The 42,615-nt window shown below is 46.3% G+C and carries 56 protein-coding genes; 53 read left to right on the top strand and 3 right to left on the bottom strand.

Annotated features, from left to right (window positions below):
• The 8 genes from rpoB to HP568_RS26520 all read left to right on the top strand — a co-directional run.
• On the top strand, positions 1–3,007 hold a 3,007-nt coding region (gene rpoB, locus HP568_RS26555; RefSeq protein WP_173630670.1), incomplete at its 5' end, for a DNA-directed RNA polymerase subunit beta.
• A gap of 29 nt (positions 3,008–3,036) precedes the next feature.
• Positions 3,037–6,663 (top strand): DNA-directed RNA polymerase subunit beta', encoded by a 3,627-nt coding sequence (rpoC, locus tag HP568_RS26550; protein ID WP_048035652.1) that lies wholly within the window; start codon positions 3,037–3,039, stop codon positions 6,661–6,663.
• 138 nt (positions 6,664–6,801) lie between these two features.
• Positions 6,802–7,056: a 50S ribosomal protein L7ae-like protein gene (locus HP568_RS26545; protein ID WP_017247041.1), complete on the top strand. Its 255-nt coding sequence runs from the start codon at positions 6,802–6,804 to the stop codon at positions 7,054–7,056.
• A gap of 122 nt (positions 7,057–7,178) precedes the next feature.
• Positions 7,179–7,613 (top strand): 30S ribosomal protein S12, encoded by a 435-nt coding sequence (gene rpsL / locus HP568_RS26540; RefSeq protein WP_012683978.1) that lies wholly within the window; start codon positions 7,179–7,181, stop codon positions 7,611–7,613.
• A 57-nt stretch (positions 7,614–7,670) separates the two neighbouring features.
• Entirely contained in the window at positions 7,671–8,141 is a 471-nt protein-coding gene (gene rpsG, locus HP568_RS26535; RefSeq protein ID WP_007716226.1) for a 30S ribosomal protein S7, read from the top strand.
• Positions 8,142–8,210: 69 nt separating this feature from the next.
• Positions 8,211–10,289: an elongation factor G gene (gene fusA / locus HP568_RS26530; protein ID WP_048035653.1), complete on the top strand. Its 2,079-nt coding sequence runs from the start codon at positions 8,211–8,213 to the stop codon at positions 10,287–10,289.
• 120 nt (positions 10,290–10,409) lie between these two features.
• On the top strand, positions 10,410–11,600 hold the full coding sequence (tuf, locus tag HP568_RS26525) for an elongation factor Tu (protein ID WP_048035654.1): 1,191 nt from the start codon (positions 10,410–10,412) through the stop codon (positions 11,598–11,600).
• 153 nt (positions 11,601–11,753) lie between these two features.
• The gene (locus tag HP568_RS26520) at positions 11,754–12,689 is read left to right on the top strand and encodes a DMT family transporter (RefSeq protein WP_048035655.1); all 936 of its coding nucleotides are present in this window, start codon (positions 11,754–11,756) and stop codon (positions 12,687–12,689) included.
• 25 nt (positions 12,690–12,714) lie between these two features.
• On the opposite strand, the gene HP568_RS26515 is transcribed toward HP568_RS26520, so the two are convergent.
• On the bottom strand, positions 12,715–13,101 hold the full coding sequence (locus HP568_RS26515) for a globin domain-containing protein (protein ID WP_048035656.1): 387 nt from the start codon (positions 13,099–13,101) through the stop codon (positions 12,715–12,717).
• 607 nt (positions 13,102–13,708) lie between these two features.
• Between HP568_RS26515 and HP568_RS26510 the strand changes: the two genes are divergently transcribed.
• The 42 genes from HP568_RS26510 (at position 13,709) to HP568_RS26305 (ending at position 39,168) form a co-directional block, all read left to right on the top strand.
• Positions 13,709–14,200 (top strand): hypothetical protein, encoded by a 492-nt coding sequence (locus HP568_RS26510; RefSeq protein ID WP_173630669.1) that lies wholly within the window; start codon positions 13,709–13,711, stop codon positions 14,198–14,200.
• 34 nt (positions 14,201–14,234) lie between these two features.
• On the top strand, positions 14,235–16,058 hold the full coding sequence (locus HP568_RS26505; RefSeq protein ID WP_173630668.1) for an ABC transporter ATP-binding protein: 1,824 nt from the start codon (positions 14,235–14,237) through the stop codon (positions 16,056–16,058).
• Positions 16,046–16,600 (top strand): MauE/DoxX family redox-associated membrane protein, encoded by a 555-nt coding sequence (locus HP568_RS26500; RefSeq protein WP_173630667.1) that lies wholly within the window; start codon positions 16,046–16,048, stop codon positions 16,598–16,600. The genes HP568_RS26505 and HP568_RS26500 overlap by 13 nt, the downstream gene beginning before the upstream one ends.
• A gap of 16 nt (positions 16,601–16,616) precedes the next feature.
• Positions 16,617–17,174 (top strand): TlpA family protein disulfide reductase, encoded by a 558-nt coding sequence (locus HP568_RS26495; protein ID WP_173630666.1) that lies wholly within the window; start codon positions 16,617–16,619, stop codon positions 17,172–17,174.
• Between the two features lie 557 nt (positions 17,175–17,731).
• Complete coding sequence (gene rpsJ / locus HP568_RS26490) at positions 17,732–18,040, top strand: 30S ribosomal protein S10 (RefSeq protein ID WP_005828858.1); 309 nt, start codon at positions 17,732–17,734, stop codon at positions 18,038–18,040.
• A 149-nt stretch (positions 18,041–18,189) separates the two neighbouring features.
• Complete coding sequence (gene rplC, locus HP568_RS26485; protein WP_048035657.1) at positions 18,190–18,819, top strand: 50S ribosomal protein L3; 630 nt, start codon at positions 18,190–18,192, stop codon at positions 18,817–18,819.
• A 20-nt stretch (positions 18,820–18,839) separates the two neighbouring features.
• A complete protein-coding gene (rplD, locus tag HP568_RS26480) occupies positions 18,840–19,463 on the top strand; it encodes a 50S ribosomal protein L4 (RefSeq protein ID WP_016742844.1) in 624 nt (207 codons plus the stop codon).
• Positions 19,463–19,753 (top strand): 50S ribosomal protein L23, encoded by a 291-nt coding sequence (gene rplW / locus HP568_RS26475; RefSeq protein WP_007716243.1) that lies wholly within the window; start codon positions 19,463–19,465, stop codon positions 19,751–19,753. The genes rplD and rplW overlap by 1 nt, the downstream gene beginning before the upstream one ends.
• Before the next feature lie 32 nt (positions 19,754–19,785).
• Entirely contained in the window at positions 19,786–20,616 is an 831-nt protein-coding gene (gene rplB / locus HP568_RS26470; RefSeq protein WP_012683985.1) for a 50S ribosomal protein L2, read from the top strand.
• Positions 20,617–20,665: 49 nt separating this feature from the next.
• Entirely contained in the window at positions 20,666–20,947 is a 282-nt protein-coding gene (gene rpsS, locus HP568_RS26465) for a 30S ribosomal protein S19 (RefSeq protein WP_007716246.1), read from the top strand.
• 29 nt (positions 20,948–20,976) lie between these two features.
• On the top strand, positions 20,977–21,309 hold the full coding sequence (gene rplV / locus HP568_RS26460) for a 50S ribosomal protein L22 (RefSeq protein WP_047074707.1): 333 nt from the start codon (positions 20,977–20,979) through the stop codon (positions 21,307–21,309).
• Between the two features lie 13 nt (positions 21,310–21,322).
• Positions 21,323–21,985, top strand: coding sequence for a 30S ribosomal protein S3 (gene rpsC, locus HP568_RS26455; RefSeq protein ID WP_048035658.1), 663 nt, complete (start codon positions 21,323–21,325; stop codon positions 21,983–21,985).
• Between the two features lie 2 nt (positions 21,986–21,987).
• A complete protein-coding gene (gene rplP / locus HP568_RS26450) occupies positions 21,988–22,422 on the top strand; it encodes a 50S ribosomal protein L16 (protein ID WP_007716249.1) in 435 nt (144 codons plus the stop codon).
• A complete protein-coding gene (gene rpmC, locus HP568_RS26445; RefSeq protein ID WP_012683988.1) occupies positions 22,412–22,609 on the top strand; it encodes a 50S ribosomal protein L29 in 198 nt (65 codons plus the stop codon). Before rplP ends, rpmC begins: the two co-directional genes overlap by 11 nt.
• Positions 22,610–22,631: 22 nt before the next feature.
• A complete protein-coding gene (gene rpsQ, locus HP568_RS26440; protein WP_012683989.1) occupies positions 22,632–22,898 on the top strand; it encodes a 30S ribosomal protein S17 in 267 nt (88 codons plus the stop codon).
• 41 nt (positions 22,899–22,939) lie between these two features.
• On the top strand, positions 22,940–23,308 hold the full coding sequence (gene rplN, locus HP568_RS26435; protein WP_012683990.1) for a 50S ribosomal protein L14: 369 nt from the start codon (positions 22,940–22,942) through the stop codon (positions 23,306–23,308).
• A gap of 49 nt (positions 23,309–23,357) precedes the next feature.
• Complete coding sequence (gene rplX / locus HP568_RS26430; RefSeq protein ID WP_007716253.1) at positions 23,358–23,672, top strand: 50S ribosomal protein L24; 315 nt, start codon at positions 23,358–23,360, stop codon at positions 23,670–23,672.
• Positions 23,673–23,698: 26 nt separating this feature from the next.
• Positions 23,699–24,241, top strand: coding sequence for a 50S ribosomal protein L5 (gene rplE, locus HP568_RS26425; protein WP_007716254.1), 543 nt, complete (start codon positions 23,699–23,701; stop codon positions 24,239–24,241).
• A 24-nt stretch (positions 24,242–24,265) separates the two neighbouring features.
• Positions 24,266–24,451: a type Z 30S ribosomal protein S14 gene (locus HP568_RS26420; RefSeq protein ID WP_007716256.1), complete on the top strand. Its 186-nt coding sequence runs from the start codon at positions 24,266–24,268 to the stop codon at positions 24,449–24,451.
• Between the two features lie 27 nt (positions 24,452–24,478).
• Positions 24,479–24,877, top strand: a complete 399-nt coding sequence (rpsH, locus tag HP568_RS26415; protein WP_048035659.1) for a 30S ribosomal protein S8 — start codon at positions 24,479–24,481, stop codon at positions 24,875–24,877.
• Positions 24,878–24,912: 35 nt separating this feature from the next.
• The gene (gene rplF, locus HP568_RS26410) at positions 24,913–25,449 is read left to right on the top strand and encodes a 50S ribosomal protein L6 (RefSeq protein WP_048035660.1); all 537 of its coding nucleotides are present in this window, start codon (positions 24,913–24,915) and stop codon (positions 25,447–25,449) included.
• Between the two features lie 32 nt (positions 25,450–25,481).
• The gene (gene rplR, locus HP568_RS26405; RefSeq protein WP_047074697.1) at positions 25,482–25,844 is read left to right on the top strand and encodes a 50S ribosomal protein L18; all 363 of its coding nucleotides are present in this window, start codon (positions 25,482–25,484) and stop codon (positions 25,842–25,844) included.
• Between the two features lie 18 nt (positions 25,845–25,862).
• Positions 25,863–26,360 carry a 30S ribosomal protein S5 gene (gene rpsE, locus HP568_RS26400; RefSeq protein ID WP_007716268.1) on the top strand — a complete coding sequence of 166 codons (498 nt, stop codon included), beginning with the start codon at positions 25,863–25,865 and terminating at the stop codon, positions 26,358–26,360.
• A gap of 16 nt (positions 26,361–26,376) precedes the next feature.
• The gene (gene rpmD, locus HP568_RS26395; protein WP_012683995.1) at positions 26,377–26,562 is read left to right on the top strand and encodes a 50S ribosomal protein L30; all 186 of its coding nucleotides are present in this window, start codon (positions 26,377–26,379) and stop codon (positions 26,560–26,562) included.
• A 33-nt stretch (positions 26,563–26,595) separates the two neighbouring features.
• Positions 26,596–27,036, top strand: a complete 441-nt coding sequence (gene rplO / locus HP568_RS26390; RefSeq protein ID WP_007716272.1) for a 50S ribosomal protein L15 — start codon at positions 26,596–26,598, stop codon at positions 27,034–27,036.
• Positions 27,036–28,331: a preprotein translocase subunit SecY gene (gene secY / locus HP568_RS26385; protein WP_173630665.1), complete on the top strand. Its 1,296-nt coding sequence runs from the start codon at positions 27,036–27,038 to the stop codon at positions 28,329–28,331. The genes rplO and secY overlap by 1 nt, the downstream gene beginning before the upstream one ends.
• Positions 28,332–28,391: 60 nt before the next feature.
• Positions 28,392–29,036, top strand: a complete 645-nt coding sequence (locus HP568_RS26380; protein ID WP_048035662.1) for an adenylate kinase — start codon at positions 28,392–28,394, stop codon at positions 29,034–29,036.
• Positions 29,037–29,042: 6 nt separating this feature from the next.
• Complete coding sequence (gene map / locus HP568_RS26375) at positions 29,043–29,789, top strand: type I methionyl aminopeptidase (RefSeq protein ID WP_048035663.1); 747 nt, start codon at positions 29,043–29,045, stop codon at positions 29,787–29,789.
• 118 nt (positions 29,790–29,907) lie between these two features.
• The gene (gene infA, locus HP568_RS26370) at positions 29,908–30,126 is read left to right on the top strand and encodes a translation initiation factor IF-1 (RefSeq protein ID WP_003333772.1); all 219 of its coding nucleotides are present in this window, start codon (positions 29,908–29,910) and stop codon (positions 30,124–30,126) included.
• A gap of 34 nt (positions 30,127–30,160) precedes the next feature.
• Entirely contained in the window at positions 30,161–30,274 is a 114-nt protein-coding gene (rpmJ, locus tag HP568_RS26365) for a 50S ribosomal protein L36 (RefSeq protein WP_003333770.1), read from the top strand.
• A 21-nt stretch (positions 30,275–30,295) separates the two neighbouring features.
• Positions 30,296–30,664: a 30S ribosomal protein S13 gene (rpsM, locus tag HP568_RS26360; protein ID WP_012683999.1), complete on the top strand. Its 369-nt coding sequence runs from the start codon at positions 30,296–30,298 to the stop codon at positions 30,662–30,664.
• A 16-nt stretch (positions 30,665–30,680) separates the two neighbouring features.
• A complete protein-coding gene (rpsK, locus tag HP568_RS26355; RefSeq protein ID WP_005828803.1) occupies positions 30,681–31,082 on the top strand; it encodes a 30S ribosomal protein S11 in 402 nt (133 codons plus the stop codon).
• A gap of 156 nt (positions 31,083–31,238) precedes the next feature.
• Entirely contained in the window at positions 31,239–32,183 is a 945-nt protein-coding gene (locus HP568_RS26350; protein ID WP_005828801.1) for a DNA-directed RNA polymerase subunit alpha, read from the top strand.
• 56 nt (positions 32,184–32,239) lie between these two features.
• The gene (rplQ, locus tag HP568_RS26345) at positions 32,240–32,599 is read left to right on the top strand and encodes a 50S ribosomal protein L17 (RefSeq protein WP_012684000.1); all 360 of its coding nucleotides are present in this window, start codon (positions 32,240–32,242) and stop codon (positions 32,597–32,599) included.
• Positions 32,600–32,767: 168 nt separating this feature from the next.
• Complete coding sequence (locus HP568_RS26340) at positions 32,768–33,619, top strand: energy-coupling factor transporter ATPase (RefSeq protein WP_048035664.1); 852 nt, start codon at positions 32,768–32,770, stop codon at positions 33,617–33,619.
• Positions 33,595–34,467, top strand: a complete 873-nt coding sequence (locus HP568_RS26335; protein WP_056493554.1) for an energy-coupling factor transporter ATPase — start codon at positions 33,595–33,597, stop codon at positions 34,465–34,467. The genes HP568_RS26340 and HP568_RS26335 overlap by 25 nt, the downstream gene beginning before the upstream one ends.
• Positions 34,468–34,469: 2 nt before the next feature.
• Entirely contained in the window at positions 34,470–35,267 is a 798-nt protein-coding gene (locus HP568_RS26330; RefSeq protein WP_173630664.1) for an energy-coupling factor transporter transmembrane component T family protein, read from the top strand.
• A complete protein-coding gene (gene truA / locus HP568_RS26325; RefSeq protein ID WP_048035665.1) occupies positions 35,264–35,998 on the top strand; it encodes a tRNA pseudouridine(38-40) synthase TruA in 735 nt (244 codons plus the stop codon). The genes HP568_RS26330 and truA overlap by 4 nt, the downstream gene beginning before the upstream one ends.
• 254 nt (positions 35,999–36,252) lie before the next feature.
• Entirely contained in the window at positions 36,253–36,690 is a 438-nt protein-coding gene (rplM, locus tag HP568_RS26320) for a 50S ribosomal protein L13 (protein ID WP_012684005.1), read from the top strand.
• Between the two features lie 20 nt (positions 36,691–36,710).
• Positions 36,711–37,103: a 30S ribosomal protein S9 gene (gene rpsI / locus HP568_RS26315; RefSeq protein WP_005828788.1), complete on the top strand. Its 393-nt coding sequence runs from the start codon at positions 36,711–36,713 to the stop codon at positions 37,101–37,103.
• Positions 37,104–37,227: 124 nt separating this feature from the next.
• A complete protein-coding gene (cwlD, locus tag HP568_RS26310; RefSeq protein WP_137031380.1) occupies positions 37,228–37,944 on the top strand; it encodes an N-acetylmuramoyl-L-alanine amidase CwlD in 717 nt (238 codons plus the stop codon).
• 111 nt (positions 37,945–38,055) lie between these two features.
• Positions 38,056–39,168, top strand: coding sequence for a P-loop NTPase (locus tag HP568_RS26305; RefSeq protein ID WP_048035667.1), 1,113 nt, complete (start codon positions 38,056–38,058; stop codon positions 39,166–39,168).
• A 52-nt stretch (positions 39,169–39,220) separates the two neighbouring features.
• Here HP568_RS26305 and gerD read toward each other — a convergent pair whose 3' ends face one another.
• On the bottom strand, positions 39,221–39,865 hold the full coding sequence (gene gerD, locus HP568_RS26300) for a spore germination lipoprotein GerD (protein WP_173630663.1): 645 nt from the start codon (positions 39,863–39,865) through the stop codon (positions 39,221–39,223).
• Positions 39,866–39,990: 125 nt separating this feature from the next.
• Here gerD and HP568_RS26295 point away from each other — a divergent pair, with 125 nt between their 5' ends.
• Positions 39,991–40,578 carry a KinB-signaling pathway activation protein gene (locus HP568_RS26295; RefSeq protein WP_048035669.1) on the top strand — a complete coding sequence of 196 codons (588 nt, stop codon included), beginning with the start codon at positions 39,991–39,993 and terminating at the stop codon, positions 40,576–40,578.
• Positions 40,579–40,604: 26 nt separating this feature from the next.
• On the opposite strand, the gene pdaB is transcribed toward HP568_RS26295, so the two are convergent.
• Complete coding sequence (gene pdaB, locus HP568_RS26290) at positions 40,605–41,375, bottom strand: polysaccharide deacetylase family sporulation protein PdaB (RefSeq protein WP_048035670.1); 771 nt, start codon at positions 41,373–41,375, stop codon at positions 40,605–40,607.
• Positions 41,376–41,500: 125 nt separating this feature from the next.
• Between pdaB and HP568_RS26285 the strand changes: the two genes are divergently transcribed.
• Together HP568_RS26285 and HP568_RS26280 are read left to right on the top strand one after the other, a co-directional pair.
• Positions 41,501–42,154, top strand: a complete 654-nt coding sequence (locus HP568_RS26285; RefSeq protein WP_048035671.1) for a stage II sporulation protein M — start codon at positions 41,501–41,503, stop codon at positions 42,152–42,154.
• A 115-nt stretch (positions 42,155–42,269) separates the two neighbouring features.
• Positions 42,270–42,503, top strand: a complete 234-nt coding sequence (locus HP568_RS26280) for a hypothetical protein (protein ID WP_007716307.1) — start codon at positions 42,270–42,272, stop codon at positions 42,501–42,503.
• The last annotated feature ends 112 nt before the right edge of the window (positions 42,504–42,615 follow it).

Here is a 42,615-nt window from a genome sequence, read left to right as displayed (position 1 = left end):
CGTTATTTATGTCCGCATCGACCGTACGCGAAAAATCCCGGTAACGGTTCTTTTGCGTGCGTTGGGCTTTGGTTCCGACATCGAGATTCTCAACTTGCTGGGTGAAGATGAATACATCAAGAACACGCTGGAAAAAGACAATACCGATTCTACGGAAAAAGCGCTTATTGAAATCTACGAGCGTCTTCGTCCGGGTGAGCCACCAACAGTCGAAAATGCGAAGAGCCTCTTGATCTCTCGTTTCTTCGACCCTAAGCGCTATGATTTGGCTTCTGTTGGTCGTTATAAAATGAACAAAAAGCTTCATTTGAAAAACCGTCTGTACAACCAACGTTTGGCTGAAACGCTGATCGATACGACAACAGGTGAAATTTTTGCCGAAGCAGGTCAAATGATTGACCGTCGTGTCCTGGATCGCATCGTGCCAGCGCTGGAAGGCAATGTGGGCTTTATCGACGTTCGCACACATGGCGGTGTACTGGAAGATGAAGCGATTCATTTGCAATCTATCAATATTTTCTCTCCGATTGAAGATGGCAAGATCATCAAAGTAATCGGAAACGGAAATGTAGATAAGTCCTTCAAACATATTACGCCGGCGGACATCGTATCGGCGATCAACTATTTCATGAACCTCCTGCACAGTGTAGGTTCCACAGACGATATTGACCACTTGGGTAACCGTCGTCTGCGTTCCGTTGGTGAACTGTTGCAGAACCAGTTCCGTATTGGTTTGTCCCGTATGGAGCGTGTGGTTCGTGAGCGCATGTCCATTCAGGATCAAAACCAAATTACACCGCAAGCTCTCATTAACATCCGTCCAGTGATTGCCTCACTGAAGGAGTTCTTTGGTAGCTCGCAGTTGTCCCAGTTCATGGATCAAACAAATCCATTGGCTGAGCTGACGCACAAACGCCGTCTGTCCGCACTCGGACCTGGTGGTTTGACGCGTGAGCGCGCGGGCTTCGAAGTGCGCGACGTTCACCATTCCCACTACGGTCGTATGTGTCCAATTGAGACGCCAGAGGGACCAAACATTGGTTTGATCAACTCCCTGTCGTCCTTTGCACGCATTAACGACTACGGATTTATCGAAACGCCTCGTCGTAAAGTTGATCCAGAAACAGGCTTCGTGTTGACTGATATCAGCTACTTGACTGCTGATGAGGAAGACGTGTTCAACGTGGCACAGGCAAATCAGCCACTTGATGAAGATGGCCGTTTCGTAAACGACATGGTAATCTGCCGTCGTAAAGGTGAGATCTTGAGCGTACCGCGCGACAAGGTAGACTTCATGGACGTATCGCCGAAGCAGGTTGTATCCGTTGCGACAGCGCTGATTCCGTTCCTCGAGAATGATGACGCCAACCGCGCACTGATGGGTTCAAACATGCAGCGGCAGGCCGTTCCGCTTTTGATTCCACAAGCACCGTTTGTCGGTACGGGTATGGAGCATAAAGCAGCGCAAGACTCCGGCGTGGCGATCGTTGCCAAGCATCCGGGTCAAGTTGAGCGCGTAACGGCTCGCGAAATCTGGATTCGTCGTTACCAAGAAATCGACGGCAGAAAAGTTGCTGGCGATCTCGATAAATACAAAATGCACAAGTTTATCCGTTCCAACCAAGGTACCTGCATCAACCAGCGTCCAATCGTAAGCACTGGAGACTGGATTGAAAAAGGCGATATCATTGGGGACGGCCCATCCACTGAAAAAGGTGAATTGGCTCTCGGTCGTAACGTAATCGTTGCGTTTATGACGTGGGAAGGATACAACTACGAAGACGCGATTCTTCTGAGTGAAAAACTTGTAAAAGATGACGTGTATACGTCTATCCATATTGAAGAATACGAGTCCGAAGCTCGCGACACCAAGCTGGGTCCAGAGGAAATCACTCGCGATATTCCAAACGTTGGGGAAGATGCTCTGAAAAACCTGGACGAACGCGGTATCATCCGTGTTGGTGCGGAGATTCAGGACGGCGACATTCTCGTTGGTAAGGTTACACCTAAAGGGGTTACTGAGCTGACAGCAGAAGAACGCCTCCTGCATGCCATCTTCGGTGAAAAAGCTCGTGAAGTTCGTGATACATCCCTGCGCGTACCACATGGTGGTTCCGGTATCATCGTAGACGTAAAAGTATTTACGCGTGAGAATGGCGACGAATTGCCACCAGGCGTAAACCAACTCGTTCGCGTTTACATCGCCCAAAAACGGAAAATCTCCGTGGGTGACAAAATGGCCGGTCGACATGGTAACAAAGGGGTTATCGCCCGCATCATGGCGGAAGAAGATATGCCGTTCCTGCCAGATGGCTCTCCAGTAGAGATCGTACTCAACCCGTTGGGCGTACCTTCGCGTATGAACATCGGTCAGGTATTGGAGACTCACTTGGGTATGGCAGCGAAACTTCTGGGTATCCACGTAGCAACGCCGGTATTCGACGGTGCACGTCAGGCAGAAGTATTCGAAACGTTGGAAGAAGCAGGTCTGGATCGTGACGGAAAAACGATCTTGTTTGATGGTCGTACAGGTGAACCGTTTGACCGCCGTGTAACGGTAGGTTGCGTGTACATGCTGAAACTGGCTCACTTGGTTGACGACAAAATCCATGCTCGTTCTACTGGTCCTTACTCTCTTGTTACGCAGCAGCCATTGGGTGGTAAAGCTCAATTCGGTGGACAGCGTTTCGGGGAGATGGAGGTTTGGGCATTGGAGGCATATGGTGCTGCCTACACCTTGCAAGAAATTCTTACTGTCAAGTCGGATGACGTCGTGGGCCGCGTGAAAACGTATGAAGCGATCGTTAAGGGCGAAAACGTTCCAGAACCAGGTGTTCCAGAGTCCTTCAAGGTATTGATTAAGGAACTCCAGAGCTTGGGTATGGACGTGAAGATTCTGTCCGGAGACGAGCAGGAGATTGAAATGCGTGAAATGGAAGACGAGGATGAAGGCAACGGTGAAAAACTGAACCTCGTTCTCGAAGGCGGAAGCTTGAACGAAGAGTAAGATTCCGGTACCAAGGGAGGTAACGCCCTGTGATTGACGTGAACAACTTCGAATATATGAAGATCGGCTTGGCTTCCCCCGATAAGATCCGTTCGTGGTCTTTCGGGGAAGTGAAGAAGCCAGAGACGATCAACTACCGCACACTGAAACCGGAAAAAGACGGCTTGTTCTGCGAACGCATCTTTGGACCGACCAAGGACTGGGAATGCCATTGCGGTAAATACAAGCGTGTTCGTTATAAAGGTGTAGTGTGCGACCGTTGTGGCGTGGAAGTGACCCGCGCCAAAGTACGGCGTGAGCGTATGGGGCACATTGAACTGGCTGCCCCAGTTTCTCACATCTGGTACTTCAAAGGGATTCCAAGCCGTATGGGCTTGGTGCTCGACATGTCCCCTCGTTCCCTGGAGGAAGTAATCTACTTTGCTTCTTACGTAGTAACAGATCCAGGTGACACTCCTCTCGATAAAAAGCAATTGCTCTCCGAAAAAGAGTATCGCAATTATCGTGAGAAATACGGCCACTCCTTCCAAGCGATGATGGGAGCAGAAGCAATTAAACGCCTGCTTGCAGAAATTGATCTGGATAAAGACGTGGAAACGTTAAAAGAAGATTTGAAAACGGCACAAGGCCAGCGTCGCAACCGTGCGATCAAGCGTCTGGAAGTGCTCGAGGCATTCCGCAACTCCGGTAACCACCCGGATTGGATGGTTCTCGACGTACTGCCGGTTATCCCGCCAGAGCTTCGTCCAATGGTTCAGTTGGATGGTGGACGTTTTGCCACTTCCGACCTGAATGACCTGTACCGCCGTGTAATCAACCGTAATAACCGTCTGAAGCGCCTGCTCGAACTGGGTGCTCCTGACATTATCGTACAAAACGAGAAACGCATGCTGCAGGAAGCAGTAGACGCGCTCATCGACAACGGTCGTCGTGGACGTCCGGTAACAGGACCAGGTAACCGTCCTTTGAAATCTCTCAGCCACATGTTGAAAGGTAAACAAGGTCGTTTCCGTCAAAACCTGCTCGGTAAGCGTGTTGACTACTCCGGTCGTTCCGTTATCGTTGTAGGACCTAACCTGAAGATGTATCAGTGCGGTTTGCCTAAAGAAATGGCACTGGAGCTCTTCAAGCCGTTCGTGATGAAAGAGCTGGTTTCCAAAGGCCTCGCTCACAACATCAAGAGCGCAAAGCGCAAGGTTGAGCGCGTTCAGCCAGAGGTATGGGACGTTCTCGAGGACGTTATTCGTGAGCACCCTGTACTGTTGAACCGTGCCCCTACCTTGCACCGTCTGGGTATCCAGGCATTCGAACCAGTTCTGGTTGAAGGCCGTGCGATCCGTCTGCATCCGCTCGTTTGTACAGCGTACAACGCGGACTTTGACGGTGACCAAATGGCGGTTCACGTTCCGTTGTCTGCTGAAGCACAGGCGGAAGCCCGTATCCTCATGCTGGCAGCGCAGAACATCTTGAACCCGAAAGACGGTAAACCGGTAGTAACTCCATCCCAGGACATGGTGCTTGGTTCTTACTACCTGACACTAGAGCGCGAAGGCGACAAAGGCGAGGGTACGATTTATCGCGATCCTCACGATGCGATTGCCGCTTATCAGCAAGGCTTTATCAGCCTGCATACGCGCATCGCACTGCCAGCAAAACGCTTGAGCAAAACCAGCTTTACTGAGCGTCAAGAGAACGCGCTTCTCGTAACGACAGTAGGTAAAGTAATTTTCAATGAAATTTTCCCTGCAGATCTGCCGTTCATCAACGTACCAACGAAAGGCAACCTGCAAAACATGGTTCCTGACGAATACTTTATTTTCGATAAAGGTACCAACGTTACTGAGTTCATCAAGAACCTGCCTGATCCAGGCGCGGTGAAAAAAGGCTTCTTGGGAACCATCATTTCCGAGTGCTTCCGTCGCTTCGGTACGATGAAAACGTCCATGATCCTCGATAGAATCAAGGAACTGGGCTTCACGTACTCGACAAAAGCAGGTATCACGATTGCCGTAGCGGACATTGCGGTACCAGGAAAGAAAAAAGACATTCTCGACGCAGCGGATGAAAAGGTTGCAACTGTCATGACGCAGTTCCGTCGCGGTTTGATCACCGAGGACGAGCGCTATGACCGCGTAATCTCTATCTGGTCCAAAGCGAAGGATGAAGTAACAGACGTTTTGATGAAGTCCATGGATAAGTTCAATGCGATCTTCATGATGGCGAACTCCGGTGCCCGTGGTAACGTATCCCAGATCACTCAGTTGGCTGGTATGCGCGGTCTGATGGCGAACCCATCCGGTCGAATCATTGAGTTGCCGATTAAATCCAACTTCCGTGAAGGTCTGACGGTATTGGAGTACTTTATCTCCACGCACGGTGCGCGTAAAGGTCTCGCCGATACAGCCTTGCGTACAGCGGACTCGGGTTACCTGACTCGTCGTCTGGTAGACGTTGCCCAAGACGTGATTGTACGCGAAACTGATTGTGGAACAGATAAAGGTATCCGTGTAACAGCAATCAAGGATGGTAAGGAAGAAATCGAGAAGTTGTCTGATCGTCTGGTTGGACGTACTTGCTTCGAGACTTTGCGCCACCCTGAGACAAAAGAAATCATCGTGCACCGCAATGAGGAGATCTCTGAAGAGGTTGCCGAGTATATCGAAAAAGTAGGAATCACTAACGTTTATATCCGTAACGTACTCGCTTGCCGCACCAGCCATGGTGTCTGCAAATTGTGTTACGGACGCAACCTGGCGACAGGAGCCGAGGTGGAAGTGGGAGAAGCAGTCGGTATTATCGCTGCACAATCCATTGGTGAGCCGGGTACCCAGCTGACCATGCGTACCTTCCATACTGGTGGGGTTGCGGGAGACGATATTACCCAAGGTTTGCCGCGTATTCAGGAGTTGTTCGAAGCGCGTAATCCGAAAGGGCAAGCAGTCATCTCCGAAATCGATGGTGAAGTTGTTGATATTCGCGAAGGGAAAGATCGTCGCGAGATCGAAGTACGTGGGGAAGCGGAGAACAAAGTGTATGCAGCACCGTATGGCTCGCGCATCAAGGTTTCTGTTGGTCTCAAGCTGAATGCCGGTGACGAGCTCACGGAAGGTTCCGTAGACCCGAAAGAAATGCTCAAAGTTCGCGGTATGCGCGGCGTTTCCAACTACATCTTGCAAGAGGTACAAAAAGTTTACCGTATGCAAGGGGTAGAAATTAACGACAAGCACGTAGAGGTTATGATTCGTCAGATGCTGCGCAAACTGCGCGTTATCGACAGCGGAGATACAGACCTCTTGCCAGGTTCCTATGTTGAGGTTCCTGAATTTGAGCAAGCGAACGCAAAAGTTCTCATGGAAGGCAGAAATCCAGCAGTGGGCCGTCCGGTTCTTCTGGGGATCACCAAAGCATCCCTCGAAACCGACTCCTTCCTGTCGGCAGCATCCTTCCAAGAAACGACTCGCGTTCTTACCGATGCAGCGATCAAAGGAAAAGTGGACCGCTTGCTAGGTTTGAAAGAGAACGTTATTATCGGGAAGCTGGTTCCAGCAGGTACCGGTATGTCACGTTACCGCAATGTAAAAGTTGCTAGTCAAGTAGATTACGAAGCAGAGCTGGAAGCAGCGAAAGCTGAGCAAGAAGCAGTTTCTGTAGAGTAATGGCGGGAAAAGCGCCCATCACCGATTGGTGGGCGCTTTCCTAAATAAAAAATATGAGATGGGCGTTGACAACAACTAGCCCACCTGATATTATATTCAAGTGTGCCTGACATCTGTACTTTGGAGGATATGAGAATCATGTCTTATGAAAAAGTAGAGCGGGCCAAGGACTTGACAATCGGCATTAAGCAGACGATCAAAGCTGTTGAAAGCCAACAGGTAGAAGCAGTGTATATCGCTGTTGATGCAGATAAGCGTTTGACCCAAAAAGTCGAGCTCCTTTGCAAAGAGAAGGGTGTTCCAGTCATTCATGTAGATTCCATGCGTCGTTTAGGCAAAGCGTGTGGAATTGAAGTGGGAGCGGCTACCGCTGCGATTAAAAAAAGTGGTTAACGATGTTTTTGTCTGTGGTTACACGTTGCGTAATACTGGACAAGGACTTTCTATTTGACCTAAAAATGACTCACCTGGATCTGTGGTCTTGAAGATTGGGTATTAAGAAGGGAGGTAACATCATGCCTACAATTAACCAATTGGTGCGTAAAGGTCGCGAGGATAAGGTTGTGAAGTCGAAGTCCCCAGCTCTTCAAAAGGGGTACAACAGCTTCAAGAAAAGCCAAACCAACCAAAGCTCTCCTCAAAAACGTGGTGTTTGCACTCGTGTAGGTACCATGACTCCGAAAAAACCGAACTCCGCGTTGCGTAAATACGCTCGTGTGCGTTTGACAAACGGAATCGAGGTAACAGCTTACATCGGTGGTATTGGCCACAACCTGCAAGAGCATAGCGTCGTGCTGGTGCGCGGCGGTCGTGTAAAAGACTTGCCAGGGGTACGCTACCATATCGTTCGTGGTGCTCTTGACACTGCTGGTGTGAACAACCGTAAACAAGGTCGTTCCAAATACGGTACTAAGCGTCCGAAGCCAGGTCAAGCAGCAGCGAAGAAGTAATAAAAAAAGCGCCTGTGAAGTGGCGTGAATTTATATCGAAAAGAAGGAGGGAATACGATGCCTCGTAAAGGTCCTGTAACCCGTCGTGACGTGCTGCCTGATCCTATTCACAACAGCAAGTTGGTTACTCGCTTGATTAACCGCCTGATGTTGGATGGTAAGCGCGGTGTAGCTCAGAACATTCTCTACAACGCATTTGACATCATCCAGGAGCGCACAGGTCGCAACCCGATGGAAGTGTTTGAAGAAGCACTGAAAAACGTAATGCCAGTACTGGAAGTTAAAGCTCGCCGTGTAGGTGGTGCTAACTACCAAGTACCAATCGAAGTAAAACCGGAGCGCCGTACCACTCTTGGTCTGCGTTGGATGGTTAACTACTCCCGTAACCGTGGAGAGAAAACCATGGAACAACGCTTGGCTAACGAGATCATGGACGCTGCTAACAACACCGGTGCAGCAGTTAAAAAGCGTGAAGACACGCACAAGATGGCTGAAGCGAACAAAGCGTTTGCTCACTATCGCTGGTAGAAATTGAATCGGGTGTCCGTTTTGGATACCCGTTTATTCTCAAACTCGAGTATGGAAGGAGCATACCTAATGGCTCGCGAGTTCTCTTTGCCGAATACGCGTAATATCGGTATCATGGCTCACATCGATGCTGGTAAGACGACGACTACTGAGCGTATTCTGTTCTACACTGGTCGTGTTCACAAAATTGGTGAGGTGCACGAAGGTGCAGCTACCATGGACTGGATGGAACAAGAGCAAGAGCGCGGTATTACCATTACTTCGGCTGCTACTACTGCTCAATGGGCTGGTCATCGTATCAACATCATTGATACACCAGGTCACGTAGACTTCACTGTAGAAGTTGAGCGCTCCCTGCGCGTTCTTGACGGTGCTGTAACCGTTTTTGACGCAAAAGGTGGCGTTGAGCCGCAAACCGAAACAGTATGGCGCCAAGCTGACCGCTATGGCGTACCGCGCATGTGCTACATCAACAAAATGGATATCATGGGTGCTAACTTTGATATGTGCTTGGGTCAGATCAAATCTCGCCTGGGTGCAAATCCAGTAGCTATCCAATATCCAATCGGTGCAGAAGATCAATTCAAAGGTATGGTTGACCTGATTGAAATGAAGGCAATCGTATATACTGATGACTTGGGTAAAACTTCTGACTCCGCTGAAATTCCTGCTGACATTCTGGCACGTTGCGAAGAACTTCGCATGGCTATGGTTGAAGCAGCAGCTGAACAAGACGAAGAGCTCATGATGAAGTACTTGGAAGGCGAAGAGCTGACCAACGACGAAATTCGTGCTGCTCTGCGTAAGGGTACTATCGAGTGCAAACTGACGCCGGTAATGTGCGGTTCTTCTTACAAGAACAAAGGTGTTCAGCCTATGCTGGACAACGTAGTTGCTTACCTGCCGTCTCCGGTAGATATCCCTGCAATTAAAGGTACATTGCCAGATACTGAAGAAGAAGTTGATCGTCCAGCTGACGACAACGGTCCGTTCTCTGCTCTTGCGTTCAAGATCATGACTGACCCGTATGTTGGTCGTTTGACTTTCTTCCGCGTATACTCCGGTGTACTGAACTCCGGTTCTTACGTTCTCAACTCTACCAAGGGTAAACGTGAGCGCGTTGGTCGTATCCTGCAAATGCACGCAAACCACCGTGAAGAGATCACAACGGTTTACTCCGGTGACATTGCTGCAGCTGTAGGTTTGAAAGATACAACAACTGGTGATACTCTGTGTGATGAAAAGGCTCCTGTAATCCTTGAGTCTATGGACTTCCCAGAGCCAGTTATTTCTGTTGCGATTGAACCAAAATCCAAAGCAGACCAAGACAAGATGGGTATCGGCCTGTCCAAGCTGGCTGAAGAGGATCCAACGTTCAGAACTCGCACAGATGAAGAGACTGGTCAAACAATCATTTCCGGTATGGGTGAGCTTCACCTGGAGATTATCGTAGACCGTCTGAAACGCGAATTTAAAGTCGAGTCGAACGTTGGTGCTCCACAGGTTGCTTACCGTGAAACATTCCGTAACACAGCCAAAGTGGAAGGTAAATTCGTTCGTCAGTCCGGTGGTCGTGGTCAATACGGTCACGTTTGGGTGGAATTCGCTCCTCTCGAGCCGGGTCAAGGCTTCCAATTCGAAAACAAAATCGTTGGTGGTGTAGTACCACGCGAATACATCCCTGCTGTTCAAGCGGGTATCGAAGAGTCTATGAAAAATGGTGTTATCGCTGGCTTCCCGCTGGTTGATATCAAAGCTACTATCGTAGACGGTAGCTACCATGATGTTGACTCCAACGAGATGGCATTTAAAGTAGCAGGTTCTCTCGCTCTGAAAGAAGCTGCGAAAAAATGTGGCGCTGTACTGCTCGAGCCAATCATGAAAGTAGAAGTTACAATGCCAGAAGAGTACATGGGCGACGTTATGGGCGACCTGAACTCCCGCCGCGGTCGTATCGAAGGTATGGAAGCTCGTGCAAATGCACAAGTAATCCGTGCAATGGTACCACTGTCCGAGATGTTTGGTTACTCCACAATTCTTCGTTCCCGTACCCAAGGCCGTGGCGTTTACTCCATGGTGATCGACCACTACGAAGAAGTACCTAAATTTATCGCTGAAGAGATCATCAAGAAATCTAAAGGCGAATAATTACAGGTTACAGCTTTATCTTGCAATCAGAAAGGTTTACAATATTGAAGGGACAACCATTCGTAAGGTAAACCTTTCTTCAAACCATAAAACCCTTATATATAAGGAGGCTTTCCTCTCATGGCAAAAGCGAAATTTGAGCGTAATAAACCGCACGTTAACATTGGTACCATCGGTCACGTTGACCACGGTAAAACTACCCTGACTGCTGCTATTACAACTGTATTGGCACAACAAGGTAAAGCACAAGCTATGAACTATGCTGCAATTGACGCTGCTCCAGAAGAAAAAGAGCGCGGTATCACAATCAACACTGCTCACGTTGAGTACGAAACAGACAACCGTCACTATGCTCACGTTGACTGCCCTGGTCACGCTGACTACGTGAAAAACATGATTACTGGTGCTGCTCAAATGGACGGCGCAATCCTGGTTGTATCCGCAGCTGATGGCCCTATGCCACAAACTCGCGAGCACATCCTGCTCTCCAAACAAGTAGGCGTACCTTACATCGTAGTATTCATGAACAAATGCGACATGGTAGACGATGAAGAGTTGTTGGAACTGGTTGAAATGGAAATCCGTGACCTGTTGTCTCAATATGAGTTCCCAGGTGACGACACTCCAGTAATCAAAGGTTCTGCTAAAGAAGCTTTGGACAACCCAACTGGTGAGTGGGCTAAGAAAATCGCTGAACTGATGGAAGCGGTTGACACTTACATCCCAACTCCTGAGCGTGCAACTGACAAGCCGTTCCTGATGCCTGTAGAGGACGTGTTCACGATCACTGGTCGTGGTACTGTTGCTACTGGTCGTGTAGAGCGCGGTATCGTTAAAGTTGGTGACCAAGTAGAAATCATTGGTCTGGCTGAAGAAACAAAAGCAACAACTGTAACTGGTGTTGAGATGTTCCGCAAATTGCTGGATCAAGCTCAAGCTGGTGACAACATCGGTGCTCTGCTGCGCGGTGTAGACCGTAACGACATCGAGCGTGGACAATGCTTGGCGAAACCAGGTTCCGTTAAGCCTTACACTAAGTTCAAAGCAGAAGTTTACGTTCTGTCCAAAGAAGAGGGCGGACGTCACACTCCTTTCTTTGCTAACTACCGTCCACAATTCTACTTCCGTACAACTGACGTAACAGGTATCATCCAACTGCCAGAAGGCGTTGAAATGATCATGCCTGGCGACAACACTGAGTTCACTGTAGAACTGATCGCTCCAGTAGCGATGGAACAAGGTACTCGTTTCGCGATCCGCGAAGGTGGCCGTACAGTAGGCGCTGGCGTTGTAGCTTCTATCGACGCGTAAGATATACGGATACACAAAACCCGACAACTTTGGTTGTCGGGTTTTTTTATGTGCAATTATCGAACTTTTAAATAACTCCCATCAAAATCATTCAATTTGCCTCTTGTAGCAATATGCTACAATACCATCAGGATTGGATGGGGGATATTAGAGATGAAAAATAATGAGCGATTATTGTTTCTTATGCTTGCGGGTGTTGTCACGCTGTGGGGCTTGAACGTCGTCATGGTCAAGTATTTAACAACGTTTCCTCCATTATATGTCGCGGCTATACGCATGACTGTTGGTGGAATCTGTTTATCGCCACTCATCTTCATATACCGAAAGAGTTTGCGTTTTAGCAAAATAGATTGGTTCTTGTTGGCCGGAGTCGGTGCTAGTTCTATCGCGCTTCATCAAATAACGCTTGCAGCCGGTGTTCAATACACGACGGCAGGAAATGCCTCGCTTATTCTTGGATTAAATCCGTTGGCAACGGCGCTCTTGGCAATGCTTTTCTTAGGGGAAGGCATGTCGTTGAAAAAAGCGCTTGGCATTGGAATGGGTTTTGCAGGAGTGTTGATTGTTGTCATCTCTCAACACGGCGGTCTTCATATGAATGGCTGGGGAGATGCTATTATGTTTTTCTCCATGCTCATGTATGTAACGGGTGGCTTACTCATTCGGAAGTTGGTCGTAAGAGGTGTACCTGTACTCTTAATTACGGCTTTATCGCAAATGTTTGGGGTCATCTTCTTGTGGGGAGTCGCATTGACTGTTCAACCAGCTTCCTATTATCTATCTTTGGACGTTTCTTCCTTCCAGTGGCTTGTGATTTTTGCTTCAGGTGCGCTGTCAACTGCACTTGGTTCGATAGGCTGGAATTATGGGATACGTCAGCTCGGAGCAAGTCGAACAGCTGTTTTCTTAAATGGAATGCCGATGGCCAGTTTGGTATTTGCGGCGATATTCCTGGGAGAAAGCCTTCAACTCGTACACTTATTAGCACTGTGCATGATCGTAGGTGGTGTATATTTGGGATCTCGTAGCTTGGTGCGACCGAAAGCTACACGTGCGGCAGCAAGCTCTGATATAACAACAAAAGCGTAGGACAGTAATTGTCCTACGCTTTTTCTTATTGATCCCACTTATTGACCATATGGTGAGCAGTTAATCGCAACCGATCAAAGATTTGCTTGCGAATTTCGCCTTCCAGTCCAGTCAGGTCCATGGCTTTATCCATACAAGATAGCCAAGCCTCTGCCTGTATAGGTCCAATAGGGAACGGCATGTGTCGTGCTCTCAGCATCGGATGACCATGGGCGTCCGAATACAGGCTTGGGCCACCGAGAAACTGTGTCAAAAACTGATATTGACGTTCCTTCACGTGGGTTAAATCTTCAGGGAAGAGCTCGGTAATGTCGGGATGCTGCTTTACCAGATCGTAAAAGGTATCGACAAGACGGGCCAAAGTATCTGCACCGCCAATGATTTCATAAGGGGTTTGATTTACATCAGACATTGAGGAAACCCTCCATTTCATAACGATTACAACCATAAGTATAACGTCTTCCTTCTATTATAGAAAGATAACTTGGTGAGTTGGCAGGTAATCCCGCTTGCCTTTCTAAAAAAATGTAAATCAAGTAATAACATCCTTATATTGACAATAATAGATAATTCGAATATTATTGACAATAGCTTCCATATTTCGATTGTTCTGTCGGTTTATGGAAGTATGCAGTATTGAAGAATAGTGAAAGGAGGGGAATGCTAATGTTAAAAAAACTATTTGGTGTTTTTGCGGAGCCTGAGTGTGGTTGCGTAGAATTGGTTCAAAAATGTATTAAACGATCCACTTGCATAGATATCCAACCAAAAGTTCACGGTAAGGCTTTTGTTGAGGTCGATTGCACTTCAGGGAAAACATGCCATACGTACAAGCCGTTTTCATGCGGTTGCTAAATAACAAGAAATAACTAGAACTGATTTGTTTTCTCTAGTTATTTTGATATTTTTCTTTTGAGAGTGGATGTTTAGTGGTCATGGTTTATTCTTACAAAATGCCATGATCACTCCTCCACTTTATTTACTATCAATGAGTAAAAACTTAATAGGGGAGGAGCAACATGGAGTTATTTCTATTGTGTGCACTACTTCTATACTTCTATATTGGCCTAAAAGTCAGAAAAGAGTTAGGGGGACTAAAAGCGGAGGTTGTTTTGTTACCAAGCGCAATAGCTGGTACTCAGTCTCATAATACCTCGTATGATATCTGTCTAAGCGATTATGTAACCTTTCCGGCAGATAACATAGATTCCTGGATAGTTATGGTTGCTTCAGCAACTTGCCCAGCATGTCATGAAGAATTAGAGCAATTTCTTATTGAAAATGTAAAGTATAATATTCCCTTTTTTTGCCTAATAAAGAATGACAATATCACTGAAACAGACAGTTTTATAGAAAACTATAAAGAGAGCGTACACATTATTCCAATATCTGAAGAAGTTGTGGATCAAATGCAAATTGACTATTTCCCCACTTTTTTACACGTAATTGGAGATGGGACAATTAACAAACAGTCTCTCTTAGTAAAAACACTAGTAAAAGAGTTTAAGTAGCATCTTGATTTTGCACTTTAAAAGGGTGTTGAATATGAAACTAGACTACACAATTAAAGCTATAAAATATGTACGGAATGTAGCGAGCTGGTGGATAATCTATACTGCTGGCATTAATATTGCTTTGGGATTTGTGCCGATTACGCAAGTTTGGTTAACAAAAGAACTTATTAATGCCTTAAATGAAATTTTTCAAAGAACAACAGAAAGTTACTCTCATGTTATTGGAATATTACTAGTTCAATTTTTGTTAATTTTTATTTCGAGTGGTTTAGAGAAAGTAAAAACGTATATGGATAAGGTTGTTGAGTTAAAACTAACACACAACCTGCAAAAAAACGTTTTGGAAAAAATGTCGAGTGTTCCATATAGTTATTTTGACAAGCCTGAGTTTTATGATCACTTAAATAGAATCCAAAGTGGTCAAGGCGAAAATTTTATGGCACCTATCAAAAATTTATTTGAAATCTTTAAAACGACAATAAGTGTTATTTCATTGATAATTTACTTAGCGAGTATTCATTGGCTGTTAATCGTATTGAGCGTTTTAATAGCATTTCCCGTGCTTTACCTCAGAAGTAAGATGGGAATACAGAGATTTAATTTGATAATGAACCAAACCCCTATGTTAAGGGAAATTCAATATATACAATCTATTATAGAATTAAAGCAGTCTTCTAAGGAGATCAGACTATTTGGGTTAAAAGATTACTTACTACAGAGATGGTCTAAGCGTTACCAGGAAAAAGAGTCAGCCTTCTTAAACCTTTATCGCAAAGATCACTTACAGTCTATTTCTCTTGATGTGATTATACATATATTCTATGCATGCGCTGCAATATTTATCATTTCAATGGGACGTATAAATAGAATAACGATTGGCGATTTTTTTGCTATTATTCAAGCGGTACAAGCAACTCAAGGCGGTATCAATCAAATATCATCAGGTGTTGCGAGTATTTACGAAGAAAGTTTGTATATACGTGATTACTTTCAATTTATTGACTTTCACTCTGATTTGAATTGCGAAGCAGAAGGGATTTTGCCATTTCCCACACCATTAAAAAAAGGCATTAATTTAGAGAATGTGTCGCATTGTTATCAGGGTTCAAAGCAGAAATCTATAAGTGAAGTAACCCTTTCAATTACTCCAGGAGAAAAAGTTGCAATTGTTGGTGAAAATGGGTCAGGAAAAACAACGTTAATTAAGTGTTTAATTGGGCTGTATCAAGTAGATGAAGGGCAAATACTATATGACAATATACCAATAAATAAACTCAATAAGAAAAGTCTTTGGGAAAATACGGCGGTATTGTTTCAAGATTTTATGCAATATGCTTTTACGGTTAGAGAAAACATTGCATTTGGAAATGTGAAGCGACTTGAAGATCATGAGTGGTTGGAAGAAGTTTCAAAAATAAGTGGCATAGAAGAAGTAATAAATGATTTTGACAAGAAGTATGAAACATACTTAGGAAAATATCTCTTTGAAGGAGAAGACCTATCAGGTGGATTGTGGCAGAGAATTGCTCTCGCACGTGCTACATTTAGGAATGGGCAAATTGTAATATTTGATGAGCCGACAGCAGCGTTAGATCCATATGCTGAATTAAATTTTTTCAAACAGTTAAGAAACTTAACGAAAGATAAGACAACAATATTTGTAACACATCGGATTGTATCGGCTAAAATAGCTGATCGCATTATTGTAATGAAGAACGGCCAAGTGGTGGAAATGGGAGGTCACGAGGAGTTAATGGAAAGAAAACAAGAGTACTATAGGATGTATCAAAGTCAATCAAAATGGTATTCAGATCATTCTTCAGAATTACAGGAGTTGGTAGGATGGAAGAGTTAACATATGCTTGTTTAATTGGTTTTGCTACCTTATTTTTTAGTACTAGTGTCAATAAAATTAGAAATTTAGATAGTCATTTCATCATGATTAAGAACTATAAGATAATACCTAAGAAGCTGATACCATTCTTTCTCTATACAGAAATAACTCTAGAGATTATTGTCGGGATCACGTTAATGTTAGGTTTATACCAGGGATTGGGAATTTTCATTATGATAGGCTTGTTGTCTGTTTACAGTCTTGCAATCTCAATTAATTTATTGAAAGGAAATAATAATATATCCTGTGGCTGCGGTGGTCTAGTTGGTGATCACAAGCTTTCATGGAAGTTGGTTTTTAGAAATCTAGGGTTCCTTGCAGTCGCTGTATGGCTGTATCAATTTGATCATAATTGGAGCTTAATAGAATCAATAATAGCAGGAGATGCATTCTCCTATGAAATGCTCGTGATGATATTTATAGTTTTGGGGGGGATCCTTCATAGCAGTGTTATAAAGAACGTTATTAGCATAAGGCGAAGAGCAGTGGAATTGTTAAAATAAAGAAGGAGGAAAAGAAGTGAGCAATACTTGGGTTTTATCGAATATTTTCCTTTGGGTTATAGTATTGGTACAGTCATTAGTTATATTCTTTCTAGCTAAGTATGTTGTTGAGTTTTTAAATCGTTTTCGTCTTGTTAAGTATAATATTGAGGATATTGGGATCAAGCCAGGAGAAAAGGCTCCGTTTTTTCGTACAAAAGATACACAAGGAAATTTAGTCAAGCTCACAAATAATAATGGTCGTGCCACATTGTTATGCTTTGTAAGTGACAGCTGTGATTCATGCATTACTCTTCTAAAAGACTTTCATTTATTGGTTGATCGGTTCAATGGTAGAGTGAAAGTTATTACTGTTATAAAAACTACCGCTAATGAAAATTTATTACCTTCTGCTACTTATGCATCAACCGTTGTTAAAACAGACGAATTGTTTTTTAGTTACAACATTCAAAAAACACCGACACTTGTATTAATTGATAATGATTTCAGCGTATTGGCAGTTGAGATAGTGACGGATGTCCAATTAGCGTATGAAATGTTAGAACAAAAACTTGAGCTTCCTTTATACGCATAAACAGTGAAGAACTGGGCTCAACTTAAAAAAGTTGAAACTAAATCACCCCGGGTTTCGCAGGGTCTCTATTCTAGGAAGAGAGCACAATGCAAAAGAATGGGGTGTATTTTTTTTGATCAATGATCATCAGAATTTAATCATAATTAGATTCAAACTTTTAGAAATACTGATTGCACAGCTTCCTCGGGTTTTTTCATCTCTATAAATTCAATTCAACGTGAGTCCTAATGTCAGCTGATTTGGTTTTCCTTCTATTATATTAAGACAGGGAACGTTAGGAGTTGGCAGGTAATCCCGCTTGCCTTTCTTCCTTGAAATCTGTAATATGTTCAAGGTGAGCCATTCAGTAGGCACACTATGTACAAAAAAATATACGGAAACCCAAGAAAAAACTTGCGTTGCCCAAATCTTTTTAGTACAATATTGAATGTTGGTCATGGACTTGCGATGATGTGGGAGGTTGCTGACACACCCGGCCCCTTTGCCATGACCGGGGTGCAGGATATTTCCACGGAGAAATGTCTGTTTAAAAAATGGGCGAAAAAGGAGGGACTTCAATGGCAAAGCAAAAGATTCGTATTCGTTTGAAGGCGTATGATCACAAAATCCTGGATCAGTCCGCAGAAAAAATTGTGGACACTGCGAAGCGTTCCGGTGCTAACGTATCCGGTCCAATTCCACTCCCTACGGAGAAAGCAGTTTACACGATCCTGCGTGCGGTTCATAAGTACAAAGATTCTCGTGAGCAATTCGAGATGCGTACACACAAACGTTTGATCGACATCTTGAACCCAACACCACAAACAGTAGATGCTTTGATGCGTCTAGATCTGCCATCTGGTGTGGATATTGAGATTAAACTGTAAGGTCCCAAAAAGCGATACACGCGCAGACGTTGTCTTGATAAGCGTGTTACACCAAGCAACAAACCCTTAAAATGGCACCCCTGCGCATCGGTGGGGACTTGATACAACATAAAAACGTTTTACTGAAATAAGCACAGGAGGTGGCACAAATGACCAAAGGAATCTTAGGGAAAAAACTTGGCATGACTCAAGTTTTTGGTCCAAACGGAACAGCGACTGCTGTAACGGTCATCGAGGTTGGTTCCAACGTTGTTCTTCAGAAGAAAGACGTTGAGACTGACGGTTATGAAGCGATTCAAATCGGCTTCGAAGACAAAAAAGAACAGCGCGCTAACAAGCCGGAAAAAGGACATGCAGCAAAAGCTAATACTGCTCCTAAGCGCTTCGTTCGCGAAATTCGCGGAGTTAACCTCGCTGATTACGAGGTTGGTCAAGAGTTGAAGGCTGACATTTTTGCCGAGGGAGAAATGGTTGACGTAGCTGGCGTATCCAAGGGTAAAGGTTTCCAAGGTGCGATCAAACGTCACAATCAATCCCGCGGTCCTATGGCTCACGGTTCGCGTTACCATCGCGGTCCAGGTTCCATGGGTGCTGTAGCTCCGAACCGCGTATTTAAAGGTCAAACACTGCCAGGTCAAATGGGTGGCGACAACGTTACTATTCAAAACCTGGAAGTAATTAAAGTAGATGCAGAACGCAATCTGGTTCTCGTAAAAGGCTCCGTGCCTGGTCCGAAAAACAGCTGCGTACTGGTATCCACGGCAGTCAAGAAGAACTAGTAAGGAAAGGAGGAACTGACATGCCGAAAGTAGCTCTTTATAACCAAACCGGTTCTCAAGTTGGCGAAATCGATCTGGCAGACAGCGTATTTGGTATCGAGCCTAACAGCGCAGTTCTGTACGATGCGATCGTGATGCAACAAGCATCCCAACGCCAAGGTACACATGATGTAAAGAACCGTTCTGAAGTACGTGGTGGTGGCCGCAAGCCATGGCGCCAAAAAGGTACAGGTCGTGCACGCCAAGGTTCCATTCGCTCTCCGCAATGGAAAGGTGGCGGTGTTGTATTCGGTCCAACTCCGCGCAAATACGGTTACAAACTGAACCGTAAAGTTCGCCGTTTGGCTCTGAAATCTGCACTTTCCACGAAAGTACAAAACAACGAACTCCTGGTATTGGAAGCTCTGAACTTCGCAGCTCCTAAAACTAAGGAAATGACTGCTGTACTCAGCAGCCTGAAAGTAGATCGCAAAGTTCTGATCGTTACTTCCGAGTACGACCAAAACGTAGCGCTCGCTTCCCGCAATATCCCAGGTGCAAAAATCGTAGATGCTGCAGGCATTAACGTTCTTGATCTGGTAGCGCATGACAAAGTAATCGTGACGAAAGAAGCGGTTGCGAAAGTAGAGGAGGTGCTCGCATAATGAAGAGCCTTCATGATGTCCTTAAACGCCCTGTCATTACCGAGCGCACCACTGATATGATGGCTGAGAAGAAGTACGTTTTCGAAGTACCTCTCAAAGCCAACAAAACAGAAATCAAACAAGCTGTTGAAAAAGTATTTGGCGTAAAAGTAGAAGCAGTTAACACAGTTCGTGTACCTGCGAAACCAAAACGCTACGGAAAATACTCCGGTTACACGTCCGAGTGGAAGAAAGCAATCGTTAAGCTGACTGATGACAGCAAAGAATTGGCCTTCTACGAGGGAGTATAACCTCGACGACTACCGAAAAGGAGGGTATTAACATGGGTATCAAAAAGTTTAAACCGACTTCTCCTGGTCGTCGCCAAATGACGGTTTCTACTTTCGAGGAGATCACCACGTCGACTCCCGAAAAATCCTTGTTGGCGCCTCTCAGCAAAAAAGCTGGTCGCAACAACCAAGGTAGAATTACCGTTCGTCATCAAGGTGGCGGTCATAAACGTAAATACCGTATTATTGACTTCAAACGTAACAAAGATGGTATCATTGGTCGCGTAGCAACCATTGAATACGATCCAAACCGTTCCGCTAACATCGCTCTGATCAACTATGCAGACGGTGAAAAGCGTTACATTATCGCTCCACACAACCTGAAAGTGGGCGACCAGATTGTATCCGGAGCAGATGCCGACATCAAAATCGGTAACGCACTGCCAATGGAGAAAATCCCGGTAGGTACTACTATCCACAACATCGAGCTGAAACCTGGTAAAGGCGGCCAATTGGTGCGCGCTGCTGGTACATCTGCTCAATTGCTTGGTCGTGATGGTGAGTTCGTAATCGTTCGCCTGTCTTCCGGTGAAACACGCCGCATCCACAACGTATGCCGTGCTACTATCGGTCAAGTAGGTAACCTGGATCACGAACTGTTGAACATTGGTAAAGCAGGACGTTCCCGCTGGTTGGGTATCCGTCCAACTGTTCGCGGTAGCGTAATGAACCCGAACGATCACCCACACGGTGGTGGTGAAGGTCGCGCTCCAATCGGTCGTAAAGCACCTGTTACTCCTTGGGGTAAACCAACCCTGGGTCTCAAGACTCGTAAGAAGAAGAACAAGTCCGACCAATACATCATCCGCCGCCGCAAGAAGTAAGGTAGGCTGATACTATAACCGAACGCCTTTGGCGAAGGGAGGTTCACTAATGGGACGTAGCTTAAAAAAGGGTCCTTTCGTGGATGACCACTTGATGAAAAAAGTTGACGAGCAAAATGAAAAGAACGAGAAACGCGTGATCAAAACTTGGTCTCGCCGTTCCACCATCTTTCCTGACTTCGTAGGACACACGTTTGCAGTTTACGATGGCCGCAAACATGTACCAGTTTACGTATCGGAAGACATGGTTGGTCATAAATTGGGTGAATTCGCACCAACTCGTACCTTCAAGGGTCACGTCGACAACGACAAGAAGTCCAAGAAGCGCTAATTTTCTCTTGACAGAGAGGAGGTACAAAGATGGAAGCAAAAGCAGTTGCACGCAATATTCGCATCGCGTCTCGTAAAGTCCGCCTGGTGGTAGACTTGATCAGAGGCAAGCAAGTAGGTGAAGCTTTGGCGATCTTGAAACACACGCCAAAGGCAGCTTCTCCAGTTGTTGAAAAACTACTGAAGTCGGCTATTGCAAACGCTGAGCACAACTATGAGATGGATCCAAACAGCCTCGTAGTGGGTAAAATCTTCGTAGACCAAGGTCCTACGTTGAAGCGTTTCCGTCCGCGCGCTATGGGTCGCGCTAGCCGCATCCATAAACGCACGAGCCACATCACAGTGGTACTAAACGAGAAATAAGGAGGGATTACGTGTGGGTCAAAAGGTAAGCCCGGTAGGTCTTCGGATCGGTGTCATTCGTGACTGGGAGTCCAAATGGTACGCTGACAAGGACTTCGCAACTCTGTTGCACGAAGACTTGAAAATCCGTAAGTATGTAAAAGGGCGTCTGAAAGATGCTGCTGTATCCACGATCGAAATCGAACGCGCAGCTAATCGCGTGAACGTTACGATTCACACCGCTAAGCCTGGTATGGTAATTGGTAAAGGTGGAGCTGAGGTTGAAACTCTGCGTAAATCTTTGACTGAGCTGACTGGCAAACGCGTTCATATCAATATCAACGAAATCAAACGTCCGGATCTGGATGCTACTCTGGTAGCTGAAAATATTGCACGCCAATTGGAAAACCGCATTTCTTTCCGCCGTGCGCAAAAGCAATCGATCACTCGTACGCTGCGCTCTGGTGCTAAAGGTATCAAAACCTTGGTAAGCGGTCGTCTTGGCGGCGCGGACATCGCACGTTCTGAAGGTTACAGCGAAGGTACTGTTCCACTTCACACATTGCGCGCTGACATCGACTACGGTACTGCTGAAGCACATACCACTTATGGTCGCATCGGTGTTAAAGTGTGGATCTATCGTGGAGAAGTCCTTCCAGCGAGAAAGAACGTCGCTACTGAGGAAGGAGGCAAGTAATCATGTTGACGCCAAAACGCGTGAAACACCGTAAACAACACCGCGGGAAAATGGCTGGTAACGCAAAAGGCGGTACTACTGTTGCGTTCGGTGAATACGGATTGCAAGCAATGGAGCCATCTTGGGTAACTAACCGTCAGATCGAGGCAGCTCGTATCGCGATGACTCGTTACATCAAACGTGGTGGTAAAGTTTGGATCAAAATTTTCCCAGATAAACCAGTAACACAAAAACCGCTCGAAGTCCGCATGGGTTCCGGTAAAGGTTCTCCTGAGAAATGGGTAGCGGTAGTGAAGCCAGGCAAGATCATGTTCGAACTTGCTGGTGTTCCTGAAGAAGTCGCTCGCGAAGCTATGCGTCTGGCTATGCACAAACTGCCAATCAAGTGCAAGTTCGTGAAGCGTGAAGAAGTGGGTGGTGACGCACATGAAGGCTAATGAGTACCGTAATTTGACCACTGCCGAGATCGAACAAAACGTTACTTCTTTGAAAGAAGAGTTGTTCAACCTTCGTTTCCAGCTGGCTACGGGTCAACTCGAAACCACATCTCGTATTAAACAAGTGCGTAAGGATATTGCTCGTGCGAAAACCGTCCTGCGCCAGAGAGAATTGGGAATCGGCTAATTATAGGAAGGAGGTTTGAACGATGACCGCAGATCGCAATATGCGTCGAACAGTTGTAGGTCGCGTTGTTTCCGACAAGATGGATAAAACCATTGTTGTTCTTGTTGAAACTTACAAGACACATCCTTTGTACGGCAAACGCATGAAATTCTCGAAAAAGTTCAAGGCTCACGACGAGAACAACACGGCAAAAGTGGGCGACATCGTAGAAATCATGGAAACTCGTCCATTGTCGAAAGACAAGCGTTTCCGTTTGGTACGTATCGTCGAAGAGGCAGTAATCGTATAAGTCAGATTTTCGGATATTAATTCCGAAAGGAGGAACAGTAAATGATCCAAACTCAGACGAGATTGGCTGTTGCTGACAACTCCGGTGCAAAGGAACTCATGTGCATCAAGGTTCTGGGTGGTTCCGGTCGTAAAACGGCGAACATCGGTGATGTTATCGTGTGCTCCGTAAAATCCGCTACACCCGGCGGCGTTGTCAAGAAAGGTCAAGTAGTTAAAGCGGTAGTAGTACGCACAGTAAGCGGCGTTCGTCGTAACGATGGTTCTTACATCCGTTTCGATGAAAATGCAGCTGTAGTTATCAAAGACGATCAATCCCCACGTGGTACTCGTATCTTTGGACCTGTGGCTCGTGAGCTCCGCGATAAGGATTTCATGAAGATCATCTCTCTGGCTCCAGAGGTTATCTAATTGAACGGCAAAACTCAGGCAGTTTGTTCGATAGGAGGTGCACCAAGCGATGCACGTTAAAAAAGGCGACACTGTTATCGTAAATGCGGGCAAAGATAAAGGCAAAAAAGGTCGCGTTCTCGCTGCTTATCCAAAGAAAGAACGCGTTCTGGTTGAAGGTATCAACCTCGTGAAGAAACATAGCCGTCCGTCCCAAGCTAACCCGCAAGGTGGCATTGTGACTCAAGAAGCAGCTATTCACGTATCCAACGTATCTTTGATCGATCCGAAGTCCGGAAAAGCTACTCGCATCGGTTACAAAGTTTTGGATAACGGCAAGAAAGTTCGGTACGCGAAAAAGTCTGGCGAAGTACTCGACAAGTAGTCAGGTTGGAAAGGAGGATATCCTAGATGGCAACAAGATTGAAAGAAAAGTATACGAGCGAAATCGTGCCTGGTTTGATGAGCAAGTTCAACTACACTTCCATCATGCAAGTACCGAAAGTAGAAAAGATCATCATCAATATGGGTGTTGGCGAAGCGGTAGCTAACGCTAAGTCCTTGGATACTGCAATTGAAGACCTGCAAATCATCGCTGGTCAAAAGCCTGTAGTAACAAAGGCTAAGAAATCCATCGCGGGTTTCAAATTGCGTGAAGGTATGCCGATCGGTGCGAAGGTAACTCTGCGCGGCGAGCGTATGTACCACTTCCTCGATAAATTGATGAACGTATCTCTCCCGCGTGTTCGTGACTTCCGTGGAATTTCTTCCAAGGCTTTTGACGGTCGCGGTAACTATACACTTGGTCTGAAGGAACAACTGATCTTCCCTGAGATCGAGTACGATAAAATTGATAAAGTTCGTGGTATGGACATCGTTATTGTTACTTCCGCGAAAACGGATGAGGAAGCTCGTGAGTTGCTGACTCAAATGGGTATGCCATTCCGTAAATAAACCCACTCGTAAGGAGGGAAGAATGTGGCAAAGAAATCAATGATCATCAAGCAACAGCGGGAGCCGAAGTTTGCAGTACGCGCGTACACTCGTTGCGAGCGTTGCGGACGTCCTCACTCCGTATTGCGCAAATTCAAACTCTGCCGTATTTGCTTCCGTGAACTTGCTTATAAAGGTCAAATTCCAGGCGTGAAAAAAGCAAGCTGGTAATTTGAAACGGGAAGGAGGTTTTCTCTCATGGTTATGACTGATCCAATCGCAGATATGTTGACTCGCATCCGTAACGCCAACATGGTTCGCCACGAGAAGGTGGAAATCCCGGCGTCTACCATCAAGAAGGAAATCGCGCGCATTCTGAAAGAAGAAGGCTTCATCCGCGATGCGGAGTTTGTTGAAGACAACAAACAAGGAATCATCCGCGTATTCCTGAAGTACGGTACTAACAACGAGCGCGTCATCACAGGTCTGAAGCGTATCTCCAAACCAGGTCTTCGTGTATATGCGAAAAACAACGAAGTGCCAAAGGTTTTGGGTGGCCTCGGTTGCGCGATCATCTCTACATCCACTGGTGTAATGACTGACAAGCAAGCTCGTCAAGCTCATGTAGGTGGAGAAGTTCTCGCATACATTTGGTAATTAACAGATTGTAAATAGCACAGGAGGTGCACCACATGTCTCGTGTCGGTAGAAAACCGATCGTGGTCCCTGCAGGCGTTACCCTCACTCTGAACGGTACTGAGCTGACGGTAAAGGGCCCTAAGGGTCAACTCGTTCGTAGCTTCCATGAAGATATCAAAATCAACATCGCTGAAAACGAAGTAATCGTTGAGCGTCCAAGCGATAACAAACTTCACCGTTCCCTGCATGGTACAACTCGTGCGCTGGTATCCAACATGGTAACTGGCGTATCTGAAGGTTTCACTCGTACCCTGGAACTGGTCGGTGTAGGTTACCGTGCTGCCAAGTCTGGCAACGGTGTTACTCTCTCTCTTGGTTTCTCCCACCCAGTGGAAGTTACTCCAGAAGAGGGTATCGAAATCGATGTACCAAACCAAACCACTTTGGTGGTAAAAGGTATCAACAAAGAGCGCGTAGGCCAAATTGCTGCTGAAATCCGTTCTCTGCGTAAACCTGAGCCATACAAAGGTAAAGGTATCAAGTACAGCGATGAAGTTGTTCGTCGTAAAGAAGGTAAAAAAGGTAAATAAGCTTCTAGCTTCATGAGAAAGGAGGCCGCTTAATGTTTACGAAAGCTGATAAAAACAAAGCTCGGAAAAAACGCCACCTGCGAATCCGCAAACGCGTGATTGGTTCTACCATTCGCCCGCGTCTAAACGTTTTCCGTTCTTCTAAGCATATCTACGCTCAATTGATCGATGATGCAACTGGCGTAACACTGGTATCTGCATCTTCTTTGGATAAAGAGCTGGGCCTGAAAAATGGCGCTAACGTGGAAGCTGCTACAGCTGTTGGCACACTGATCGCTAAGCGTGCACAAGAAAAAGGTGCGACAGAAGTGATTTTTGACCGCGGTGGTTACATTTATCATGGACGTATTAAAGCACTGGCAGAAGCAGCTCGTGAAGCTGGTCTGCAATTCTAACAACAAGGAGGGTAAGGAATGCGTATCGACCCTAGCAAATTAGAGCTCGAAGAAAAAGTAGTCGCAGTTAACCGTGTAGCAAAAACGGTTAAAGGTGGACGTCGTATGAGCTTCAGCGCCTTGGTTGTTGTGGGAGACCGTAACGGCCACGTAGGTGCTGGTATGGGTAAAGCTCAAGAAGTTCCAGACGCCATTCGCAAAGCGATTGACGATGCTAAGAAAAAATTGATCCGTGTACCGATGAGAGGAACAACTGTTCCGCACCAAGTACTGTGCCAATTTGGCGCTGGTAAGGTTCTCATCAAGCCTGCTGCCCCTGGTACAGGTGTTATCGCTGGTGGACCTGTTCGTGCCGTACTCGAACTGGCTGGTGTAGGCGATATTTTGAGTAAGTCTCTTGGTTCCAACAATCCTATCAACATGGTCAACGCTACGCTGGAAGGTCTCGGCCGTCTGAAAACAGCGGAAGATGTCGCGAAATTGCGCGGTAAGACTGTTGACGAGTTGTTGGGTTAATAAGGAGGGAATGAACATGGCAAAATTGCAAATCACCCTCAAACGCAGCCTGATCGGACGTACAGTAGATCAGCAAGACACTGTAAAAGCTCTGGGTCTTCGCAAAATCAACTCCACTGTAGTGAAGGAAGACAATCCTGCAATTCGTGGAATGGTTTTCAAAGTGAAGCACTTGGTAGAAGTGAAAGAAGTAGAAGCTTAATTGAACATCTCAATTAGTTAGGAGGTGCAACGTATGAAATTGCATGAACTGCAACCTGCAGAAGGATCCCGTCACACTCGTAAGCGCATCGGTCGCGGTATTGGTAGCGGTACTGGCAAAACTGCTGGTAAAGGTCACAAAGGTCAAAACGCTCGTTCCGGCGGAGGTGTTCGCCCAGGATTCGAGGGTGGTCAAAACCCATTGTACCGTCGTCTGCCTAAGCGTGGTTTCACTAACATCAGCCGCAAAGAATTTGCGATTGTTAGCTTGGACGCGCTGAACCGTTTCGAAGAGGGCACTGTAGTAACACCTGAGCTGTTGAAAGAAACTGGTGTTATCAGCGCGCTGCGCGACGGTGTTAAGGTTCTTGCTAATGGTGAACTGACTGTGAAGCTGACTGTAAAAGCTCACAAGTTCTCCGGAGCAGCTGCTGAGAAGATCGCTCAAGTCGGTGGAACAACCGAGGTGATCTAATGTTAGCGTCCTTAACTAACATTTTTAAAATTAGCGACCTTCGTCGCAAGATCCTTTTTACGCTCATGATGCTGGTTGTTTTCCGTCTCGGAAGCTTTGTGCCAGTTCCTAACGTAAATGTCGAGTTATTTCAGCAGAATGCAAACCAATTACTTGGCTTGTTGAACACCTTCTCGGGTGGAGCACTGCATAACTACTCGATTTTTGCTATGGGAATCATGCCGTATATTACGGCATCGATTATCATGCAGCTGATGTCCATGGATGTTGTACCTAAGCTTACGCAATGGGCACGTGAAGGGGAAGTTGGCCGTCGCAAGATTGCTACTGTTACCCGTTACGCTACCATCATCCTTGGACTGATTCAGTCTGTAGGGATGACGATTGGATTCAACAATATGACACCAGGCTTGTTAAACGATACATCGATTGGCAGCTATGCGCTCATTGCGTTGACATTGACAGCTGGGACCGCATTCATGATGTGGATGGGGGAACAGATTACGGAGAAGGGTATCGGTAACGGGATTTCGATCCTGATCGTTGCCGGGATCGTTGCAGGGCTGCCTAATGCGGCTTCAACGATTTACACCACACAGTTTGGTGATCCTGCTCAAAACATCTTTTTCAGCATCGTCAAAGTTCTGCTTATTTTATTGGTGGTCCTCGCCATTGTTGTCGGGGTTATCTTTATGCAGCAAGGTCTTCGTAAGATTCCGGTGCAATATGCGAAACGAGTGGTTGGACGCAAAATGTACGGTGGTCAATCTACCCACATTCCGCTGAAAATCAACTCTGCTGGTGTAATCCCTGTAATCTTTGCGCTATCGCTCGTAATGTTCCCTTCCACGATTGCACAGTTCTGGGTGGATGCATCCGGACAAGGATTCGCTAACTGGATTTATCAGAACTTCCAAGTGCAGAAGCCTCTTGGGATGACACTTTACGCTATTTTGATTCTCGGTTTCACCTATTTTTACACATTCGTACAGATTAACCCGGTACAAATGGCAGAAAATATGAGAAAAAATGGCGGTTATATTCCTGGTATCCGACCTGGTAAAAACACTGAGGTATTCATTACTCGTACATTAAACCGGTTAACATTGGCGGGGGCTTTGTTCCTGATGGCAATTGCCATTTTGCCATTCTTCTTCAGTAGTATTGCAAGCTTGCCGCAATCCATTTCGATCGGTGGTACATCACTGTTGATCGTAGTTGGGGTATGCTTGGATACAATGAAGCAGATTGAAAGTCAGATGATCAAACGCCACTATCAAGGGTTTATCAAGTAATGACTTGGATGTTTACAGAAAAGCTTCTGTAGCTTTTTTGATGGGACGGAGGGAATGGACGTGAATATAATTCTGATGGGACTGCCTGGAGCCGGTAAAGGGACACAGGCAGAACGTATCGTAAAAGAGTTTGACATCCCGCACATTTCGACTGGCGACATGTTCCGAGCTGCGGTCAAAAACGAAACGCCGCTCGGACTAGAGGCTAAATCCTACATGGATAAAGGTCATCTCGTCCCAGACGAGGTCGTCATTGGTATTGTGCGGGAGCGCCTTTCGATGGATGACTGCGCAAAGGGATTCCTCTTAGATGGTTTTCCGCGCACAGTTCCTCAGGCGGAAGCGTTGACAGCTACAGTAAAAGAGCTGGGACGCGAAATTGACCATGTAATTAACATCAACGTTCAACGCGAGCAATTGATTGAACGTCTGACCGGTCGCTGGATCTGCCCTGTTTGCGGTGCTAGCTATCACACGATGTTCAATCCTCCAAAAGAGGCTGGCGTATGTGATAAAGATGGTGGTAAGCTGTATCAGCGTGATGACGACAAGATCGAAGTGGTAACACAACGCCTTGACGTAAATATCGCTCAAACACAGCCACTTATCGACTACTACTCCGCACAGGAACTTCTGCGAGATATCGATGGAGAACAAGATATCCAGGTAGTGTTTGCGGAAATTAAGTCTTTGTTGCGAGGGTAATTGCGAATGATTATCCTAAAGTCGAAAGCAGAACTTGAGGTTATGCGCGAAGCTGGTCGTATCGTCGCACTCACCCATCAAGAACTGGCCAAGGCGATCAAGCCTGGTGTCACGACGAAGCAGCTAGACGAAATTGCCGAGACCTTTATTCGAAGCATGGGAGCAATTCCATCGTTTAAAGGCTATGGTGGCTTTTCAGGAAGTATCTGTGCTTCAGTCAATGAAGAACTCGTACACGGGATCCCAGGTAAACGGGCGTTGCAAGAAGGAGACATTATCAGTATCGACATTGGTGCCCAGTTTCAGGGTTACCATGGCGACTCCGCTTGGACGTATCCGGTCGGTCAGATTTCAACAGAAAACCAGAAGCTGCTCAGAGTAACGGAAGAGTCGTTGTACAAGGGGCTTGAAAAAGCTGTTCCGGGTGGACGCTTATCCGATATCTCTCATGCGATTCAGGTTCATGCAGAAGCTGCCGGCTTCACACTCGTTCGCGAGTATGTGGGGCATGGGATCGGGCAAAACTTGCACGAAGATCCGCAGGTTCCTAACTACGGACCTCCTGATCGAGGACCGCGGTTAAAACCAGGCATGGTGTTGGCAATTGAGCCAATGGTAAATGCCGGCGAACGTTATGTCCGCACATTGGAGGACAATTGGACGGTAGTAACAGTGGATCGGAAAACTTGTGCTCATTTTGAACACACCATCGCGATTACGGAAGATGGCTATGAGATTTTTACACGGACATAAAAACGGTAGTTCCGAACGGTTCGGGATTGTCGTCCAACGTGTCGACGATAAGTTCGTTGTGTGATCATTTCGCAAAACTCATGGTCCGACTGAAGAGCAGAAGAAAGGAGAGTTTACCATGGCAAAAGATGATGTAATTGAGGTGGAAGGTACGGTAATCGAACCTTTGCCAAATGCTATGTTTCGAGTAGAATTAGAGAATGGACATAAAGTCCTTGCTCACGTCTCAGGAAAAATCCGCATGCACTTTATCCGTATCCTGCCGGGGGATAAAGTAACTGTTGAACTGTCGCCGTACGACTTAACCCGCGGGCGTATTACGTACCGCTATAAATAGTAAGCAAAACCCCTAGAAAAGGGAGGCAAGAACCATGAAAGTGAGACCTTCGGTTAAACCGATCTGCGAGAAATGCAAGGTTATCCGTCGCAAAGGTAACGTAATGGTTATTTGTGAAAATCCGAAGCATAAGCAAAAACAAGGGTAAACAAGGAGGTGCTTTTGACACATGGCACGTATTGCAGGCGTAGACTTGCCGCGCGAAAAACGCGTTGAAGTTGCTCTTACCTACATTTTTGGTATTGGCCGCCCCACGTCTCAAAAAATTCTGTCCGCTACTGGCGTAGACATGAACACTCGTGTTCGCGATCTGACAGAAGATGAAGTGAACAAACTTCGTGAGTACATCGACAAAACTGTGAAGGTGGAAGGTGACCTCCGTCGTGAGATCTCCCTCAACATCAAGCGTCTGATGGAAATCGGTTGCTTCCGTGGCATCCGTCATCGTCGTGGACTTCCAGTTCGCGGTCAACGTTCTAAAACAAATGCTCGTACGCGTAAAGGTCCACGCCGTACAGTAGCAAACAAGAAGAAGTAAAGGAGGGTAATCTGACATGGCGAAAAGAAAACAAGCTACAGCAACTCGTACCCGTCGTCGTGACCGTAAGAATGTTGAAGTCGGCGTAGCACACATCCGCTCAACTTTCAACAATACGATTGTCACTATCACGGATCCACACGGTAACGCGATCTCTTGGTCCAGTGCTGGTTCCCTCGGCTTCAAAGGCTCCCGTAAAAGCACTCCATTTGCTGCGCAAATGGCTGCTGAAGCGGCTGCACGCGTTGCTATGGAACACGGTATGCGTTCCCTTGAAGTATCGGTAAAAGGCCCAGGTGCTGGTCGTGAAGCTGCGATCCGTTCCCTGCAAGCAACTGGTCTTGAAGTGAACATGATTAAAGACGTGACGCCAATTCCGCACAACGGTTGCCGTCCACCAAAACGTCGCCGCGTGTAACTGGTTTATATCGTTCAGAACATGTCCATACTAGAATGGTAAATTCTGATTTATAGCTTGTCATGCACGCAAACGGTAAACCGCCGGGGAAATTCCTGAGTGGGCACGTATGCGGCCCACCCAAGGATTTCGACGTTTTGAAGGAGGGTTTGTTTAATGATAGAAATAGAAAAACCAAAAATCGAGGTTGTGGAAGTTAGCGACGACAACTCGTATGGAAAGTTTGTTGTAGAACCTCTAGAGCGCGGATACGGAACTACCCTTGGCAACTCGCTGAGACGAATTCTTCTTTCGTCCTTGCCAGGCGCGGCAGTTCGTACTGTTCAAATCGATGGGGTTCTTCACGAATTCTCTACGGTTGAAGGCGTCGTTGAAGATGTAACCGAGATCATCCTGAACATCAAAGGCTTGGCGCTGAAGATCCATTCCGATGAAGAAAAAGTAATCGAGATCGATGCAGAAGGCGAAGGCGTTGTCAAAGCGGGAGATATCCGTGCTGACAGTGATGTGGAGGTCTTAAACCCTGATCTTCATATTGCAACGTTGGCCAATGGCGGTCGTCTGCATATCCGCATGACAGCTGGACGTGGTCGTGGTTATGTTCAATCTGACGGAAACAAATCTGAGGATCTGCCTATTGGTGTGATTCCGATTGATTCGATCTACACGCCAATCAAGCGCGTTAACTATCAAGTGGAAAATACCCGTGTAGGGCAAATGACCAACTATGACAAGTTAACACTTGAGGTTTGGACTAACGGTAGCATCAGTCCGGAAGAAGCCGTGAGTCTCGGCGCAAAAATCATGACGGAGCACCTGAACTTGTTCGTTGGTCTGACTGACGAGGCGAAGGATGCAGAAATCATGGTAGAGAAGGAAGAGGACAAGAAAGAGAAAGTCTTGGAGATGACTATCGAAGAGCTCGATCTTTCCGTTCGTTCCTACAACTGCTTGAAGCGTGCCGGTATTAATACCGTGCAAGAGCTGACGCAGAAGACCGAAGAGGACATGATGAAAGTACGCAATCTGGGGCGCAAATCTCTTGAAGAAGTTCAAGAAAAGTTAGCTGAACTGGGCTTGTCCCTGCGCAGTGACGATTAGAATAGCAAACCAAGAGGCAAACTTTTGTTCTCTCGATTAAGAGGGAGGTAAACCACATGGCACAACGTAAATTGGGTCGTCGTAGCTCAGCTCGTAAAGCGCTGTTCCGCGACTTGGTAACAGACCTGATCATCAACGAGCGCATCGAAACTACAGAGATGAAGGCGAAAGAACTGCGCCCAATCGCTGAGAAAATGATCACGCTCGCGAAACGTGGCGATCTGCATGCTCGCCGTCAAGTTGCTGCTTTCGTTCGCAAAGAAGTTGCGAATGCTGAAGGCCGCGATGCTGTTCAAAAACTGTTCGATGAAATCGCTCCTCGCTTCAAAGAGCGCAACGGTGGATACACTCGTATCCTGAAAGCCGGCCCTCGCCGTGGCGACGCTGCTCCAATGGCGTACATCGAATTCGTTTAATACATGTAAACTGGTCGTTTACTCAGGTTTTAAGCCTGGTAGATTACCGCGAAAAGGGTGGGGGCAGATCTGGTCATAGGCTGGACTCTGATTCAACCCTTTTTTCCTTTCTCATCGAAATCCTGCTAGTCAGTTCCCTGTGAAGGCTGGGGAGGTTGTGAATGCCTCATGAATGAAGATAACCTGCTGGCATTGCGAGATGTTTCTTATACCTACGATGGTGAGGATGGCCAACGGGTTCCGGTATTACAAGGTGTTGACCTTACCATTCAAAAAGGTTCCTTTGTATCCGTACTAGGTCACAACGGTTCCGGCAAATCAACGATGGCAAAGCTGATGAATGCTCTGTTGCTTCCAGAAGGCGGCACAGTACTTATCAGTGGAATGGATACGAAAGATGGGGAGCAGCTTTGGGAAATCCGACGACATGTTGGCATGGTCTTTCAGAACCCGGACAATCAGATTGTTGGGGCTACAGTGGAAGATGATGTCGCCTTTGGCCTAGAAAACATGGGTGTGGACCCCAAAGAGATGCGAGAACGCATTGATGAGGCGCTCGTTTCTGTAGGGATGGAGTCTTATTTACAGGCACAACCACATCGTCTGTCTGGGGGTCAAAAGCAACGAGTGGCGATCGCAGGGATTATGGCGATGCGTCCTTCTGTCATCATCTTGGATGAAGCGACAGCGATGCTTGATCCACAAGGGAGAATGGAAGTGCTGAATCTGGCTCGTCAACTGAACCGTGACGAGGGACTCACGATCATCAACATTACCCACTTTCCGGAAGAAGCCATCTATTCGGATAAGGTCATCGTTATGAATGCGGGTGAGGTCCTGATGGAAGGTAAGCCAACTGAAGTGTTTAATGAGGTAGATCGATTGAAACAGGTGGGACTTGATGTGCCATTTGCCGTTCGACTTCGACACGCACTTCAATCCAAAGGGATTGATTTACCGTTTGTCCTGCATCAAGAGGAGCTGGTGGAGCACGTATGCAAATTACTTTTGACCAAGTAAGCCATATCTACGCAAAGGGAACACCGTTCGAACGAGTTGCCTTACACAATATTTCGCTGACGATTCCATCCGGTTCGTTTGTCGGAATTATTGGCCACACGGGCTCAGGTAAGTCAACGCTGATTCAGCACTTGAACGGTTTGCTGATGCCTAGTTCAGGGCAGATTACCCTGGGTGATGCGGTCATTACTCCAAAGCGGCGATTACCCCATGCTCAAAGGCGCGATATTGGGCTCGTCTTTCAATATCCTGAACATCAGTTGTTTGAAGAAACGGTTGCGAAGGATGTTGCTTTTGGACCACTCAATTTTGACTTGCCAACGGAAATGGTGGAAGCCCGCGTAAAGGAGTCCCTTGAAATTGTTGGCCTAGATTATGCCACGATCAAGGATCGCTCGCCGTTTCATTTGAGTGGCGGGCAAATGCGACGTGTTGCTTTGGCTGGTGTTCTTGCCATGCAGCCGAAGGTTCTGGTATTGGATGAACCAACTGCGGGCCTTGATCCTGCGGGACGAGTAACGATTCTGGAAGGGATCTACCGGATTCATCGGGAACAGAACCTCACGACACTATTGGTCACGCACAGCATGGAAGAGGCAGCCCGCTATGCAGACTATTTGCTTGTGATGGCACAAGGCCAAGTAGCTTTGCAGGGTAAGCCAGAAGAAGTATTCATGCATGTGGACCGTCTCCGAGAGCTGTCTTTGGATGTACCGGAAACGGTGGCTCTTGTATCGCAAATGAATCAAATGCTGCCGGACAAGGCTAGTCTGCCGAGCTCCCTTTATCGGGAGGAAGAGCTGATTGCCCATCTGCTGGAACGACTGTCCGTACCAAAGGAGGGCTAGGCATGCTGCAGAATATCGCAATTGGTCAATACGTACCAGGGCAATCTTTTTTACATCGTGCAGATCCGCGAAGCAAGCTTCTCTTCATCATCCTTTTTGCTACCTTGATTTTTCTGGCTAACAATACGGTAACCTACGCCATACTCATTGGTTTTACCTTGTATGCTGCACTTCTTTCTAGGCTTTCATTGTCCTATATATTAAAAAGCTTAAAGCCAGTCTGGATCCTGATTTTATTTACCGTCGTCTTGCATATTTTTATTACGAAAGGCGGAACGGTCTACTTTCAGTGGGGATGGTTTACAGTAGAAGAACAGGGAGTTCGCCAGGCGATCTTCATTTCTTTGCGCTTGGGACTTTTGATTCTCATTAGTTCCTTGCTAACACTGACCACCTCTCCAATCGATTTGACGGAGGGTTTGGAGCGTTTACTAGGACCACTAGGGAAGATCGGCATACCGGTTCATGATATAGCCCTGATGATGTCAATTGCACTCCGGTTCATTCCGACCCTGATGGAAGAAACGGATAAGATCATCAAGGCGCAGACCGCCAGAGGAGCCAATTTCACCAGTGGTAGTCTCGTACGCAGAGCCAAGAACCTGATTCCGATCGCTATCCCATTGTTCGTTAGTGCGTTTCGGCGTGCTGAAGAGCTGGCTTTGGCGATGGAAGCTCGTGGCTATCGCGGGGGAGTGGGTAGAACGCGGCTGAATAAGCTGACGTTTACTTGGCGTGATGGAACCGTAGCTGGTGTGAGTGTGATCTTGGTAATCGTGATTGGATGGTGGCGTACATGAAGCGACTGCGATGTGTATTAGCATATGACGGAACTGACTTCAGTGGTTTTCAGGTACAGCCAGATCAAGTAACGGTCCAGGGTGAAATTGAAGCCGCATTGAATCGGGTTACCGGAGAAGATATTCAAGTCTTCGGGTCGGGCCGGACAGATGCGGGCGTTCATGCACGAGGTCAAGTGATTCACTTTGACACGTCGAGTAACATTCCGATGGATAAATGGCGGTTTGTGTTGAACAATCAATTGCCTGATTCTATTGTCATTCGGACAGTCGAAGAGGTCGATGCCTCTTTTCATGCGCGTTTTGACGTGCAAGTAAAAGAATATCGATATTGCATCGACAACAATCCAGTGGCAGATGTATTTCGACATCGTTACGCCGACCATGTCCGGTTTCCGTTAGATGTGGACGCGATGCAGCAGGCTGCTCATTATTTGGTGGGTGAACATGATTTTACTTCCTTTTGCTCGGCAAAAACATTCGTCGAGGACAAGGTTCGGACTGTGTACGGGCTCACCGTGGAAAAAATCGGACACGAGGTATGGGTGACATGCCGAGGCAATGGTTTTTTGTACAACATGGTTCGAATTATTGTGGGGACTTTGGTTGAAGTAGGGCAAGGAAAAAGAAGCCCTGCTGAACTGAGGGAAATCCTCGCGGCATGTGATCGGGAAAAGGCAGGTAAGACAGCACCAGCCAAGGGTCTGACCATGTGGGAAGTTGTCTACTAGTTCTCTGATTTCCAACTATTAGACGAACGAGCAGCACTTGACTAAGGGGCGTCTATGTAGTACGATATTCCTTGGTATTTTAACCCCGCCTAGCCCCACTCTAGCCCCGGGATTGAAAGACAAGATCGTGAATACATGGAACACCTGGAAGAGTTGCTCACCCGTAACAGCAATTATCTTCCATTGCAAGTTTCGGTTGTTTTGGTTATAAGTAGATGGATATGTGTTAGGTAAGATATTTAGGAGGGACAAAAATGCGTACCACATATATGGCGAAACCGCTCGAAGTTGAGCGCAAATGGTACATCGTTGACGCTGAAGGCCAAACGCTGGGTCGTCTGGCGAGCGAAGTAGCTTCTATCCTGCGCGGAAAATTGAAACCAGAATTCACTCCTCACGTTGACGCTGGCGATTTCGTAATCGTAATCAACGCTGACAAAGTGAAATTGACTGGTAACAAACTGAATGACAAAATTTACTACACTCACTCCCTGTATCCAGGTGGTTTGAAAAAGACCACTGCTGGCGCAATGCTGAACAAACGCCCAGATCGTATGTTCGAACTGGCGGTAAAAGGCATGCTGCCTAAAAACAGCCTGGGACGTCAAATGTTCACCAAGCTGAAAGTATACGCTGGAACTGAGCATCCACACGCAGCACAAAAACCAGAAGTTTGGCAAATTCGCGGTTAAGGTAAAGGGAGGAAATATACGTGGCACAAGTACAATACTACGGTACAGGTCGTCGTAAGCACTCCGTAGCACGCGTTCGCCTGGTTCCAGGTGAAGGTCGCATCGTGATCAACAAGCGTGAAATGGATACTTACTTTGGTTTGGAAACACTGAAATTGATCGTAAAACAACCACTCGTTCTGACTGAAACTCTTGGTCGTTACGATGTATTGGTTAACGTAAACGGCGGCGGAACCACTGGTCAAGCTGGTGCAATCCGTCACGGCGTTGCTCGCGCTCTGCTGAAAGCAGATCCGGAACTGCGCGGCGCTCTGAAACGCGCTGGCTTCCTGACTCGCGATCCTCGTATGAAAGAACGTAAGAAATACGGCTTGAAAGCAGCTCGTCGCGCACCTCAATTCTCCAAGCGCTAATTGCTGTTCGATACAACCCCTTGTCTGTTCGCAGGCAGGGGGTTTTTCCTTTTCACAAACGGGTATATTTGTCCATGTTTGTCCATATGATGGAACGAGAATGGGACAAAGGGGACGATACACTGTGACACGAAAAGGAGTAGGCTGGATATTGGCTTTTGCGGTACTCATGCTGTTGTTCACCTACGAAGCGCCTGATCGCTCTTCCTGGCAGGCATGGTCGTTGCCGTTGACGGGAACGGTCATAGCCATTGACCCTGGGCATGGGGGAATAGACGGCGGTGCCGTTTCCAAAGCTGGGGATGTGGTGGAGAAAGAAGTGACGTTGGCCATTAGCATGTACTTGCGGGATTTCCTTCAGCAGTCAGGAGCGTTTGTAGTTATGACGAGGGAGGAAGACAAGGATTTGGCGAGTCCAGATGCCGCGCAGGCACGCAAACGAAAATCTGAGGATATCCGAAACCGAGTAAGGCTGGTAAATGATAGTACACCGGATTTTTTGGTCAGTATACACGTCAATTCCATCCCTTCTCCGAAATGGTCGGGTGCACAGACTTTTTATTCCCCTAGCTTCAAAAAGAGCGCAGAAGTTTCTTATTTGATACAAGATGAAATCAAACGGGTGATCGGTCATACAGATCGGGTTCCGAGTAAGACGAATAATGTGTTCTTGATTCGGGAGGTAAACTGCCCGGCCGTTTTGGTAGAAGTAGGCTTTGTCAGCAATACGGAGGAGGCAAAGCGACTTCAGAGCGTTGAATACCAAAAGGCTATGGCAAATGCCATTTATCAGGGGATCTTACGTCAGTACTCGGGAGAAAAAGCACCAATTACACCTTAAGAGGGCGGTGGTCGTGTCCCTACCGCCCGAATATGCTATAATGAACGCGCATACGCTGTCGTTATACCAGCATGGAAATGTTTGAAAAGATCATAGATGAGGTGAACCAGAATGTTGACCAGAGAACAGGTTCTCGAAGCACTACGCGATGTAAAAGACCCTGAAATTAATCGTAGCTTGGTCGAGCTCAACATGATTCGGGATATCCATATTGAAGGCAAGACAGTAAGCCTCACGGTCGTTCTGACGATTTCGGGCTGTCCACTCAAAGCCAAGATCGAGGACGATGTCATCGCAGCTGTGAAAGCGTTAGGAGCCGAAGAAGTACGCCTGCAATTCGGATCAATGACAGACGAGGAACGTGCTGCTCTGTCTGCCCAGCTTCGCAAGAACCAAGGTGGGCAAACACATAACATGGCACCGGGACAAGCTCCCCTCTTGAACCCGATCTTGGCGAAGGATTCAAATACGACCTTTATTGCGGTCACTTCCGGAAAAGGTGGCGTCGGAAAATCGACGGTGACAGTGAACCTGGCTGTTGCGCTCGCGCGTTTAGGAAAAAAAGTGGGCATTATCGACGCAGACATTTACGGCTTTAGTGTGCCCGATATGATGAATATTGAACAACGTCCAACGGTAATTGGTGAAACCATTCTGCCTGTTGAAAAGCAAAATGTAAAGGTTATGTCCATGGGCTTTTTTGTGGAGGATAACTCTCCGATCATTTGGCGAGGCCCTATGTTGGGTAAAATGCTGCGTAACTTTTTCACGGAAGTACACTGGGGTGAAGAATTGGATTACCTCTTGTTGGACTTGCCTCCAGGAACGGGTGATATGGCCCTCGACGTACACACCATGATTCCGCAAAGCATGGAGATTGTGGTAACGACTCCTCATGCTACTGCAGCGTTTGTAGCAGCTCGCGCAGGAGCTATGGCAAAACGGACTGGTCATGAAATCCTCGGTATTGTGGAGAACATGGCGTGGTACGAAGCAAAGGATGGTTCGAAAGAGTACGTATTCGGGCGTGGTGGAGGGGCTAAGCTTGCCGAGACATTGGCATGTGAGTTGCTCGCTCAAATTCCACTGGGCCAACCAGATAATCATCCATCTGAACCTGATTATTCCCCATCGATTTATGGAGAAAAGACGGAAATTGGTCAGCTGTACATCGATATGGCCAAACGTGTCATAGAAAAATGCGGGGAAGCTGTCAAACAATAATATCCAAGAAGATGAAAAAGGTGGGCTCTGCAATAGAGCTCACCTTTGCGTTTTAGGAGGAAGGGTTGCCGCCGCCACCGCCGCCGCCACCTCCACCACCTTCTTTTCCCTTTCCTTTTTTCTTCGGCTTCAGTTCCTTTGGTTTTGTCATGTCCTCGGAAACTTTGGTCATGATCTTCATGAGTTCAGCCTGGAACAAAGGACTTTGCAGGGATTCCTTCATCACTTGCATGGTTTGTTGTCGATAAGCAGAGCTTTTCATCAGGTCCATCAAATTTTTCTCAAATTCAGGGTCTTTCATTACGCTTATAAGCTCTTTTTGGTATTCAGGGTCCTTCATCAGGTCCTTCATTAGCGTTTTTTGCTCGTTCTTCATGGATTTCGCCATGGCGCTTGCAAACTTAGGGTCTTTAAACGCCTCTTTGATGTGCGTGCTATTGGGATTCGTCATGCTTTGAATCAAAGTTGTCCGTACTGTCGATTCGTCGAGCATCAGATTTTGTTTAAACTTTTCGTCCTTCATCATCTTACTTACAGATTGCTTCGCTTCGTCCGTCTGCAATATGTCCAGCACCATGTCTTTGACGTTTTTATAATCAGGCTGAGACGAACTTTGTGCTTGTCCGCTACCCCCGCAACTGGTCAGCACCAGACAGAAAAGAGCGGTTAACCAAAAAGACATTGTCTTTTTTCTCATGGGGTGGACACCTCCTTCTTTACTCTGCCTACAAGTAACGTGTGCATTTTGTTTTGTTCTTACGCTAGTATTTTCTTGTATCCATTGGTACAATCATATTCGATGTGGATGGGAGGGAATACTTGGTGAGTTTACGTAAGTATGGATGGCTTTTTATTACCACGCTCTTGCTTGGGGGATTAGGTGGGATCCTGGTTGCCCTTATTTTTTATTTAGACAAGCTGCTCGTAGGAAGTACGGGTAACTTTTTTGTCGGCTTGTTCATGTATCTACTGTATGGAATGACCATTAGTATTGTGGCTCAGATGGGTTTTTTTGCGTATATGACGATTAATTATTTCGCTAAAACGATATTTAAAACACCTTCCCTGTGGAAAAGTGTCCAAGTATTTCTTATTTTGTTTGTCTTTTTCGATATGATTTATCTACGCTATACGTCCTTCGGTGAAGGAAAAGGATTTGGCACGTACTTTATTGAGCCAACGCTATTATTGATTGTCGCTATTGTTACCGCATATGGAAAAGTGAGTCTGACCAATAAATCTGCATGGATACCGACGACGTTCTTTATGTTTGTCGTTACGGCACTAGAATGGATTCCGGCATTGAAGGAAGATAATGTGCGTGCCACTTTGTCCATGCTTGTCCCACTATTGTTTTGTAACGTCTGGCAAGTCATGCAATTGCACCGTCTGGTAAAAAGAGAAAGCTGACCCAATGAAGGTCAGCTTTTTTTGTTTTAGTGAATTTCTTTGCTGTCTACACTTGTACCCGAAATGAGTTCAGATACTGTAACGAATTCATAGCCATCCTTGCGAAGTTGATCAATGATCACAGGGAGGGCAAGATGTGTATCTTTTGCAGAATCGCTCGCATGCATCAGGATAATGTCTCCTGGATGAGCTTTCGATAATACATTATTGATGATCACATCTGTTCCCGGATTGGTCCAATCTTTTGAGTCCGTATCCCACTGGATGACGGAATAACCCATGCGATTGGCGATTTCCAGCACTCGTTTGTCAAAATCACCATTTGGCATCCGAATGAGCGTAGGTTTTTTTCCAGTCATTTCGGTTAGAATGGAGTCCGCTTTAGCTATTTGGGAACGAATTTCTTCATCGGAGTATTTGGTGTAGTTATCGTGCTTGTGACCGTGCGAACCAATTTCTAAGCCATCTTCTTTGATGCGTTTTAAGATGTCCGGATGTCGTTGACTCCAAGGGGAGGAGAGGAAAAAGGTCGCTTTGTTTACCTTTTTTTCTTTCAAGACATCCAGTATAGGTAATGCTCGTGTCTCGCCCCAGCTAATGTCAAAGGTAAGGGCGATTTTCTTTTCTTTGGTGTCGACCTTATAAATAGCTTGGGGGGCTTGCGTGCTGGCACCTTCCGCAAAGGCAGCAATTGAATCGCGTTCCGCATAACCAATACCAGCTGTGAGTACGATGGCCGCGACGATAATTAAGATTTGCTTTAATCGTTTCGCGCTCATCACGTAAATGAATTTCATGGATAAGCACCTCCTTTGTCCGATAACAGTTTATGCAGGGAAGACAAGGATATTCTTTGGCCTGTTGGCTATTGTTGAGGTACAATGCATATAGTGAATGAAGAGGCAGTAAAGGGGTGTGGTGCATGGGCAATCGATTGCGGCATTTATGGCTTGATAACCGAAAATATTTCTTCGCCGCATGCTTATTGTTTTTTGGTGGTGCCTTGATTGGTTATTTTCAAGCACCGCTCGTTGAAGAGATGGTCGATCAAATGATGGGCCAATTAAAGGAAATTGCTGAACGGATAAAAGATAACGGCGGCGGACCTTTAGCAGTGTTCTGGATGATTTTTTCCAATAATGTTTTCAGTGCATTGATGATGATGGCGCTGGGCATATTGTTTGCATTCTTTCCCATAATTGGAATGCTTACAAATGGAGTGCTGCTTGGATTTATTTTTTTCAAATACAGTGCAGTGGGAGTAAGTCCATGGGTTATTTTTAGTGCAGGTATTTTGCCACATGGAATTTTTGAGCTCCCAGCTATCCTGTTTGCAGCGGGAGTTGGTATTCGTTTAGGGGTGCTGACTTTACGCTCAGTGGGAGTTCTAATCCAACCCCAAAAGCTGGCACGATTGAAAAATGACTGGTACGATACACTCAAGCAATTTCCAGTAGCGGTTCTTACTGTGGTCGTTCTGTTATTCGTCGCTGCTATTGTGGAGAGCACGATTACTCCAACTATTCTCAAGGAAACAGTGGGCCCACAACTGCAGCAATTGAACTTACTGAAATAATTCAGATTTGCGAACAAATTGAAGCCTTCCTAAACGGAGGGCTTTTTATTTTGAATAGGGCTGAATTTTGATGGAAAGGATAGAGGAGAGACTCGTAAGGCGGAGGGCGATATCGTTGCTAGGGTTTTTGTTTAATACAAAAGAAGTACAGGAACTAGAATACTTATTAAAACGTGAGCTGGAAGAGATGCTCCTTGATTTTAGCGATAAACGAATTGATCAACTAGTGAAGCGGGCCATGGAGGAGAGATACTCCATTATGTTTCGCATGTATGCAAGAATCGCCTCTCCCAATGAGTTATCCAAGTATGTCAGACGCAGAAAACTCGGGGAGGAGCATTATACTTAAAAACTTTTTTAAAAAACATATTGACTCAAAGATAGGTAACGTGATAGATTAATTCTTGTCCTTAAGACGCCATCACAAATAACGATGAACACTGAGGACAGGAAATTGCTCC

Origin of the sequence: Brevibacillus sp. MS2.2 (assembly GCF_013284345.1) — a bacterium.
Taxonomy (GTDB): domain Bacteria; phylum Bacillota; class Bacilli; order Brevibacillales; family Brevibacillaceae; genus Brevibacillus; species Brevibacillus brevis_C.
The sequence above is the reverse complement of the archived record's forward strand: the minus strand, read 5'-3'. Positions and strand labels throughout refer to the sequence as shown.

Excerpts from the sequence above, each read along its gene's own strand:
- HP568_RS26545 (WP_017247041.1), top strand. The coding sequence starts at position 6,802 with ATGTCTTATGAAAAAGTAGAGCGGGCCAAGGACTTGACAATCGGCATT.
- rpsL (WP_012683978.1), top strand. The coding sequence starts at position 7,179 with ATGCCTACAATTAACCAATTGGTGCGTAAAGGTCGCGAGGATAAGGTT.
- rpsG (WP_007716226.1), top strand. The coding sequence starts at position 7,671 with ATGCCTCGTAAAGGTCCTGTAACCCGTCGTGACGTGCTGCCTGATCCT.
- fusA (WP_048035653.1), top strand. The coding sequence starts at position 8,211 with ATGGCTCGCGAGTTCTCTTTGCCGAATACGCGTAATATCGGTATCATG.
- tuf (WP_048035654.1), top strand. The coding sequence starts at position 10,410 with ATGGCAAAAGCGAAATTTGAGCGTAATAAACCGCACGTTAACATTGGT.
- HP568_RS26520 (WP_048035655.1), top strand. The coding sequence starts at position 11,754 with ATGAAAAATAATGAGCGATTATTGTTTCTTATGCTTGCGGGTGTTGTC.
- HP568_RS26515 (WP_048035656.1), bottom strand. The coding sequence starts at position 13,101 with ATGTCTGATGTAAATCAAACCCCTTATGAAATCATTGGCGGTGCAGAT.
- HP568_RS26510 (WP_173630669.1), top strand. The coding sequence starts at position 13,709 with ATGGAGTTATTTCTATTGTGTGCACTACTTCTATACTTCTATATTGGC.
- HP568_RS26505 (WP_173630668.1), top strand. The coding sequence starts at position 14,235 with ATGAAACTAGACTACACAATTAAAGCTATAAAATATGTACGGAATGTA.
- HP568_RS26500 (WP_173630667.1), top strand. The coding sequence starts at position 16,046 with ATGGAAGAGTTAACATATGCTTGTTTAATTGGTTTTGCTACCTTATTT.
- rpsJ (WP_005828858.1), top strand. The coding sequence starts at position 17,732 with ATGGCAAAGCAAAAGATTCGTATTCGTTTGAAGGCGTATGATCACAAA.
- rplC (WP_048035657.1), top strand. The coding sequence starts at position 18,190 with ATGACCAAAGGAATCTTAGGGAAAAAACTTGGCATGACTCAAGTTTTT.
- rplD (WP_016742844.1), top strand. The coding sequence starts at position 18,840 with ATGCCGAAAGTAGCTCTTTATAACCAAACCGGTTCTCAAGTTGGCGAA.
- rplW (WP_007716243.1), top strand. The coding sequence starts at position 19,463 with ATGAAGAGCCTTCATGATGTCCTTAAACGCCCTGTCATTACCGAGCGC.
- rplB (WP_012683985.1), top strand. The coding sequence starts at position 19,786 with ATGGGTATCAAAAAGTTTAAACCGACTTCTCCTGGTCGTCGCCAAATG.
- rpsS (WP_007716246.1), top strand. The coding sequence starts at position 20,666 with ATGGGACGTAGCTTAAAAAAGGGTCCTTTCGTGGATGACCACTTGATG.
- rplV (WP_047074707.1), top strand. The coding sequence starts at position 20,977 with ATGGAAGCAAAAGCAGTTGCACGCAATATTCGCATCGCGTCTCGTAAA.
- rplP (WP_007716249.1), top strand. The coding sequence starts at position 21,988 with ATGTTGACGCCAAAACGCGTGAAACACCGTAAACAACACCGCGGGAAA.
- rpmC (WP_012683988.1), top strand. The coding sequence starts at position 22,412 with ATGAAGGCTAATGAGTACCGTAATTTGACCACTGCCGAGATCGAACAA.
- rpsQ (WP_012683989.1), top strand. The coding sequence starts at position 22,632 with ATGACCGCAGATCGCAATATGCGTCGAACAGTTGTAGGTCGCGTTGTT.
- rplN (WP_012683990.1), top strand. The coding sequence starts at position 22,940 with ATGATCCAAACTCAGACGAGATTGGCTGTTGCTGACAACTCCGGTGCA.
- rplX (WP_007716253.1), top strand. The coding sequence starts at position 23,358 with ATGCACGTTAAAAAAGGCGACACTGTTATCGTAAATGCGGGCAAAGAT.
- rplE (WP_007716254.1), top strand. The coding sequence starts at position 23,699 with ATGGCAACAAGATTGAAAGAAAAGTATACGAGCGAAATCGTGCCTGGT.
- rpsH (WP_048035659.1), top strand. The coding sequence starts at position 24,479 with ATGGTTATGACTGATCCAATCGCAGATATGTTGACTCGCATCCGTAAC.
- rplF (WP_048035660.1), top strand. The coding sequence starts at position 24,913 with ATGTCTCGTGTCGGTAGAAAACCGATCGTGGTCCCTGCAGGCGTTACC.
- rplR (WP_047074697.1), top strand. The coding sequence starts at position 25,482 with ATGTTTACGAAAGCTGATAAAAACAAAGCTCGGAAAAAACGCCACCTG.
- rpsE (WP_007716268.1), top strand. The coding sequence starts at position 25,863 with ATGCGTATCGACCCTAGCAAATTAGAGCTCGAAGAAAAAGTAGTCGCA.
- rpmD (WP_012683995.1), top strand. The coding sequence starts at position 26,377 with ATGGCAAAATTGCAAATCACCCTCAAACGCAGCCTGATCGGACGTACA.
- rplO (WP_007716272.1), top strand. The coding sequence starts at position 26,596 with ATGAAATTGCATGAACTGCAACCTGCAGAAGGATCCCGTCACACTCGT.
- secY (WP_173630665.1), top strand. The coding sequence starts at position 27,036 with ATGTTAGCGTCCTTAACTAACATTTTTAAAATTAGCGACCTTCGTCGC.
- map (WP_048035663.1), top strand. The coding sequence starts at position 29,043 with ATGATTATCCTAAAGTCGAAAGCAGAACTTGAGGTTATGCGCGAAGCT.
- infA (WP_003333772.1), top strand. The coding sequence starts at position 29,908 with ATGGCAAAAGATGATGTAATTGAGGTGGAAGGTACGGTAATCGAACCT.
- rpmJ (WP_003333770.1), top strand. The coding sequence starts at position 30,161 with ATGAAAGTGAGACCTTCGGTTAAACCGATCTGCGAGAAATGCAAGGTT.
- rpsM (WP_012683999.1), top strand. The coding sequence starts at position 30,296 with ATGGCACGTATTGCAGGCGTAGACTTGCCGCGCGAAAAACGCGTTGAA.
- rpsK (WP_005828803.1), top strand. The coding sequence starts at position 30,681 with ATGGCGAAAAGAAAACAAGCTACAGCAACTCGTACCCGTCGTCGTGAC.
- HP568_RS26350 (WP_005828801.1), top strand. The coding sequence starts at position 31,239 with ATGATAGAAATAGAAAAACCAAAAATCGAGGTTGTGGAAGTTAGCGAC.
- rplQ (WP_012684000.1), top strand. The coding sequence starts at position 32,240 with ATGGCACAACGTAAATTGGGTCGTCGTAGCTCAGCTCGTAAAGCGCTG.
- HP568_RS26340 (WP_048035664.1), top strand. The coding sequence starts at position 32,768 with ATGAATGAAGATAACCTGCTGGCATTGCGAGATGTTTCTTATACCTAC.
- HP568_RS26335 (WP_056493554.1), top strand. The coding sequence starts at position 33,595 with ATGCAAATTACTTTTGACCAAGTAAGCCATATCTACGCAAAGGGAACA.
- HP568_RS26330 (WP_173630664.1), top strand. The coding sequence starts at position 34,470 with ATGCTGCAGAATATCGCAATTGGTCAATACGTACCAGGGCAATCTTTT.
- truA (WP_048035665.1), top strand. The coding sequence starts at position 35,264 with ATGAAGCGACTGCGATGTGTATTAGCATATGACGGAACTGACTTCAGT.
- rplM (WP_012684005.1), top strand. The coding sequence starts at position 36,253 with ATGCGTACCACATATATGGCGAAACCGCTCGAAGTTGAGCGCAAATGG.
- HP568_RS26305 (WP_048035667.1), top strand. The coding sequence starts at position 38,056 with ATGTTGACCAGAGAACAGGTTCTCGAAGCACTACGCGATGTAAAAGAC.
- gerD (WP_173630663.1), bottom strand. The coding sequence starts at position 39,865 with ATGAGAAAAAAGACAATGTCTTTTTGGTTAACCGCTCTTTTCTGTCTG.
- pdaB (WP_048035670.1), bottom strand. The coding sequence starts at position 41,375 with ATGAAATTCATTTACGTGATGAGCGCGAAACGATTAAAGCAAATCTTA.
- HP568_RS26285 (WP_048035671.1), top strand. The coding sequence starts at position 41,501 with ATGGGCAATCGATTGCGGCATTTATGGCTTGATAACCGAAAATATTTC.